At 43.3% G+C, this 57,671-nt stretch carries 46 protein-coding genes and 1 other annotated feature (1 of these 47 running past the window's edge); of the genes, 9 read left to right on the top strand and 37 right to left on the bottom strand.

Going from position 1 to position 57,671, the window contains the following annotated elements; all coding sequences use genetic code 11:
• From rlmN to WMO37_RS02460, 21 genes are all read right to left on the bottom strand, one after another.
• On the bottom strand, positions 1-157 hold the 5' end (the start) of the coding sequence (gene rlmN, locus WMO37_RS02560) for a dual-specificity RNA methyltransferase RlmN (protein ID WP_436970247.1). 899 nt of this gene lie to the left of the window's left edge; only the first 157 of its 1,056 coding nucleotides appear in the window; the start codon lies at positions 155-157; its stop codon lies off the left edge, out of view.
• A 25-nt stretch (positions 158-182) separates the two neighbouring features.
• Entirely contained in the window at positions 183-1,487 is a 1,305-nt protein-coding gene (gene rsmB, locus WMO37_RS02555; protein ID WP_349154380.1) for a 16S rRNA (cytosine(967)-C(5))-methyltransferase RsmB, read from the bottom strand.
• 19 nt (positions 1,488-1,506) lie between these two features.
• Positions 1,507-2,217: a zinc metallopeptidase gene (locus WMO37_RS02550; RefSeq protein ID WP_349154247.1), complete on the bottom strand. Its 711-nt coding sequence runs from the start codon at positions 2,215-2,217 to the stop codon at positions 1,507-1,509.
• 164 nt (positions 2,218-2,381) lie between these two features.
• Positions 2,382-3,353 (bottom strand): methionyl-tRNA formyltransferase, encoded by a 972-nt coding sequence (fmt, locus tag WMO37_RS02545; protein ID WP_349154246.1) that lies wholly within the window; start codon positions 3,351-3,353, stop codon positions 2,382-2,384.
• A gap of 117 nt (positions 3,354-3,470) precedes the next feature.
• Positions 3,471-3,944 (bottom strand): peptide deformylase, encoded by a 474-nt coding sequence (def, locus tag WMO37_RS02540; protein WP_022433463.1) that lies wholly within the window; start codon positions 3,942-3,944, stop codon positions 3,471-3,473.
• Positions 3,945-3,976: 32 nt separating this feature from the next.
• The gene (gene priA, locus WMO37_RS02535) at positions 3,977-6,190 is read right to left on the bottom strand and encodes a replication restart helicase PriA (protein WP_349154245.1); all 2,214 of its coding nucleotides are present in this window, start codon (positions 6,188-6,190) and stop codon (positions 3,977-3,979) included.
• A gap of 52 nt (positions 6,191-6,242) precedes the next feature.
• Positions 6,243-7,733 carry a UDP-N-acetylmuramoyl-L-alanyl-D-glutamate--2,6-diaminopimelate ligase gene (locus WMO37_RS02530; protein WP_227089205.1) on the bottom strand — a complete coding sequence of 497 codons (1,491 nt, stop codon included), beginning with the start codon at positions 7,731-7,733 and terminating at the stop codon, positions 6,243-6,245.
• Between the two features lie 287 nt (positions 7,734-8,020).
• Entirely contained in the window at positions 8,021-9,700 is a 1,680-nt protein-coding gene (locus WMO37_RS02525) for a formate--tetrahydrofolate ligase (protein ID WP_349154244.1), read from the bottom strand.
• Positions 9,701-9,733: 33 nt separating this feature from the next.
• Positions 9,734-12,508: a DNA translocase FtsK 4TM domain-containing protein gene (locus WMO37_RS02520; protein WP_349154243.1), complete on the bottom strand. Its 2,775-nt coding sequence runs from the start codon at positions 12,506-12,508 to the stop codon at positions 9,734-9,736.
• A gap of 117 nt (positions 12,509-12,625) precedes the next feature.
• The gene (locus tag WMO37_RS02515) at positions 12,626-14,260 is read right to left on the bottom strand and encodes an ABC-F family ATP-binding cassette domain-containing protein (protein ID WP_022433468.1); all 1,635 of its coding nucleotides are present in this window, start codon (positions 14,258-14,260) and stop codon (positions 12,626-12,628) included.
• A gap of 24 nt (positions 14,261-14,284) precedes the next feature.
• Positions 14,285-15,787, bottom strand: a complete 1,503-nt coding sequence (locus WMO37_RS02510) for an LCP family protein (RefSeq protein WP_227089203.1) — start codon at positions 15,785-15,787, stop codon at positions 14,285-14,287.
• A 99-nt stretch (positions 15,788-15,886) separates the two neighbouring features.
• Complete coding sequence (locus tag WMO37_RS02505) at positions 15,887-16,513, bottom strand: methylated-DNA--[protein]-cysteine S-methyltransferase (RefSeq protein ID WP_227089202.1); 627 nt, start codon at positions 16,511-16,513, stop codon at positions 15,887-15,889.
• 216 nt (positions 16,514-16,729) lie between these two features.
• Positions 16,730-17,368, bottom strand: coding sequence for a bifunctional 4-hydroxy-2-oxoglutarate aldolase/2-dehydro-3-deoxy-phosphogluconate aldolase (locus WMO37_RS02500; RefSeq protein WP_022433471.1), 639 nt, complete (start codon positions 17,366-17,368; stop codon positions 16,730-16,732).
• Between the two features lie 192 nt (positions 17,369-17,560).
• On the bottom strand, positions 17,561-18,199 hold the full coding sequence (locus WMO37_RS02495; protein ID WP_022433473.1) for a methyl-accepting chemotaxis protein: 639 nt from the start codon (positions 18,197-18,199) through the stop codon (positions 17,561-17,563).
• A gap of 90 nt (positions 18,200-18,289) precedes the next feature.
• Positions 18,290-19,666 (bottom strand): DNA repair protein RadA, encoded by a 1,377-nt coding sequence (radA, locus tag WMO37_RS02490; RefSeq protein ID WP_349154242.1) that lies wholly within the window; start codon positions 19,664-19,666, stop codon positions 18,290-18,292.
• A gap of 101 nt (positions 19,667-19,767) precedes the next feature.
• The gene (locus WMO37_RS02485; protein ID WP_022433475.1) at positions 19,768-20,181 is read right to left on the bottom strand and encodes a hypothetical protein; all 414 of its coding nucleotides are present in this window, start codon (positions 20,179-20,181) and stop codon (positions 19,768-19,770) included.
• Positions 20,182-20,274: 93 nt separating this feature from the next.
• A complete protein-coding gene (locus WMO37_RS02480) occupies positions 20,275-22,731 on the bottom strand; it encodes an ATP-dependent Clp protease ATP-binding subunit (protein WP_349154241.1) in 2,457 nt (818 codons plus the stop codon).
• A 16-nt stretch (positions 22,732-22,747) separates the two neighbouring features.
• Positions 22,748-23,779: a protein arginine kinase gene (locus WMO37_RS02475; RefSeq protein WP_022433477.1), complete on the bottom strand. Its 1,032-nt coding sequence runs from the start codon at positions 23,777-23,779 to the stop codon at positions 22,748-22,750.
• Positions 23,772-24,302, bottom strand: coding sequence for a UvrB/UvrC motif-containing protein (locus WMO37_RS02470; RefSeq protein WP_022433478.1), 531 nt, complete (start codon positions 24,300-24,302; stop codon positions 23,772-23,774). The genes WMO37_RS02475 and WMO37_RS02470 overlap by 8 nt, the downstream gene beginning before the upstream one ends.
• A 14-nt stretch (positions 24,303-24,316) precedes the next feature.
• Positions 24,317-24,700 (bottom strand): GntR family transcriptional regulator, encoded by a 384-nt coding sequence (locus WMO37_RS02465; RefSeq protein ID WP_022433479.1) that lies wholly within the window; start codon positions 24,698-24,700, stop codon positions 24,317-24,319.
• Positions 24,701-24,734: 34 nt separating this feature from the next.
• Positions 24,735-26,297: a putative polysaccharide biosynthesis protein gene (locus tag WMO37_RS02460; protein WP_022433480.1), complete on the bottom strand. Its 1,563-nt coding sequence runs from the start codon at positions 26,295-26,297 to the stop codon at positions 24,735-24,737.
• 150 nt (positions 26,298-26,447) lie between these two features.
• Here WMO37_RS02460 and WMO37_RS02455 point away from each other — a divergent pair, with 150 nt between their 5' ends.
• The gene (locus tag WMO37_RS02455; RefSeq protein ID WP_022433481.1) at positions 26,448-26,693 is read left to right on the top strand and encodes a hypothetical protein; all 246 of its coding nucleotides are present in this window, start codon (positions 26,448-26,450) and stop codon (positions 26,691-26,693) included.
• Positions 26,694-26,777: 84 nt separating this feature from the next.
• Here WMO37_RS02455 and WMO37_RS02450 read toward each other — a convergent pair whose 3' ends face one another.
• A complete protein-coding gene (locus WMO37_RS02450) occupies positions 26,778-27,026 on the bottom strand; it encodes a hypothetical protein (RefSeq protein ID WP_022433482.1) in 249 nt (82 codons plus the stop codon).
• A 59-nt stretch (positions 27,027-27,085) separates the two neighbouring features.
• On the opposite strand from WMO37_RS02450, the gene WMO37_RS02445 reads away from it, so the two are divergent.
• A complete protein-coding gene (locus WMO37_RS02445) occupies positions 27,086-27,778 on the top strand; it encodes a hypothetical protein (RefSeq protein ID WP_227089199.1) in 693 nt (230 codons plus the stop codon).
• A 17-nt stretch (positions 27,779-27,795) separates the two neighbouring features.
• Positions 27,796-28,035, top strand: a complete 240-nt coding sequence (locus tag WMO37_RS02440) for a hypothetical protein (RefSeq protein ID WP_227089198.1) — start codon at positions 27,796-27,798, stop codon at positions 28,033-28,035.
• Positions 28,036-28,122: 87 nt separating this feature from the next.
• Here the strand turns inward: WMO37_RS02440 and metE are convergent, their stop codons facing one another.
• Together metE and WMO37_RS02430 are read right to left on the bottom strand one after the other, a co-directional pair.
• Complete coding sequence (gene metE / locus WMO37_RS02435; RefSeq protein WP_349154240.1) at positions 28,123-30,399, bottom strand: 5-methyltetrahydropteroyltriglutamate--homocysteine S-methyltransferase; 2,277 nt, start codon at positions 30,397-30,399, stop codon at positions 28,123-28,125.
• A gap of 230 nt (positions 30,400-30,629) precedes the next feature.
• The gene (locus tag WMO37_RS02430; RefSeq protein ID WP_227089196.1) at positions 30,630-31,532 is read right to left on the bottom strand and encodes a LysR family transcriptional regulator; all 903 of its coding nucleotides are present in this window, start codon (positions 31,530-31,532) and stop codon (positions 30,630-30,632) included.
• A gap of 291 nt (positions 31,533-31,823) precedes the next feature.
• Between WMO37_RS02430 and WMO37_RS02425 the strand changes: the two genes are divergently transcribed.
• The 3 genes from WMO37_RS02425 to WMO37_RS02415 all read left to right on the top strand — a co-directional run bounded on the left by WMO37_RS02425 (position 31,824) and on the right by WMO37_RS02415 (position 34,773).
• Positions 31,824-32,579 (top strand): DUF4866 domain-containing protein, encoded by a 756-nt coding sequence (locus tag WMO37_RS02425; RefSeq protein ID WP_022433487.1) that lies wholly within the window; start codon positions 31,824-31,826, stop codon positions 32,577-32,579.
• On the top strand, positions 32,572-33,933 hold the full coding sequence (locus WMO37_RS02420; protein ID WP_349154239.1) for a threonine/serine exporter family protein: 1,362 nt from the start codon (positions 32,572-32,574) through the stop codon (positions 33,931-33,933). The genes WMO37_RS02425 and WMO37_RS02420 overlap by 8 nt, the downstream gene beginning before the upstream one ends.
• Before the next feature lie 159 nt (positions 33,934-34,092).
• Positions 34,093-34,773, top strand: a complete 681-nt coding sequence (locus tag WMO37_RS02415; protein ID WP_022433489.1) for a YoaK family protein — start codon at positions 34,093-34,095, stop codon at positions 34,771-34,773.
• 114 nt (positions 34,774-34,887) lie between these two features.
• Here WMO37_RS02415 and WMO37_RS02410 read toward each other — a convergent pair whose 3' ends face one another.
• On the bottom strand, positions 34,888-36,282 hold the full coding sequence (locus WMO37_RS02410) for a radical SAM/SPASM domain-containing protein (protein WP_022433490.1): 1,395 nt from the start codon (positions 36,280-36,282) through the stop codon (positions 34,888-34,890).
• A gap of 92 nt (positions 36,283-36,374) precedes the next feature.
• On the bottom strand, positions 36,375-36,719 hold the full coding sequence (locus WMO37_RS02405; RefSeq protein WP_349154238.1) for a HEAT repeat domain-containing protein: 345 nt from the start codon (positions 36,717-36,719) through the stop codon (positions 36,375-36,377).
• Positions 36,720-37,064: 345 nt separating this feature from the next.
• On the opposite strand from WMO37_RS02405, the gene WMO37_RS02400 reads away from it, so the two are divergent.
• Positions 37,065-37,955, top strand: a complete 891-nt coding sequence (locus WMO37_RS02400; protein WP_022433492.1) for a LysR family transcriptional regulator — start codon at positions 37,065-37,067, stop codon at positions 37,953-37,955.
• Positions 37,956-38,066: 111 nt separating this feature from the next.
• Here WMO37_RS02400 and leuS read toward each other — a convergent pair whose 3' ends face one another.
• Positions 38,067-40,481 (bottom strand): leucine--tRNA ligase, encoded by a 2,415-nt coding sequence (gene leuS, locus WMO37_RS02395; RefSeq protein WP_022433493.1) that lies wholly within the window; start codon positions 40,479-40,481, stop codon positions 38,067-38,069.
• A gap of 61 nt (positions 40,482-40,542) precedes the next feature.
• Positions 40,543-40,775, bottom strand: a binding site (T-box leader).
• Positions 40,776-40,848: 73 nt separating this feature from the next.
• Positions 40,849-42,927 (bottom strand): elongation factor G, encoded by a 2,079-nt coding sequence (locus WMO37_RS02390; RefSeq protein WP_349154237.1) that lies wholly within the window; start codon positions 42,925-42,927, stop codon positions 40,849-40,851.
• Positions 42,928-43,249: 322 nt separating this feature from the next.
• Between WMO37_RS02390 and WMO37_RS02385 the strand changes: the two genes are divergently transcribed.
• Together WMO37_RS02385 and WMO37_RS02380 are read left to right on the top strand one after the other, a co-directional pair.
• Positions 43,250-44,125 carry a prephenate dehydrogenase gene (locus WMO37_RS02385; RefSeq protein ID WP_349154236.1) on the top strand — a complete coding sequence of 292 codons (876 nt, stop codon included), beginning with the start codon at positions 43,250-43,252 and terminating at the stop codon, positions 44,123-44,125.
• Positions 44,126-44,173: 48 nt separating this feature from the next.
• A complete protein-coding gene (locus WMO37_RS02380) occupies positions 44,174-45,154 on the top strand; it encodes a ComEC/Rec2 family competence protein (protein WP_349154235.1) in 981 nt (326 codons plus the stop codon).
• A gap of 19 nt (positions 45,155-45,173) precedes the next feature.
• On the opposite strand, the gene WMO37_RS02375 is transcribed toward WMO37_RS02380, so the two are convergent.
• From WMO37_RS02375 to WMO37_RS02335, 9 genes are all read right to left on the bottom strand, one after another.
• Positions 45,174-46,787, bottom strand: coding sequence for a nucleoside kinase (locus tag WMO37_RS02375; protein ID WP_349154234.1), 1,614 nt, complete (start codon positions 46,785-46,787; stop codon positions 45,174-45,176).
• 24 nt (positions 46,788-46,811) lie between these two features.
• Positions 46,812-47,537, bottom strand: a complete 726-nt coding sequence (locus WMO37_RS02370) for a tRNA (adenine(22)-N(1))-methyltransferase (RefSeq protein WP_349154233.1) — start codon at positions 47,535-47,537, stop codon at positions 46,812-46,814.
• A 19-nt stretch (positions 47,538-47,556) separates the two neighbouring features.
• Positions 47,557-48,762 carry an RNA polymerase sigma factor RpoD gene (gene rpoD / locus WMO37_RS02365; protein ID WP_022433499.1) on the bottom strand — a complete coding sequence of 402 codons (1,206 nt, stop codon included), beginning with the start codon at positions 48,760-48,762 and terminating at the stop codon, positions 47,557-47,559.
• 21 nt (positions 48,763-48,783) lie between these two features.
• The gene (dnaG, locus tag WMO37_RS02360; RefSeq protein ID WP_349154232.1) at positions 48,784-50,547 is read right to left on the bottom strand and encodes a DNA primase; all 1,764 of its coding nucleotides are present in this window, start codon (positions 50,545-50,547) and stop codon (positions 48,784-48,786) included.
• A gap of 31 nt (positions 50,548-50,578) precedes the next feature.
• A complete protein-coding gene (locus tag WMO37_RS02355; RefSeq protein WP_022433501.1) occupies positions 50,579-51,586 on the bottom strand; it encodes a deoxyguanosinetriphosphate triphosphohydrolase in 1,008 nt (335 codons plus the stop codon).
• Between the two features lie 164 nt (positions 51,587-51,750).
• On the bottom strand, positions 51,751-52,113 hold the full coding sequence (locus WMO37_RS02350; protein ID WP_022433502.1) for a TIGR04086 family membrane protein: 363 nt from the start codon (positions 52,111-52,113) through the stop codon (positions 51,751-51,753).
• A 64-nt stretch (positions 52,114-52,177) separates the two neighbouring features.
• Positions 52,178-53,425 (bottom strand): HlyC/CorC family transporter, encoded by a 1,248-nt coding sequence (locus tag WMO37_RS02345; RefSeq protein ID WP_022433503.1) that lies wholly within the window; start codon positions 53,423-53,425, stop codon positions 52,178-52,180.
• 140 nt (positions 53,426-53,565) lie between these two features.
• On the bottom strand, positions 53,566-54,435 hold the full coding sequence (locus WMO37_RS02340; protein ID WP_349154231.1) for an Rpn family recombination-promoting nuclease/putative transposase: 870 nt from the start codon (positions 54,433-54,435) through the stop codon (positions 53,566-53,568).
• 134 nt (positions 54,436-54,569) lie between these two features.
• Positions 54,570-57,671 (bottom strand): InlB B-repeat-containing protein (locus WMO37_RS02335; RefSeq protein WP_349154230.1); only part of this gene is annotated, 3,102 nt, incomplete at its 5' end.

Here is a 57,671-nt window from a genome sequence, read left to right as displayed (position 1 = left end):
TTGTCATCTGATCAAAATCCGTTACCAATTTCTGATGCAGCCACTGATACACCTGTGATGCCCGGAATTTTTTCTCGCCCAGCTGCTCAAAATATGCCTGCAGCTGTGCTTCATCCATTGATTTAATATCTATTAATTCTAAAGAATCGTTATTCACACTTTTTCTCCGTTCCGCAGGTATTTTAAAGTTTCTTTCGGAATTTCACCATAAAAAATCCGTCTGTTCCGTCTATGCCCGGCAGAAGCTGTTTCGCACTGCCTTCGCGTATAAATGGAAAGTTCTTTTCAAACCATGCGGCATTCTCTTCATTTTCCGGCCGGCTGATAGTACATGTACTGTACACCAGTGTACCGCCCGGTTTTACATACTCCTGCACAACCGTTAAGATTTCACGCTGTAATGATGCAAGCTGTTCAATCTTTTCAATATCCGTATGATACTTGATATCCGGCTTTCTGCCGATAATGCCAAGTCCCGAACACGGCAGATCCGCAAGCACAATATCGGCACTTTCCTTTGATGCCGTATCGGAAACTCTTGCATCCCACTCTTTTACAGAAATGTTATCCAGTCCGAGCCGCGCTATATTTTCACGGATAAGCTGTGTCTTTAACGGTGTTAAATCTCTCGCCTCAACACTGCCGTCTGTAAGTTTTAATGCTACATTCATGCTCTTTCCGCCCGGTGCCGCACATACATCAATAATACGGTCATGTGGTGCAGGAGATGCCAGTTCTCCCGCAAGCATGGAACTGATGTCCTGTACAAAAAATTCACCCCGCTGAAAGCTTTCACAGGCAAGCAGATAATCATATCCTGTAATTTTTAACGCATACGGAAGTCCTTCCACTGCCTCAGCCTGAATATTTTCACTGAGCAGATGTGCCTTTAATTCCTCTACCGTAAGCTTTTTCGTATTACAACGGATATACGTTGTCTTTTCCTTATAAAAGCCCGCAAGTATGGATTCTACTGTTGTATCATCAGCCTGTTTCTTAAAAAATGCCACCAGTTCTTCCGGCATGGAATAACGCACGGATAAATATTTTACCGGTTCTTTTTTCTGGTCCGGATATTCGCAGGTGCAGTCATTTCTTGCAATATTTCTTAAAACACCGTTTACAAAGCCTTTTAAATTCACAAAATGGCGTTTCCCTGCCAGCTTTACCGCTTCGTTGCAGACTGCTGATACCGGCACATTATCCATATATTTCAGCTGATACACCGACATCTCCAAAAGACTGCGGATCAGCGGTTTCATCTTCCTTACCGGTGTTTTGGAATACTGATTAATGATATAATCCAATTCAATCCGCCGTTCCAGCGTTCCCTGTGCCAGCCTTGTAATAAAGCTGCGCTGGTGCTTTAACAGATACTGGTATTTTTTGAGTGCCGCACCAATCACCAGATGGCTCATGGCTTCGGGGCGGTTTAATTCCAGCAGAATATCCAGTACAATTTCGCGTTCATTAACGCTGTCTGCCATATCCTTTGTTGTCTTGTCTTTAGTCACGGTCATTTCCTCCAAACAGGCGAAGCAGTCTTAATAACTGCAATACTGCGGTTGTCGCAGCCGCAACATAAGTGAGTGCCGCCGCAGATAAAACCTTTCTTGTATCCGATACTTCATCTTTTTGTAAAATTCCGGTTTCGGACAACAGCTTTAATGCCCTGCCGGATGCGTTAAATTCGACCGGAAGCGTCACAAGCTGAAACAATACCGCTGCCGAAAACATCAGAATACCAATCATAATCAGTGTATGACTGCCGCCAAAGAAAATGCCAAGAATAATAAAAAGCCACGATAACTGTGAGCCTATATTGGCAACCGGCACGAGTGCGCTTCGAAATGACAGCGGTGCATAACCTCTTGCGTGCTGGATCGCGTGTCCGCATTCATGTGCCGCAACACCGACTGCCGCTACCGATGTACTCGCATAGACGGCATCAGAAAGATTTAATGTCTTGTTTCTTGGGTCATAATGGTCTGTCAGTTTTCCCGATACCCGCTGGATTGCCACATCATAAATGCCCTGTGACTGCAAAATACGTTCTGCCGCCTGCGCTCCGGTCATGCCTGAGCGGCTGCGTACCCTGGAGTATTTTGAGAATCTGGAATTGACCAGAAACTGTGCAAACAGTGAAATCAGTGCTGATATGACAATCAGCATATACGTTGGGTCATAATAATAGTAACCATAATATCTTCCCGGCATAATATCCTCCAATCCGCAGACATTCCAATGTCGGAGGATACGCGAACTGAATGAATTCAGTTCTGCGATAAGGGCAGATTGATAATGCCTGCTTTATCAATCTGCCGTATGAACAGGCTTAAATATAAAGCCTGTTCATACTTTCCTCCAATCCGCAATCTAAATTATTTTCCGAGTTCCATTCCTTTTTCCAGACGGCTTCCACGTAAGAAAGCATCCGATGTCATGCGCTTTTTACCCTCTGCCTGGACTTCATTGACTTTTAACAAATCCTTTCCGCACCCGATAAAAAAGGTGTGTGGCAGCACTGCTACAATCTGTCCCGGCTCTGCACCTTTAAAATCTGTGCTGTATTCCGGAAATTCCGCTTCTGCCTGCTCTTTTGTATACACATCCGCATCCCAGATTTTGAGCATTTTCCCGTTTAAATGAGTAAATGCGCTCGGCCACGGATTCAGTCCGCGAATCAGCCGCTCTAATGCATCCGCTTCCTTTGAAAAGTCCAGCTCACCGAATGATTTTTTTATCATCTTTACATAAGAAGCTTCTTCTTCGTTCTGCTTCTGCGGCTTTAAGGTTCCGGCTTTCGCCTCCTCTAAGGTCTTTACAAGAAGCTGTGCGCCTACATCGCTTAAACGGTCAAACAGACTGCCGCCGGTTTCCTTCGGGTCAAGCTTTACTTTTTCTGTCAAAAGAATATCTCCGGTATCCAATCCTTCATTCATCTGCATGGTTGTTACACCGGAATATTCGCAACCGTCAATGACTGCCCACTGAATTGGCGCCGCACCACGGTATTTCGGAAGCAGGGAAGCATGGACATTGATACAGCCGTATTTCGGCATATGAATAATTTCTGCCGGAAGCAGTTGTCCGAATGCCACAACTACAATCACATCTGCTTCATATCCTCTTAATTCTTCAATAAATGCTTCTTCTCTGGCACGCTGTGGCTGTAATACCGTCAGATTGTGCTTTAACGCCGCTTCCTTGACCGGTGACATGCTCATTGCACCGCCTCTGCCCTTTGGCTTATCCGGCTGTGTCACAACCGCAGCCACTTCATGTCCGGCGGCAAGCACAGCCTCTAGTGTCCCCACCGAAAAATCCGGTGTACCCATAAAAATAACTCTCATATACTCTCCATTTCCGGACGACTTTACTGCAAAACAGCGATTTTCCGTCTGCCTTTTAAAATATCTGCTTTATCGGAAAGCAGCATCTGCATAAATAAACCTCAATTTATGGTTTATTTACGCTTCATCGTCCTCTTTATCAATCTGCATCATTTCAGTTGCTTTATCAACATACATCACACCGTCAAGGTGGTCGATTTCATGGCACAGACATCTTGCAAGCAGTTCTGTTCCTTCGATAATGTACTCCTGCATATTTTCATCATATGCCTTGACCTTTGCATAGTTTGGACGGGTTACGATACCGACTTTATTCGGCACGCTCAAACACCCTTCCTGACCGGTCTGCTCGCCGCTTGTTTCCAGAATAACCGGATTAATCAGCACTAACGGTTCTTCACCGCAGTCAATAACTACAAGGCGTTTTCTGATACCGACCTGCGGTGCGGCAAGCCCGACACCGTCCGCATCATACATTGTTTCAAACATATCATCAATTAATTCCTGAATTCTCGGTGTAACCTCTGTAATTTCTTTTGCTTTTTTTCTTAAAATTTCATCGCCTAAAACCCTGATATTTCTAATCGCCATTTTTATCCTCTTTCTATATTTTATATTTTCTATCAATTAAAATCAAACTGCAGTCCAATGCTGCGGAACAACGTATTTTCCCTGCAAAGCGTTTCCAGCCTGTCCTTGCACGCTGTCAGCTTCTCATAAGCCGTAGCTTTTAAATACACAACCTGATTATAATAATCATTTCTTTTATAAACACCTGCTGCAACCGGACCTGTAATGCGTACCTGTTCTTTTTTCCATTCGGGAATTACTTCCTTTAAAAAGGTACATGCGGCAAGCAGCTGTTCTTCATTTTTTGAAGAAAGGGTCACCATCAGCATATTGCAGACCGGCGGATAATCCATAATCGAGCGGAAAGCAATTTCTTCCTCATAAAATTGCTCATAATTCTGCGCCGCGGCGGCGGCAATGCTGTAGTGCTGCGGTGTATATGTCTGAATCACGACTTCTCCTGCCTGCCTTCCGCGTCCCGCTCTGCCTGCCGCCTGTGTCAGCAGTTCAAAGGTCCGCTCTGCCGCCCGGTAATCTCCGGCATACAGCGACATATCTGCCGCCAGTACACCTACCAGCGTTACATTGGGAAAATCATGCCCCTTTACAATCATTTGCGTTCCTACTAATATATCGGCTTCCTGCGCCGAAAATGCAGCCAGTATCTTTTCATGGCCTTCCTTGCCTGCCGTGGTATCCATATCCATGCGCAAAACCCGCGCCTGCGGATACATTTTTTTCACAGCTTCCTCTATCTGCTGTGTACCGGCACGGAATCCTGAAATATACTTTGAGCCGCATACCGGACACCGTGTAACCCGCGGCTGTTCGTACCCGCAGTAATGGCAGACCATTTTCCCGTTTTTATGCTCGGTAAGGGAAATATCGCAGTGCGGGCATTTTAAAACATGTCCGCACATACGGCAGGACACAAATCCCGCATAGCCTCTTTTATTTAAAAAAAGTATAATCTGTTCCTTTGCCGCCAGCCTCCGCTGTATCAGCTCCTGTAGACGGCGTGAAAAAACAGAGCGGTTGCCGCACTTTAATTCTTCCCGCAAATCCACCGTATATACGGCAGGCAGTGTGCCGCTTGCACGCCGGGGCAGTTCTAACAGGGTATATTCGTTTTTCTTTGCCCGGTAAAATGCCTCTACGGACGGTGTCGCCGAGCCGAATACCACACCTGCGCCGCACATTTTGGCAATGTGGACTGCCGTTTCCCGCGCATGGTAACGCGGCGCCTGTTCACTTTTATAAGCCCCTTCGTGTTCTTCATCCATGATGATAAGCCCAAGATTTGTAAAAGGTGTGAACAAAGCGGAACGCGGTCCAATCATAATGCTGATTTCTCCGCGCATGGCACGTAAAAACTGGTCATACCGCTCTCCCTTGGACATTCTCGAATGTAAAACCGACACCTGACTGCCAAACCGCCTGTAAAAACGCTGTACCGTCTGAAAGGTCAGGGCGATTTCAGGAATCAGGACGATTGCCTGTTTTCCCTGCGCCGTCACGTGCTGTATCATTTCAATATAACAGAGTGTCTTTCCGCTTCCTGTTACACCGTACAGCAGCCACGGTTTCCGCTCCCCCGCATCAAACTGTGTACAAAACTGCGTGACCGCCTTCTGCTGGGCTTCATTTAAAATGAGCCGTTCCTGTCCGGGGGCTGTTTCCCGCACCGGATTACGATACAGCTCCTGTGTTTCCACCGTAATGACATTTTGCTTTTCCAATGCCTGAATTGTCTGTGTCGTTATCTGATACTGCTCCTTTAAAACTGCCGTGTCCAGTCCGTTCTCATCTGTTTTACAGAGTGCTTTTAACAGCCGCACCCTTGCCACGGCATTTTTCTTTTCATACAGTGCCAGATATTCTGCCGCTTTTTCCTTTGATACGGCAAGGCGCACTGTCTTTTTTTCTTTCTGTCGCACTTTTTCCTTTACCGGAAGCACCGTTTTTAAAGCCTGATTCATTGTCGAGCCGTACTGCTTTTTTAACCACGCCGCAAGCTGTATCATACGTCCGACTGCCTGAATCCCGCTTTGGGATACGCTGTCGATGTCTTTTATTTTCTCAGCCGGAATCTTGGGGGTACTGCCGATACCGATGACATATCCTGTCAGCAGACGGTTTCCCCTGCCAAACGGAATCTGCACCATAACCCCAATCTGCACTTCATTTTCCAATTCGGGAGGAATCCTGTACTGAAAGGTTTTATCCAGTTGTTCCTGTGAAATATCCACAATAATATCTGCGTACATGGTTCCTCCTTTTTGATTGGACGGACATTATCCGTATATTAATCCCGGCATTTTAAACATTTTTTTCCGCCAGTTCTTTTAAAACTTCGGCAATCAGCACTCTTTCATCCATCGGATGCTTCACACCCTTGATTTCCTGATAGTCTTCGTGGCCTTTTCCGGCAAGGACAATAATATCGCCCGGTTCGCCGTGTTCAATCGCATAGCGGATTGCTTCTTTTCTGTCTGTAATGCTGATATATTTTCCGTCTGTCTTTGAAATGCCGGTTTTAATATCTTCAATAATGGCTTCCGGGTCTTCAAATCTCGGATTATCCGATGTAATAATCGTAAAATCAGCCAGTTTTCCCGAAACCTCACCCATTTCAAAACGTCTTTCCTTAGAGCGGTTGCCTCCACAGCCGAATACGCACACCAGACGGTGTGGGTTGTATTCTTTTAATGTTTCAAGTATACTTTTTAAAGACATGGCATTATGGGCGTAATCAATCATCAGTGAAAATTCATCAGATACCTTTACCAGCTCGATCCTGCCCTTGACTTTGACTTCTGCCAGTGTCTTTTTTAACGTTTCCTGCGGCACCTGAAAATGTCTTGTAACCGCAATCGCACACAGTGAATTATAAACCGAGAACTTTCCCGGAAGATTGAGTGCCACGTCCATGTCCAGCGCACCGGTACAACGGTATGTAAGTCCCACCGTTCCTCTTTCATGCTTTAAGCAGATGTCGCAGGCTCTAAGCTGTGCTTTTTCCGATAAACCGTAAGTTTCGATTTCACAGGTCGCATTTTTAATGACTTCTGCCGTATGCTTGTCGTCTGCATTGACAATGCCTGTTTTACACTGGCTGAAAAGCTTTGCCTTGCATGCCAGATATTCTTCAAAAGAAGCGTGTTCATTCGGTCCGATATGATCCGGTTCAAGATTGGTAAATACACCGATGTCAAATAAAATACCGGCGGTTCTGTCAAGCTTTAAGCCCTGTGAGGAAACCTCCATGACAACTGCCTTACAGCCTGCCTTTACCATTTTGGCAAACGATTCATGAATCTGATAAGACTCCGGTGTTGTATTGCAGGATGCCCAGCTTTCATCACCGATAATCGTTTCGATTGTACCGATTAAACCGGTTTTAATACCGCAGGCTTCCAGCACGTTGCGGATCATATAGGTTGTCGTTGTCTTTCCCTTTGTCCCCGTAATGCCGATTGTAAACAGCTTTTCTGCCGGATTGTCAAAATATGCGGCTGACATGAATGCCAGTGCATATCTTGTATTTTCAACCGAAACCACCGTTACCGTATCTGGAATCTGCGCCAGATATTCTTCCTTACAGCCCTGCTGTACCACAATCACGGAAGCCTTCTGTTCTACTGCCGCCTGAATATATGTGTGTCCGTCACTGACCGCACCCACGATGCAGACAAATGCCGTATTTTCCCTGACTTTTCTGGAATCTGAAGTCAGACTTTCCACCTGCGTTTCCACACTCCCCGAAACCAGTGTATAAGAAAGCTTCTCCAGCAACTTTGATAAATTCATACTAATCCTCGTTTCTGAGCAACTTGTTGCGAAGAGGCGATGAGAAATTCGCACAGGCGATTTCTCATCTGCCATCATAGCTATTTGTTTTTGCTCAGAAACAAATAGCTGTGTGAACAAGCTTTCATTTATGGCTTGTTCACACTACTCCAATTCCGCAGGCATTTTAATGCCGGAGGAATCGCGAGCCAAATGTTAGATTTGGCTCTGCGATAATACACTTTGTGACGCCTGCGGCACAAAGTGCTATGCGAAAATCTTTGATTTAAGGATTTTCGCATTTCCCTCTAAAATAATCCCACAATTTTATTATTTTCTTCATCAAAATCAATACCGTACGCCGCCGGTTTCTTTGGAAGTCCCGGCATGGTGAGTACCTTGCCTGTCAGGACAACCACAAAGCCTGCGCCTGCATTGATATAAACTTCACGGACATTAATCGTGAAATTTTCCGGACGACCGAGCAGTTTCGGATTATCTGAAAGTGAATACTGTGTCTTTGCCATGCAGACCGGAAGATTTCCAAAGCCCATTTCTTCAATGTGCTTTAATTCTTTCTTCGCGGCATCGGAATACGTTATGCCGTCTGCGCCGTAGATTTCTTTTGCCACGGTTTCAATCTTTTCTTCCAGAGAAGCTTCATCTTTATAAAGCGGTTTAAATTCAGACGGTTTTTCCACAGCCTTTAATACCTTTTCAGCCAGTTCTACGCCGCCTTCGCCGCCTTTTTCCCACACCTTTGCCAGTGCAAATTCACAGCCCTGTTCTTCACAGTGTTTTTTAATAAACTCATATTCTTCCTGTGTATCGGTAATAAATGCATTTAAGGTTACAACAACCGGCACACCATACTTCTTAATATTTTCAATGTGCTTATCAAGGTTTGCAATACCTTTCTTTAAGGCTTCCATATTTTCCTGTCCGAGTTCGTCCTTTGGCACACCGCCGTTATACTTTAATGCACGCACGGTCGCTACAATGACAGCCGCAGCCGGTTTTAGGCCGGATAATCTGCACTTTATGTCAAAGAATTTTTCAGCGCCTAAATCTGCACCGAATCCGGCTTCCGTAACTGCATAATCCGCAATCTTTAATGCCAGCTTTGTTGCACGTACAGAATTACAGCCGTGTGCAATATTGGCAAACGGACCGCCGTGTACAAGTACCGGTGTATTTTCCAACGTCTGTACCATATTCGGCTTTAATGCATCCTTTAATAAAACTGCCATTGAGCCGGTTGCCTGGATATCATCTGCCGTAACCGGGTCTCCGTCTACGTTGTACGCCACAATCATTTTTCCGAGACGTGCCTTTAAATCCTTCATATCGTTTGCAAGACATAAAACACCCATGATTTCAGAAGCCACCGTAATAATAAAATGATCTTCTCTCATAATGCCGTCTGCCTTGCCGCCCATACCGATAATAATATTTCTCAACTCTCTGTCATTCATATCCACACAGCGTTTCCAAACAACACGCTTTGTATCAATGCGGAGTGCATTGCCCTGATGAATATGATTGTCTAACATTGCCGCAAGCAGATTGTTTGCAGATGTAATTGCGTGGAAATCTCCCGTAAAATGCAGATTTAAATCTTCCATCGGCACAACCTGGGCATATCCGCCGCCTGCCGCACCGCCTTTGATACCAAAGCACGGTCCTAAGGATGGCTCTCTTAAAGCTGCCACTGCATTTTTACCCATATGACAGAGGGCTTCTGTCAGTCCGATACTGATTGTTGTCTTTCCTTCGCCTGCCGGTGTCGGGTTGATTGCCGTAACAAGAATCAACTTGCCGTCTTCATTTTTTTCAAGTGCTTTTGCTGCTTCATCGGAAATCTTTGCTTTATACTTTCCGTAAAGCTCCAGGTCGTCTTCATTGGTAATGCCTGCCTTTGCAGCTACCTTTCTGATGTCAAGCATTTTTGCTTCCTGTGCGATTTCAATATCTGTTTTTACTGCCATTTTTTCCTCCTGCCTGCTATAAATTTATAGCATTTATGTATTTTGTTTTAAATATGTTTCAAATTCTTCCGGTGTCATCAGGACTTTTCTCGGTTTTGTACCAACCTCCGGTCCTACAACACCTGCATCTGCAAGCTGATCCATAATTCGTGCCGCGCGGTTAAAGCCAATTTTATAATAACGCTGTAACATGCCAATCGAGCCTTTTTCTTTTTCGATGATAAACCGTCCCGCTTCTGCAAAATAAGAATCCTTCTCACTTGCTGTATTATGTGCATTCTGTGACTGGGTCGATGTAATGCTTTCACTCACCGCCTCATCATAGACAACTTCCTGTGAATTTTCCTTTAAAAAGTCTACAACTCTTGATACTTCATCATCCGATACAAACGCGCCCTGTACACGCACCGGCTTTGGATAACCGGACGGGAAAAAGAGCATATCGCCCTTTCCTAAAAGCTTTTCCGCACCGTTCATATCAATAATGGTTCGTGAATCGACACCCGATGATACCGCAAATGCGATTCGTGACGGCACATTTGCCTTAATCAGTCCCGTAATGACGTTGACGGATGGTCTTTGCGTTGCAATTACTAAATGGATTCCCGCCGCTCTGGCAAGCTGTGCCAGACGGCAGATTGCATCTTCTACCTCGCCCGGCGCTACCATCATCAAATCCGCAAGCTCGTCGATAATAATGACAAGCTGTGGCATTTTCTGTGGCGGTTCTTCACCTTCCGGTACTTCCATTTTCGCAATCTCGTCATTGTATCCCTTTAGGTTACGCACACCCATCTGCGCAAACTTTTTATAGCGGTCCGTCATTTCATTGACTGCCCAGTTTAATGCACCCGAAGCTTTCTTCGGGTCAATGACTACCGGTATCATCAGATGCGGGATGCCGTCATATACCCTTAACTCAACCATCTTCGGGTCAATCATAATCATCTTGACGTCTTCCGGGTCTGCTTTGTATATAATACTCATGATAATCGTATTAATGCACACCGATTTACCGGAGCCTGTCGCACCCGCAATCAGCAAATGCGGCATTTTCGCAATATCCGCTACAATCGTCTTTCCCGCAATATCCTTTCCGACTGCAAATGTAATCGGCGAAGCACTCTTTTCAAAGGCTTCCGATTCTAACAGTTCCCGGATAGAAACACTGCCGGCGACTTTGTTCGGAACTTCAATACCAATCGCAGCTTTTCCCGGTATCGGTGCTTCAATACGGATATCCGCCGCCGCAAGATTTAACTTAATATCATCGGAAAGCGATACAATCTTACTGACCTTCACACCCTGTTCCGGCTGTAATTCGTAACGTGTAACCGCCGGACCGCAGCTGATGTCTGTAATCGTTACCTTGACCCCAAAATTCTGTAAGGTCTGCTGCAGGCGCAGCGCCGTTGCCTTGTTTTCCCTATCCTGTGAGCCGCCCTGCTTTGACGAAGCCTGATTTAATAAGGACAGTGGTGGAAACTGATACCGTTGGACTTTCGTGTGCGGCTGTCCTGATACCCCGGCTGTTTCTTCTGCATCTCCCATAACCTCTGGCTCCGGATATTCTGCATTTTCCGCTTCATAGCCGTCCTGCTCCATATCCTGCTCAACCGTTTCCTCCGGCAGTGCCTGTTCATATGCCTCGTAGGCAGACGGTTCACTGCCATTCTCTGCATATGTGTCAGGATACATTTCCGGCTCCTGATATTGTCCTGTCATCTGCTCCAGACGCTCAGACAGACCATGAATTGTTTCATCCGGCATGCTTTCCGTTTCCACCGGATTAATCATTTCTTCTTCCGGTTCTTCGGTTAAAATGCTCTCCAGCTCATAATCATATGCCTGTTCCTGCTGCTGGACCGGACTGTAAATATCTCCACTGTATTCATCTTCCCGCTGTGTATCCACAACAATTTCATGAATATCAATCGGATTATCCGGTTCTACCGCCGTTTCTTTCGGCAGTGTTGTTGCACTTGTAATGCCGCGCGCCTTTTTATTCATGCGCGCCTGTGCTTTTTCTTCTTTTTCCTGTATCTTTTTTAACTTTTCTTCCCGCCGTCTGGCAAGATATTCTTCCTCCGACAGTTCCTCATCCGGCTTTCTTCTCTGCCTGTCTGCCGAATGTTCCCGGTACAAATCGTAATCCTGCTTTGCGGCATGCACCATTCTGCTTCCGCTTTTCTGCATTTTCATCACACCGCTGATAAATGATTTTTCTGTAATCACAATCAGACAGATGATAATAAGTAACAGCAGTACCACCATACTGCCAAACATACCGAGCGGCTTTAACAGCTTGCATAACATGCCACCAAAGAAACCACCGCCGGTATTATGCACCGCACTGTAGTGAAATATTTCCATTAATGTGCTTTCCGCAATATCCGGCCGGTTGCCAATCCGCAATGCCATTGCCGAAAGCAGAACCATCAGTATGTAAACAGCTGCTGTTTTTACTCTTGCAACTGCAATATATTCTCTGTTTGAAATCAAAAAAATCAGCGAAGCCGCCACGACAATCGGGAAAATGTATTCCATTACACCAAACAGTCCAAACATAAACCATTTGATCTGCACGCCCACGCTGCCTGCCAGATTAAAATTACTCAAAAGCAGGATAACAGCCACCGCAAACGATAGCAACACCAGCACTTCATCCCGCAGCTGGTTTGCTGCTTGCTGTTTTGCTTTGGTTGTCCGCTTTCTCTTTCCGGCAGGGGAAGTATTTTTCTTTACAGCCGTTGTCTTTGCCTTGTTTTTTGAAGACTTAGCTGTACTACTGCGTCCACCTGATGCCATTTAAAACTCCTCCATTTCGCATATTAGAATATTATATCATCTATCCCTCTTTTAGACAAGAAACCCCCGGCAGAAATGTTGTAAAATTCCTGCCGGGGCTATTCTTATTGTATATTTCTAATTGTCATCTTCTGCTGCTTCCGCATATCCCTGACGTTTTCTTGCCATTTCGTCATTTTCAAGATATTCGTCATACGTTGTTATCTTATCAATCAGCTGACCGCTCGGAACAATTTCCATAATACGGTTTGCCGTTGTCTGAATAAACTGATGGTCATGTGAAGTAAACAGTGCTACGCCTGAGAACTTAATCAGTCCGTTATTTAATGCCGTAATAGATTCCATATCCAAGTGGTTTGTCGGGTCATCAAAAATAAGTACATTTGCACCTGTAATCATCATCTTAGAAATCAGACAACGCACCTTTTCACCACCGGAAAGTACCTTTACCTTCTTAACACCGTCATCGCCTGCGAATAACATTCTGCCTAAGAATCCTCTGACATAAGTCGGATCCGGATCCGGTGAATACTGTGTCAGCCACTCAACAATCGTATCTTCACGGTTAAATTCTGCCGCGCTGTCCTTCGGGAAATAAGCGGTGTTCGTTGTAATCCCCCACTTAAATGAACCCTCGTCCGGTTCAAGTTCACCGGTTAAAATTCTAAACAGTGTCGTTGTTGCCAGTTCGTTTGAACCGACAAATGCAATCTTATCATCGTGGTTTACGATAAATGAAATGTTGTCCAGTACCTTTACACCGTCAATCGTCTTTGAAAGATTTTCAACCTGAAGCACTTCATTTCCGATTTCCCTGGATGGTCTGAAATCAATATACGGATACTTTCTGCTGGACGGTCTGATTTCATCCAGTTCAATTTTTTCCAATGCTCTCTTTCTTGAGGTTGCCTGCTTTGACTTAGAAGCATTTGCAGAGAAGCGCTGGATAAAGTCCTGTAATTCTTTGATTTTTTCTTCCTTTTTCTTGTTGGCTTCCTTCATCTGCTTGATTAAGAGCTGGCTGGATTCATACCAGAAGTCGTAGTTTCCGGCATACAACTGAATCTTCGCATAGTCAATATCCGCAATGTGTGTACATACTTTATTTAAGAAATAACGGTCATGGGATACAACAATGACTGTATTTTCAAAGTTAATTAAGAATTCTTCCAGCCATGCAATCGCATCCAGATCCAAATGGTTTGTCGGTTCATCAAGCAGCAGGATATCCGGGTTGCCAAATAATGCCTTTGCAAGCAGGACTTTCACCTTTTCACTACCGTTTAATTCTGCCATCTGCTTATAGTGTAAATCTGTTGTAATACCCAGTCCGTTTAACAGCTGTGCCGCATCGGATTCCGCTTCCCAGCCGTTCATATCGGCAAATTCCGCTTCGAGTTCACTTGCCTTATTCCCGTCTTCTTCCGTAAAATCTTCCTTGGCATAAATTGCTTCTTTTTCTTTCATGATTTCATAGAGTCTTTCATTACCCATGATAACCGTATCCAGAGCAGTATACTCATCATACTTGAAGTGATCCTGCTCTAAGAATGAAAGTCTTTGCCCCGGTGTGATGCTTACATCACCCTTGCTTGGCTCAATCTGACCTGTCAGAATCTTTAAAAATGTAGACTTTCCGGCACCGTTTGCACCGATTAAGCCATAGCAGTTTCCTTCCGTAAACTTGATATTTACATCTTCAAACAGCGCCTTCTTACCAATACGAAGTGTTACGTTATTTGCACTAATCATGTAATAAATCCTCCAAAAAATCTTTTATTTTGACTCTAAATATTCATCCATATCAAAGACTTCACCGTCTTTAATCTTATTCATCAGTTCAACCGCAGTCTTAACCGTAGACATATCCGGTTCCATAACCCACATTGAGCTGTAACCAAAGAAATATGACGAACCATGTGAGCTAGTTCCTTCTGCTGCATAAGACTGTACATTCCAGCCATTTGCGCCTTCCATTGTCAGTTTTACCATACTTGCGATATCATCATCGTCTAAGCTCGTCTGGAACAGGTTGCGGACTGTTTCAAGAACATTGCTGTAATTATATAAAATAGAAGGTGATGTTACTTTGTCAATCAGTGCTTCAATTACAAGCATCTGATCCTGTCCACGCTGGTTATCACCTGCTGCCACAGACTGTCTTTCACGACAGAATGCCAGTGCTGCCTTACCGTTTAACTTATTCGGACCTTCTACAAAATGGAATTTCTCGTCACTGGTATCCGGGCTTGTATAAAATTCAATTTCTGAATTTACCGTAATACCGCCCAGTGCGTCTACAATTTCTTCCACACTTGTAAAATTCAGACGGACATAAAAATCAATATCCCAGTTATCATATAAGGTGCTCAATGTCTTCATGGATGCTTCCACGCCAAAGTTTCCGGCATGTGTCAGCTTATCCTTGCCGATTCCCGACTTTAAGGAATTGACATTGACATAGTAATCTCTCGGTGTATTAATCAGTAAAATCTGCTTTGTCTTCGGATTGACAACAATCAGAATATTCACATCGCTTCGTCCGGACTGATTTAATTCACCACATTCATCATTTCCTGAAAGATAAATGGTAAATGTATCTGTCAGTGTATTCTTTGTAATCACCGGCTTATCCAGTGTTGTTCTGTAATACTCATTTGCAATAACTTTTGTCTTTTCCTCGAAATCAGGGAATTCTTCTTCCAGTGTCTTTACATAAGACTCATTTAAAATCATTGCCCCAATCTGCTTATTGTACAGTGCCTCGACCATCTTTGGCAGATCATTATAGGTCTTTGATGTAATCGTCTTATTCAAAGAAGTGTTAATACTCTGTACATATTTATCTGTATTTTCTCTGTCTAAGATTTCATGGTATCCAAAAATGTAATCCTTTGCATCTGCAATCGTCTTTGCTTCATCATCTTTTAATACATAAACGGAAATAACTTCTGTCTGCTCGTTGTTGCTGACATAATTCATTGCCTCTTTTGCCTGATAAATGTATAAATCACCGATTGCCAGTATTACTGCCAGCAACAGTGCTATGACTCTTGCGGTCCATTTTACCCAGCCGTATTTTAAAAACTGTAAATATAATGCCAACGCTGATAAAAGAATCAGCACTACAATAATAATCACTTCAATCTTTACAGGAAAAATGTTAATCCAGAACACCATTCCCACAAACGATACCGCTAATATAATCTGTATTACCGATACAATAATGCCTGTCCACTTTAACCATGCGGCTTCCTGTTTTACTTCTGTATCTGCCATCGTTTTACTCCTTCGATTTTTATTGATTTTTGTTTTTCAAAAGACAAAAAAACATAGAGTATATTATACATGATACTATTTTAAAAATCAATAATAATCCTAATTTTTCCAGCGATACTTTCCAAGGTCCACTCTGCCGTTTATCACTTCAATGCCGTCTGCTTCCAGCCGCTTTGCCTGTTCATCTGCGCCGCCGAATGCAAATGCCCCGGATAGTTCTCCCTTTGCATTGACTACACGGTAACACGGAATTTTTTCCGGATCGGGATTTTTATGCAGTGCATTTCCGACCGCACGTGCCATTTTCTTATCTCCCGCCAGTTCCGCAATCTGTCCGTAGGTTGCAACCGTCCCTTTCGGTATCTTTTGGACGGCTTCATAAATGCGCTTTGTCGGGCTGGCAGTCACCAGATCATAGCTTTCGGCAATCATGCGCCGTACGTCCTTATCCGGTATGCTTCCGTCTAAAATCACGGTATTCCAGTGTTCCTTATTCTGATGCCACCCCGGAATCACCGCCGTATATGTCTGCCGCCAGAAATCCCGCCATTCCGGGTCTGCCTTGACATTTAAATTGATAAAGCCGTTCCGCTCATATGTCCACAAAAATGCTTTTTTACTGCCCTTTACCCGGACCAGCTGCCAATTCGTATCATGAAACGGTGCTTCCTGATACGTATCCGGAAACGACAGCCCATATTCCAATACTTCTTTCCGTGTCTTCATAATTTCCCCTTTATCTGACTTTATTCGGTTTTATCTGGTTTTAAACCCATACCCTTACCTTTACCAGCAGGTTCAAAAAAACTTTACGATACAGCGGTGTGCTTCCTGCTGTTGTCCGTATCCCGCCGCCATTTAAAAATCCCTTCAAAAAAACTGCCAAAAGCCGTTCCTTTGAAGGGATTATAGTCATGTATTATCTGTTTTCAAGACTGCTGATTAGCCACGAATCTTCTTAACAAGAGAAACAGCTTCTGCTGTCATATCCTTAATCTTGTCAAATTCGCCAGCCTTAATCATATCGCCCTTAACCATCCAGCTTCCGCCGCAGCAGAAGATCTTGTCACATTCAAGATATTCTGAGATGTTCTTTGCGTTGATTCCGCCTGTAGGCATGATTCTTACATTTGTGTAAGCTGCACACATAGCCTTGATCATCTTTAAGCCGCCAGCTGCTTCTGCAGGGAAGAACTTCACTCTTGTAAGACCACGCTTAACTGCCTGAGCCAGTTCTGAAGGTGTAACGATACCCGGAACAACTTCGATGTTCTTAGAAATACAGTAATCAACGATTTCAGGGTCGAATCCTGGGCTTACGATTAAAGAAGCACCTGCTGCAACTGCACGGTCAACCTGTTCTGTTGTAAGAACTGTACCGGCTGCAAGTACCATATCAGGATAAGCTTCATGCATAACACGGATAGATTCCTCTGCTGCTGCTGTACGGAATGTTACTTCTGCACATGGAAGTCCTCCTTCATATAATGCCTTTGCAAGTGGAAGTGCATCCTTTACATCATTTAATACGACTACAGGAATTACTCCAAGTTCTTCAAATTTGTCTGCCATTGTACTCATAATAATACAAGCTCCTTTCTTATGTGGGCTGATTTTTGTGGACAGCCTCTTTCCTCTTATCACTATTATATACATTTTTTAGAAAATTGGAAGTCTAAATTTTCATTTTTTGCGATTGTGCTTTAATTAATACGTTTTCATGCATATTTTCACACCCCAATCAGCACTTTTTTATTATTTATTTAACTCTTTTTACGCCTTCAGCGCATTCTTTGCTTCATCCGTGATTTCTCTCTGATAAGCAATTTCGTTTTCAATGTTTCTTGCGACTTCGTTGGCAGCATATGCGGCATCTACAACCTGCTTTAACAGATTGCCGACACTGTCTGCCTTGCCCTTCTGTGCGGAAGCATTGTCATATACTTCATGCATGGAAGAAACGGTTTCTTTTACAGAGTGCTGTACCTGATTAATCGTATCTGTAATTTCCTTAGAAGACTTTGCGGACTGAGATGCAAGATTACGCACTTCGCTTGCAACTACCGCAAATCCTCTGCCGTGTTCCCCCGCTCTTGCAGCTTCAATAGAAGCATTGAGGGATAAGATATTCGTTCTGTTGGCAATGGAAGCAATGACCGATGCAAACTGCTCAATATCCGCAGACAGCTTCTCAAGCTTCTGAATCTTTTCGGATGATTCTTCCACAACTGCATTCAGCGTATCAATCATCTTTAAGATTTCTTCCACACTGCCGATACTTTCACGCACCAGATTCAAAGAGGTATCCGATGAATTAATCACATCAAACGCATCTTTTTCCAGCTTCTCCTGTGAATCATCCAGACCGTTTAAAATATTTGTCAAATTATTTACCAATGCTGTATTTTCCATATTTCCCACTTCTCCTTTTTATCCGGCACGGCAGTACGGTTTCTGCCACTGCTGCTGCCGGTTTGTTTTTTCCTGCTCCGTGTTACTATTTTATATCAGTTTCATCGCTTCACTTACATTACGAACACCAATAATATTTATTTTATCAGTTTTTCTGATACTTTTCAAGCATACTTGTGGAAGTATACACGTTTCAAAGCCCAGTTTGACTGCCTCGTTTACACGCAGCTGCGGCTGGCTGACCGCACGCACCTCTCCTGCCAGTCCGACTTCCCCGAAAATAATGGTTTTATCATCTACGCTTCTGTTCTTAAAGCTGCTCACCAGTGCCATTACAATGCCTAAATCCAGTGCCGGTTCATTGACCTTAATACCTCCCGCAACATTGACATAGGCATCGCTTCCCGATAAATGCACTCCGGCGCGCTTTTCCAGCACCGCCATTAAAAGGTTGACACGGTTATAATCCGTTCCGGCCGCCGTTCTTCGTGGCAGTCCGAAATTAGAATCACAGACCAGTGCCTGTACCTCCACCAGCATCGGACGCGTACCTTCCATCAGGCATACTACCACCGAACCGGACGCATTTTCCGGCTTTCCGCTCAGCATATATTCCGAAGGATTCTCCACTTCCACAAGTCCCTGCTCCTGCATTTCAAACACGCCGATTTCATTGGTCGAGCCAAAGCGGTTTTTCACACCGCGCAGCAGGCGGTAAGAGGCATTTTTATCGCCTTCAAAATACAGCACGGTATCCACCATGTGTTCAAGCATGCGCGGACCTGCAACAACACCTTCCTTTGTTACATGACCGACAATAAAAATGGAAATGCCAAGTCCCTTTGCAAGCTGCATAAGAACTGCCGTGGATTCCCTCACCTGACTGACACTGCCCGGCGCAGAACCGACGTTCTCACGGTACATTGTCTGAATGGAGTCAATAATTACCACATCCGGCATCGTCTTTTTCATCGTTTCTTCTATGATGTCCAGATTGGTTTCACATAAAAGCAGCAGCTTATCCGTAAACGTGCCGGTACGCTCCGCACGCATTTTTATCTGTTTTAAAGATTCCTCACCTGAAATGTACAATACATTTTTATCCATGTGGGAAAGATTTTTACACATCTGTAACAGCAGTGTCGACTTTCCGATACCGGGGTCACCGCCTACAAGCACCAGTGAACCGGCTACAATGCCGCCGCCCAGTACTCTATCCAGCTCTTTAATACCGGTTGACATCCAGTCTGTTTCCTTGGTATTAATATCCGCAAGCTTTGACGGCTCATTTTTCCCGTCTGATACAATATGCACCGGCGCACCTTTGCCTTTTGCCGTCTTTGTCTTTGCTACCGGTTCTTCCGATGCCGTATTCCACTCACGGCATGCCGGACACTGTCCGAACCACTTTGCTGATTCATACCCGCATTCTTTACAAAAAAATGCGGTATCCCTTGCCTTTGCCATTTTCCCTTCTCACCTTCTTTAAAAAAGCTGCCGCACCAAGCCTTTCATTACCCGCTTGGTACAGCAGCCTAAAATTCGTATGCGCTACAGTTTTATTCAAATTATGCTTTTACAACATTGACTGAAACTTCTTTTCCGGCTTCAAACTCTACAGACAACACAAGCTTTCCGCCCATGTTCGTAGCCATCTTTCCAGCAGATTCCCCATCAATGGTAATCTCATATTCTGAACCTTCTTCCAGTTCCAGTGTAATCTGGGCATCTTCTGTACCCTCTACTTTAAAGCTTACACTGTCATCGGTTGCTTTAAAATGATTCACTGCTGTTCCCGGCACTGATTCATATACAAAAGAGCCGTTCTTCTCCAGCTTTGTAATCTCATTATAAGTCTTTACCTTATAAGAATCTCCACAATGTTCAAAATCAGATACCTTTGACTTTGTATCTAACTGATAATTACCAAAACTTAAACTTCCGTCCTGTTCTGAACGAATCAGTTCTTTTACTACTGGCATGTTCTGTCCTCCTATCATATGTTCCGTAAATCTTTTTGGTGTTTACATTATACAATAATCCGACAAATTATGCTAGTAGTTTTGGCAATTTTTCTACTTATTCAGTCCACGTTTTAATCCAAAATGCAGCTTTCCGTCTTTTACCGTTACTTTTACACGGCTGCCCTGTCCTGCTTTTCCCTGTAAAATCTGTTCTGCGAGCGGGTCTTCAATCTCATTCTGGATAGCCCGGCGCAGCGGTCTTGCCCCGTACTTGGAGTCATATCCTTTTTCCACAAGATAATTCTTTGCATCCTCATCTAGCTCAATGGACAGCTTCATCTGTTCGAGTGTCCTCTTGTTGACGGTCTGCATCATAATATCTACAATCTGACCAATCTGCTCTTTTCCCAATGTATGGAAGACGATAATTTCATCAATACGGTTGATAAACTCCGGTTTAAAAATGCGTTTTACCTCGTCCATAACTTTACCCTTCATGTCTTCATGGCTGTGTGCTTCATCATTGACGGAAAGGAAACCGAGTGTCTTTGGTGTAACGATATTTTCCGCACCGGCATTGGATGTCATAATAATAACTGTATTTTTAAAATCAACAACGCGGCCTGTAGAATCTGTAATATGTCCGTCATCTAATACCTGTAACAGCACATTAAATACATCTGGATGTGCCTTTTCCACCTCGTCAAATAAAACAACGGAATACGGATTTCTGCGTACCTTTTCACTTAACTGTCCGCCTTCGTCATAGCCGACATATCCCGGAGGTGAACCGATAAGCTTTGATACGGTATGCTTTTCCATAAATTCGGACATATCAACACGGATTAACGCATTTTCACTGCCAAACATCGCATCGGCAAGCGCCTTTGAAAGTTCTGTTTTTCCGACACCGGTCGGTCCTAAGAATAAGAACGAACCAATCGGACGGTTCGGGTCTTTTAAACCGACTCTGCCCCTGCGGATTGCCTTTGCAACAGAAGCCACTGCTTCTTGCTGTCCGACAACACGGTGGTGCAGTGTTTCTTCAAGCTGCATTAAACGTTCCGACTCTGCCTGTGCAATCTTTGTGACCGGAATCTTTGTCCACATTGCAACGACATCGGCAATTTCTTCTTCTCCGACAACAATCTCAGAACCCGTACGCTGTGTTTCCCATTTTTCTTTTAACTTTTCAATTCTTTCTTTTTTACGAAGCTGCTTTTTCTTAATCTCTCCGGCTTCTTCATAAGCTTCACGCTTAATCGCTTCTTCTTTTTCCGCTTCTAATGCCTTGATTTCTTCTTCTGCTTTTTTAATGCCGTCCGGCATGACATAAACCTTCAAACGTGCCTTAGACGATGCTTCATCAATTAAATCAATCGCCTTATCCGGCAGGAAACGGTCATTGATATACCTTTTGGAAAGTTTGACTGCCGCTTCAACAGCTTCATCTGTAATTGTTACATGATGATGTTCTTCGTACTTCGGGCGCAAACCGCGTAAAATCAAAACAGCTTCTTCCTCTGTCGGTTCTTCAACCTTTACCGGCTGGAATCTTCGTTCCAGTGCGGCATCTTTTTCAATATATTTGCGGTATTCTTCCAGTGTTGTCGCACCGATTAACTGGATTTCACCTCTGGCAAGGGACGGCTTTAAAATGTTGGAAGCATCAATTGCACCTTCCGCACCGCCCGCACCGATAATCGTATGCAGTTCATCTAAGAACAGCAGGACATTTCCGTCTGCCTTGACCTCATTGATCACGCGCTTAATACGTTCTTCAAACTCGCCGCGGTATTTTGAACCGGCAACCATTCCCGATAAATCCAGTGTAAGAAGTCTTTTCCCCTTAATTGTTTCCGGTACATCGCCTTCGACAATCCGTGCCGCAAGTCCTTCCGCAATCGCCGTTTTACCGACACCCGGCTCACCAATCAGACACGGATTATTTTTGGTACGTCTGCTTAAAATCTGAATCACACGCTGGATTTCTTCACTTCTGCCGATAACCGGGTCTAATTTGCCGTTTCTTGCAAGTTCTGTCAAATCCCTGCTATACTGGTCTAAGGTCTGTGTGGGTTTCTTTCCGCGCGGTCTGCCATTCTGGAAATCTTCACGGTAGTAATTGGCATCCTCGCCCATTGCCGCAAGCGTATCCACATACAGCTTCTTTATCGCAATGCCGAGTGTATTTAACAGTCTTGCCGCAACACTCTCTGTTTCTTTAATAATCGCAATTAACAAATGCTCCGTTCCGATACTGTCCGCATGAAAACGTGCTGCCTCCTTTGCTGAATTTTCCAAAATGCGGCGTACACGCGGCGTATAGCCTGACGGTTCTTTCACGCCAACCTGATTATCCGGTGCAATCAGCTGATAGACGAGGTTGATAATTTTTTCCGCTGTGACATCGTTATTTAACAGCACGGTTGATGCCAGGCTGTCTTCTGCCTGAATCAGTCCGATTAACAAATGTTCCGAACCGATATAGCCATGCCCCAGCATTGCTGCTGTTTCTGCCGCATGGTCAAGCGCTTCCTGCGCCTTTTTTGTAAATCTGCTCTGCATATTTTTTCTCCTCACTTTATTCAATTGAAGGTAAATTTTCCCTGATAAACTGCGCCCGCATCACATCGGTTTCTTCCTCTGTAAGTTCCTGTGATGCAAGCATTTCAAGATTGCCCGGCTGAATTCCTATCATCAGCTGGTAAATCGCATAATCTCTCTCATCCGGCGTTTTTACAAGCCCCTCCGCCAGACCGAGCCGTAACTGTGAAAGCAGTACCAGCCCGTCTTTTAATGATACCTTCCTTGCATATTTTAAAATGCCGTAAGAACGGTAAATGCCGTCCAGCACGGAAATCTTTTGTTTTTCTTTTAAACGGTTTCTTAAAATCCGCTCCTGTGTGACAATCTGCTGCACAATGTTGGTAATATTCTCAATCAGTTCTTTTTCCGTAACACCCAGCGTAATCTGATTGGATATCTGATAAATATCCCCCGCAGACTTATTGCCGTCCGAATAAACGCTATGCATGACCAGTCCGAATCTGCCAATTTCCGCCGCAATACCCTGTATTTTATTATTCCATGCAAGCGCCGGAAGGTGACACATATAAGACACTCTCATGCCTGTTCCGACATTGGACGGACAGGTTGTCAGATATCCGTACTGCGTATCATACGCATACGGAAGCACCGCACCGATACAGTCATCTATATGGTCTGCCGCCTCATAGGCGCGCTCCATATCCATTCCTGCACGGTATGCCTGTATGCGGATATGGTCTTCCTCATTTAACATAATGGACAAATCTTCATTCGATGATACAAATCCGCCTGCGACGCTCTGACTTAATAAAAACGGACTGATGACATGACGTTCTTTCATTGCTTCGCGCTGGACTTCTTCCAGATTCTCAAAATGATACTCGTGAAAATCTTTGAATTCCGGCAGAACACGCAGCTTTTGTGCCGCCTCGCCAATCATTTTATGCGCATCCGGTGTATCCAGTTTTAATGAAAAATTATAATCCTTTAAATTTCTTGCAAGGCGCACCCGGCTGGAAATGACCACATCACCCTCCGGTCCGTTCTGCTCAAACCATCTAAGCATTATGCTCCTCCTTTGCCTGTAATGCCTTAATTTCGTCACGGTATTTTGCCGCCGCTTCAAAATTTTCCAGCATGACGGCTTCTTTTAACCGGAGCTTCAAAGCTTCTATATCCTGCTGTTCCTGCTCCTGTTTTGTTTCAGGCTGCATTTTTTCTTTTGTGTAAGTCTTGCCGGTATGGGTATCACTGCCGTGAAGCTTTTTCATATGGTCGCCAATCAGCGGACCGAATACATCGATACACTCTGCACAGCCAAACTTTCCCACCCTCGTAAATTCTTCATACGTCATGCCGCATTTCGGACAGCGTACATACTGCAATGGATTTTCTCCCTGTTCCTGCGTCTGTCCCGCCGCAAGCATACCTGTCAACAATTTCACAAACGGAACTTCATTGGAAGCATATCCCATCATTTCCATCTGTGCCGCACATTCTTTACATAAATGGTGTTTCTGCACTCTCCCATTCATAATCTCTGTAAAATGTACGGTTGCTTCTCTTTCTTTACAGTTCTCACACAACATATGCTTCTCCATTTCTATAGTCTGCCACTGTCTTCCATTTCTGATATGACACCGTCTACAATTCCATGAATTTCTTCCGCGCTCATGCCATTACATTTTGCGCGTGCAATAATCTGGCGCAAATCCTTTGTCATGGACTCGATTGCTTTTCTCTTATCCAGTCCAAGATTGACCACTGCGCCCCGCCTTTTATCCAGTGTAATATAGCCTTCCTGACGAAGCAGTGCATACGCCTTATTGACTGTATGCATATTAATCCCTGCATATTCTGCCATCTGACGCACGGACGGCAGGGACTCGCCCTCCTGCAGCTTTGACACGGCAATCGCCTCCACAATCTGATTACACAGCTGCATATAAATTGCCTCGCTGCTGTCAAAATCAACCGTTATCCACATATACTCCTCATTCCGCAGGCATTTTAATGCCTATTTAATACCACTTCTTCTTTTTTGCCACAAACAGCGGTCCAAAATAAAAGATTCCCGCCGCGATAAATGCTGCCATTAAAGAAAGGATATTAGATGCTGTTAATTTTATCATTCCGTCATAAACAAGTCCTGCTGCCACGCCCATAATCAGCGCACACACAGCCGGAACAATAAATGTCTGACGGTATTCCATCCGGTATCCGATATGTCTATATAATGAAATTATATTTAATATGAAAATAATAATCGGAAAACTTGCGTTACCTATTACTATAGCATAAATTCCCAGTCTTGAAAACTTTAACAGCACAAATACCAGAATAATATGCACAACCAGTGAAATGCAGGAGTGCTTTACCGGCGTACTCATCTCGTCAATGCCCTGCAAAGCCGAACTGGTTACGGTAGACAGTGTATAAAATACTACGGCTATCGCACCGATTTTTAACATCATGCCGCCCTGCGTGCTGTCATATCGTGCAAACAGCAGCTGGATAATCGGCTTACCCAGTACAAACAATCCGACAAAGGACGGAATTGCAATAAACATATTGGTCTTTAACGTTTCTTTTATCTTTTTGCGCACTGCACCGATTTCGCCCTGTGTGTACGATGCCACAATACTCGGTAACATTGAAGCCGACATCGCGGAAGCGACACCCTGCGGAATACCGATTAATAAGCTGTAACTGGAATTAAAATTACCCATATCAGTCGTAATGCTCTTTGTAATATCGGTGCCAATCATCATATTACTAAACATCATATCATCAATGACCGCACTAATCTGGTAAAACGTCTGTCCTAAAATAATCGGAATCATTGTAAGTGCAATGGTTCTGTAAATATCCCTGTCATACTGTCTTTTACTGACTCTGTCCTTTGCCACCATGCGTGCAAAGGTCGGACGGTATATCAGATACAGCACAATTAAAAAGATTAATGCTGTCAATGCACCCATTGCTGTACCAAGTGTTGCCCCTGCCGCACCGTAAGCCGCCGTATTGGCTGATGACTGATATGCCTGAATGAGGAAATATCCCGCAAGAAGGCTGACTGCCGCATTGACAATCTGTTCTGCAATCTGTGAAACCGCAGTCGGAATCATCGTTCCCTGTCCCTGATAAAAACCTCTCATAACGCCTAAAATCGCCACAAAAAAGATGGTCGGTGCAAGAATCCTAAGCGGAATTGCCATGCCCGGAACCCCTTTATAAAATACATTTTCGATAAAATCCGCTCCAAAGAATAATAAAAGAGCTGCGATACCGCCTGTACAGGTCGCAAAAATCAGCGCACACTTAAAAATAGAAGCCGCATTTTTAAACTGCTTTGCAACAAATTTTGCCGAAACCAGCTTTGACACTGCCATTGGCAGCCCATATGCCGACAGTACCAGCATAATATTGTATACATTATACGCCGCACCATAGATTCCGTTTCCGTCACTTCCGATAATATTTACCAGTGGTATCCGGTAAAACATTCCTATAATTCTTACCAGAATACCCGCCATGGCAAGAATCCCCCCATGCACCAGAAAGTTTCTTTTATTTTCAGACATTTTTTCTACCTTTCTTCAATCTTCCGTATTATTACTAGATAATATAACAAAGAAAAAAAGAATGCAATGAAATAATCCTTAAATATTGTGGAACACAAACAAGCCTCTATACATAAAATTGTATTGTAAATGAATTTTGGAGGAATCAAAATGAGTGATTTAGCAGCAACAAACTGTGGCGGATGTGGAGATTGCAATGGATTTGGAGGCAGCTCATGCTATTGGATTATTATCCTGCTCCTTCTTTGCAGCAGCTGTGGCAACGGATTAAACAACAACGGTGGCTGCGGCTGTGGCGACAACAGCTGCCTGTGGATTATCCTCTTACTGTTCTTCTGCGGCGGATGCGGCAACAACGGTTCATTTAACAACGGCGGATGTGGCTGCGGCTGCTAATCCGGTTAAAAACTGTCTGAACTGACGTTTATAAACAGTTTTCCCTGCGGCATCAGCCGCAGGGTTTTCTTTTTACTAAAACAGTCACTCTTCCTGTTTTTCATGGAAACACGCCATATCAATGCCGTAAACACTGGTTTCATCCGTTACAATCATGCGCTGTGGTTTTTCTTTCTTTATTTTATCTGTCTGTATTTTACTTTCCTGCACCTGCCCGCGCTGTGCTTTTCCTCTTTGCATTTTGGCTGTCTGTACCGGATTTTTCTGCAATGAATTCCATGGTCTGTCCATATCTTTTTCCTCCACATATAAATCTGCTATTATTATATTCATACATTTTTCTCCATTGCATATACTATTACTATATTGAGTGACGGCAGAATGGAGGAAACATGGCAAAAGAATTACCTATCACCGAATTTGACCTGCGTACCGTCGATGAATCCACACAAATGTTTAAAGCAATGATTCCTTTTCTGGATTATCAGCTGCAAAAGCCCCTTTCTTTAATAATCCGCATGAATGAATTTTCACAAACACTGCGTTTTTATAACCGTTCTCCGGGAAACCCTGCAATCCGGGGGCAGAGCAGCCACGCCTACATAAATTCCATCAATGACATTTTTACCAATGACGACTTTTTAAATACGGTAATGCCTTACTGTCCTGAAAAATATGCCGCAATGATTGAACAGTTCCGCAGCTTTTCAAAGGTGTCCGAAATGATGAATCTGTTTCAGTCCTTTGATGACGGCGCCGATTTATTCAACAATCCCATTATTCTGAATATGATGAATCAGACTGTCAATACTACAAATAATACCGCAAATTCCAAAAATTCCAAAGACGGCAATACCCCCGGCAAAACTGACGTCAAAGCCCCACCGCCAAAAAAAACTCCGGCAGACGGTGCACAAAATGAGCCAAATGTTTCTGCCGACACTACCGGCATGCCAAAAAGCCAGCATACTTCCGGCACAAAATCCTCTGCCCCTCCCACAGGTCTTTTAAATATGCTTCTGACCCCGGAGCAGCAGAAACAATACGATACCTACATGAAAACGCTGTCTGATTTTAATTTGTAAAAGAAAGGAAATAAACGATGTCTGAACTGGATTTTAAAAAGCAGCTTTTAATCAATGAATTTAAAACGCTTTCAAAAGGAAAAAGCAATGATGAAATTCTGCCGCTGATTCTTGCATTAAGCCGCAAGGCACAGCAGTCCGGCATTTCATTTTCTAAAGATGACATTTACCTGATTATCAACCAGGTCAAAGACGGTTTAACACCAAAAGAACAGCAGCTTCTGCCGCAGCTTTTAATGCTTCTGGAACAGCGCTGATACAACAAGCCGGAAACAGACCGGGATTTTCTCCCGGTTCTGCTCCCGGCTTGTTTCACTTTTTATTTGAAAGACAGTATCACACTTTTATTTACTGTGTGCCACCCGGATTTGTTTTGCCGCCTGCACCATATTGATAAGGCTTGCTTCCGTTTCGGGAATTCCTCTCGTCTTTAAGCCGCAGTCCGGATTGACCCACAGCTTATCCGGTTCAATCTGTGTCAGCATTTTTTCAAGTACCTGCACGATTTCTTCTACAGAAGGAACACGCGGTGAATGAATATCGTAAACGCCCGGTCCGACCTCTGTTTCAAAATGATTTTCACGCAGGGCAGAAAGAATCTGTAAATCCGAACGTGACGCCTCAAATGTGATTACATCGGCATCCATGGCATCAATCGCCGGAATAATATCTGTAAATTCACTGTAGCACATATGGGTGTGAATCTGTGTTTCCGGTCTGACACCGCTGTGTGTCAGTCGGAATGCCGGAATTGCAAAATCCAGATACTCCGTATCCCAGTCCGAGCGGCGAAGCGGCAGTTTTTCCCTTAATGCAGCTTCATCAATCTGAATCATGCGGATACCGTTTGCCTCTAAATCCAGCACTTCATCGCGGATTGCCAGTGCAATCTGTGAAATGGATTCTTTAATGGAAATGTCTTCTCTTGGGAAAGACCAGTTTAAAATCGTAACAGGGCCTGTAAGCATTCCCTTCATCACCTTATCCGTCAAGGACTGTGCATAAACTGACCATGCCACTGTCATCGGTTTTTCGCGGTATACGTCACCCCAGATGACCGGTGGCTTGACACAGCGTGTTCCGTAAGACTGAACCCATGCTTTTTCCGTGAAAAGAAAGCCGCCCAGTGCTTCACCGAAATATTCTACCATATCATTTCTTTCATATTCACCGTGTACCAGTACATCCAGTCCGATTTCTTCCTGCTTCTTTATACATTCCGCAATTTTTTTCTTATTAAATGCAGTATATTCCTGCTCGGTGATTTCTCCCTTACGAAATGCCGCACGGTTCTGCTTGACATCTTTGGTCTGTGGAAATGAACCAATCGTTGTTGTCGGAAACTGCGGTAAATGAAACGTTTCTTTCTGTAACTGCTGGCGTTCACTGCGCTTTGGCAGTCTGACATAATCTTTCTCAGTCACCTCTGACAGACGCTTCTTCACCGCCGCATTTTTACAATCTCTGTCTGCCACAAAAAGTGCGCTGTTCTTTTTATATGCGCTCTCCTGCGTATAAGACGGATTTTCGGCAAATCCGCTTAATTCCCTTAACTCTGAAAGCTTTTCTTCTGCAAATGCAAAATAGTCCAGATACTTTTCTGAAAGTTTTGTTTCATGTTTTACCGTATATGGAACGTGCAATAATGAACACGATGTTGATAATACAGTCTGTATGCCCTTTCCTGTAAGCTGCTGTAACTGATTTAATGTCCGGTCATAATGATTTCTCCAGATATTCTTACCGTTTACAAGACCGGCAAAAAGCAGTTTGTCCTTCGGGAATCCGTACTTTTCAATTAAATGAACTGTTTCTTTTCCTTCAATAAAATCGAGTCCGATACCGTCAAACGGCAGTTCTGTCAAATCCTTATAAATGTCACGCACATCGCCGAAGTACGTCTGTAACAGAATCCGGACTGTCTTTTTGCAAGGCAGTACATTTTCATAAATTTTATGAAACAGTGCAATATCTTCTTTTGATAAATCACGCACCAGTGCCGGTTCATCAAGCTGAAGCCACATTATCCTGTGTGCCGCACATTTTTCAAGCACCTGCTGATATGCTGCAATCACCGCATCTGTAAAATCATCCGCTGTTTTGCTGCCTGTATAACGGCACAGCTTTAACAGCGTATACGGTCCTGTAAGAACCGGCTTTGTTTCAATGCCGAGTGCCTTTGCTTCCTCATATTCTTCCCACAGCTTCTCTCCCACAAGCGCAATCTTTGTATCGTCCTCTGCTTCCGGCACAATATAATGATAGTTTGTATTAAACCATTTTTTCATTGCCAGTGCCTTTACGTCACCGGATTCTCCCTGATAACCGCGCGCCATTGCAAAGTATGTATCCAGTGCGGATAAATTTAATTCCTGATACCGCTTTGGCACAATGCCTAACAAAACGGCTGTATCCAGCACTGTATCATAAAACGAAAAGCCATTACATGGAATGTAATCAATTCCTGCCTCTTTTTGTACCGTCCAGTGTGTTTTTCGCAGTCTGCGTGCTTCTTTTAAAAGCTCCTCTGCTCCGGTTTCTTTTCTGAAATATTTTTCTGATGCAAACTTTAACTCTCTTAATGTTCCCACTCTTGGGAATCCGATAACCGATGTCTTCATTCTTTCTCTCCTTATTCTAAAATCCCTGCGGGCAGCTTTATCCGCCGTTTTTCTTTCATTTACGGACTTTATCCACAAATGTCGTATTTATGGATTTTATTATAAGAATGTCGGTATCATTTGTATAATACCTATAAATGTTATTTGTCCATAGTTTTAAACTATATCAAAAAAATCTGAAACCACTTGTGCCTATGCACCTCATGATTTCAGGCTTTAAATATGAAGCTTTACGATTCCACGTATTTTTTCAACGCTTCCAGATAGGTCGCTGCCAGCCGGCTCATCATTCCCTTTTTATGCGTGATGTAGCCAACCCGCATTTCGCTTTCATCGGCAAGCGGCACAGCAATGATGTCTTTGCCGTTTAATTTTTTGTCAATGACACCACTGCACACTGTATAACCATTTAATCCGATTAAGAGATTAAACAACGTTGCCCTGTCACGCACACGGATATTTTTCTTGCGCTCAACCGCCGAAAAAATTTCTTCCGAAAAATAAAACGAATTATGCTCTCCCTGCTCGAAGGACAGATACGGATACTGCTCCAGCTCCTCATTGGTAATCACTGCATTTCCCGCCAGCGGGTGCTTGCGGCTGATAAAAACATGCGGTCTTGCAACAAACAGCGGATGAAATTCCAGCTCGTGTGACTTTAAAATCTTACCCAGAACCGTTTCGTTAAAATCATTCAGAAACAAAATTCCTATCTCACTTCTCATTCTTGCCACATCTTCGATAATTTCATAGGTCTGCGTTTCCCGCAGACTGAAATCATATTCGTCCTGTCCGTATTCCTTAATCAAATCCACAAATGCATTCACCGCAAACGAATAGTGCTGTGTTGATACACAAAACTGTTTCTTTCCGCCGCTTCCGCCTTTGTATTTATCCTCCAGTATCGCCGCCTGTTCCAAAACCTGTCTTGCATATCCCAGAAAATCCTCCCCCTCTTTGGATATGCTGATTCCCTTATTCGTCCGGTTAAATATCGTGATATTCATTTCTTTTTCCAGCTCGTGAATCGCATTCGTCAGACTCGGCTGGGAAATAAACAGCCGGTTCGCGGCTTCTGTAATCGTCCCTGTATTTGCAACTGTAATTACATATTTTAACTGTTGAAGTGTCATTTTTTTACCCGTCCCATACTCATTTCTGTCATATCAATTTGATATTTATATCATATCAATTATAGTTTTTACTTATCCTTATTTCCATAGTATAATCGAGCGGAATAAAAAAAGCAATCGCCACCGCTTGCGATAAAATTGCTGAAAATCCGGAGAATATGTATCATCAGGCATACCCTGACATTGGCAGTATTGTGCCGCAGGTATCACAAAACTGCTCCTATCGCAGAATTCAATACATTCCGTCTGCGGTTTCTCCTACATTAAAATGCCTGCGGAATGGAGAGAACGATGAAAGAGCAAACTATTTTCCCAAGAGAAGAACATGCAGATGTCCTGTTCCAGAAAATTCTGGCTGACCCATGGGCATGCGACAAGCTTTTTGAAACTTTTTGCAATGATTTATTCAGTAATGATGAACTGGAGGATTCCCTTTCTGCCGATGAATTCTGTCAAGCACTGTTTCGCGCTTACCGCAACAGGGATTTATCCGCTTTTCTTATGGCAATCAGCAAAAATACCCTTTTTGATCTGATACGAAATTCTTATCTGATTCCCTATCGTTTTAACGCTGACGGAAAGACCAATCCTGTCATTATGACAGATGAGAACGGGGTGCTTCTGCCTGAATTTAAAAATTGCATCCATGAAAAGGAGTATCAACATTTTCGTGAAGTTTATAACCATTTTGACGGAAAGAAAAAGATGTATCTTGCACAGGCTTACCGTTACAGTCATTCCTACCGCGATGACGATATGAATATTAAACAGCAGGTTTTAGAAAAAAATACCGGTGTACTGCTGATCCGTGAGCTTCCCGATACCATTAAATTAAAAGAAACAGAATCAGAAGCCTACTGTGCCGTCTGGGATTTAATGATCCAGCTGGAAAAAGAACTGCCAATGGCTTTCGTATTTTACGGTCAGGATTCCCTTGTCGAGCAGAATAACCGATATGATGAACTTGGGATTTTCCTGCCAAATTCTCATTTTTTGAAAAATCTGGAGCGGCATGCCGCCAAAGCGGAGGCGATTATTTATGGATAGCACAAAAGATACAGCCGGACCGGCTTCTTATGTTGATATTATGGAAAAAAACCACATGGAAATCCCCTGGCATGACTATGCAAAAGCAGACAGCAACGTCCTGATTGAAAATGCAGGATTAATCGAAAAAGCTTCTGTTATCGGCAGAGTAGGACTTATGATGCTCTCCTGCGGCACCGGGGCATGGCGTGTGCGCACTTCCATGAACCGCCTGTCAAAGGAACTTGGTGTTACCTGCACGGTGGATGTCGGACTGATGTCCATTGAATTTAACTGCTTTGACGGAACGGATTGTGTTTCCCAGTCTTTAAGCATTGCCAATACCGGGGTCAATACGTCAAAGCTGTACCGCATGGAACAGTTTGTTGAACGTTTTCCGGAAGAAAAAACGCATATGACCGGTGAACAGATTCACAAAAAACTGGACACCATTGAAAAAATCCACACGCTGTATTCGCCTGCAAAACTGGGATTTGCCGCCGCACTCGCCTGTTGTGCCTTCACTTTTCTTTTAGGCGGTGGTCCTGTGGAAATGATTCTGGCATTTATCGCCGCCGGTGTCGGAAATGTTATCCGTACCAAACTGATTAAACACCATTATACACTGTTTTTAAATATTGCCGTATCCATCTCGGCGGCCTGTCTTGTTTATGACATCTGTTTCCACCTTGCGGAAATTATTTTTCATATTCCGGCACTGCATGAAGCGGGATACATTTGTTCCATGCTGTTTATCATACCGGGATTTCCGTTTATTACAAGCGGCATCGACCTTGCGAAACTGGATTTGCGTTCAGGACTTGAACGGCTTACTTATTCCATCATCATTATACTCGTCGCTACGATGTTTGCATGGATTATGGCTCTGCTTTTAGAATTACAGCCGCAGGATTTTGCAGTCCTTCACATGAATCCCCTGCTTCACCTTGTACTGCGGATTATCGCCAGCTTCTGCGGGGTTTTCGGCTTTTCCATAATGTTTAACAGCTCTGTTTCTATGGCATCGACTGCTGCTTTCATCGGTGCGGCTGCCAATACGCTCCGGCTTGAACTTGTGGATTTTACAGGAATGCCTGCTGCCGCTGCCGCATTTATAGGTGCTTTAACCGCAGGACTGTTAGCCTCCCTCATTAAGAAGAGCCACGGGTATCCTCGGATTTCTTTAACCGTACCTTCCATTGTCATTATGGTTCCGGGACTATACCTGTACCGGGCAATTTACAACTTCGGCATTATGTCCCTCTATGAAGCTGTTTCGTGGTTCAGTGCAGCGATTATGATTATTATCGCACTGCCGCTGGGGCTGATATTTGCACGAATCCTTACCGACCGCACATTCCGGTATTGCACATAATTTTTATATTTTTTATACAAACAGCAACATTTTAACAATATTCGGTATTAAATATTTATTTAGAGCGAAAACAATTGTCTATAATGGCAGATGAGCCGCCTCATTCGCGGATTTCTCATCACTGTTTTATCATAAAATCGCTCGGAAATGGGGATTAAAATGAATCACTTATCACACCGGCAAATGTCAGAATCTTTTCTGACGGCTGCCTTTTTATCTATATCCGGAGGTTTGCAGGATGCCTATACATACCTCTTCCGCGGCAAAGTTTTTGCCAATGCACAGACCGGCAACATTGTACTTTTAAGTGCCTGTGTTGTTGATAGAAACTGGTATCAGGCGGCACACTATCTGATTCCGCTGCTCTTTTTCGCACTGGGAATTGCCGCCGCCGAATGGGTACGGCTGAAATATCAGCGGATTGAGCGCCTACACTGGCGCCAGCTTGTTGTTTTATCCGAAATTATTCTGCTTTTTGCGGTAGGATTTTTCCCGGTACGGCTGAATCTGTTTGCCAATGCCTTAGTATCCTTTTCATGCGCCATGCAGGTTCAGACATTCCGCAAGGTCAACGGATATGCCTTTGCCAGCACCATGTGTATCGGCAATCTCCGAAGCTGTATGGAATCTCTGTGCGTTTATGCCAGAACGCGCGATAAACACGTTTTGCACAAATCCGCCTGCTACCTTGGCATTATCCTGATGTTTGCTGTCGGAGCCGGTGTCGGTGGACACTGTATTGCCCTTTTTGGGATGCGCACCATCTGGTTTTCCTGCCTTTTGCTGTTGATCAGCTTTTTAATCATGTTTATTAAAGAAGAAGAAAAAGAACGTCATTAATGCAGAACCGTTCCATAAAAATACCGGACTCCAATCGTCAGATTTTAAATCTGGCTTTTGGAGTCCGGTACAATATCCGTTTTTTTCAAATATTCTTATTTTTCCGGTTTAAAATTACTTTTTATAATTTTCATAGCTGTGCTGTGGCATTTTGGTTTCTGCCCAGAGCTTGTCGGCACACGGCTTCCAGTTCTTAGCATAAGCCTTACACTTCTCACACAAATGCTCCGCAGATTCCGGTGACTGTAAATCCGTGGATTTTGCGCCACTCTCCTTTACAATCCGTTGAAGAATTTCAGGATTTTCAAGCATCGGACACGGACGCAGATGATTTTCATTAAACGGCTGGTTATTATAATATGCCATAAATAACGGCTGTTTTAAAATCTCAAGCAGCGTATTTTTACGGATATTGGCCCCTGAATAGTGAATAAATACACAAGGCTCCGCATCACCGTTTGCATTAATATGGAAGTAATTTCTTCCGCCTGCGATACAGCCGCCCACAAATTCACCGTCATTCTGGAAATCCATGGTAAACAGTCCTTTTCCCGTCGTCATATTACGGATTTCACGGACACGGGAACGCATGTAAATTCTCTGCTCCGGTGCCGGAAGCAGATCAACAGACGCATCGTTTCCGACCGGCATATAGTGAAAATACAGCGCATAACGGCAGCCTTTTTCAATCATTAAATCAACGAATTCATCGCTTGTAACTGTTTCAATATTTTTAGATGTATAACAGATAGAAGTACCAAATACAAGACCGTTCTGCTTTAATAAATCCATTGCGTGCATAACCTTTCCGTAGACACCTTCTCCACGGCGTAGGTCATTCACCTCTGCAAATCCTTCCAGACTGATTGCAAGATAAAGATTTCCGACTCTTTTCAAATCCGCACAGAACGTTTCATCTACGAGTGTTCCGTTTGTAAATGAAAGAAATGCGCAGTCATAATGCTTTTCTGCAAGGCGGATTAAATCTGCCTTTCTTACAAGCGGCTCACCGCCTGTAAACATGTAAAAATAAATGCCCATTTCTTTACCCTGACAAATCAGGTTATCCATTTCATCAAATGTCAGATTCAGGCGATTTCCGTATTCTGCCGCCCAGCAACCCGTACAATGCAGGTTGCAGGCACTTGTCGGATCCATTAAAATCAGCCACGGTACATTGCATTTGTACTTTTCACGCATTTTACGAATCGTTTTTGTACCATTTAAAAATGCTTCAAAACCAAGGTTTAAAACCATTGTTTTTAGCACATGTGGGTCGACTTCATCCAGAAGCCTGTTTATGTAATGATTCAACGCGCCGTTTTTATCGGTAATCATGGTTCTTGCTTTCTCATAATTAATATCCAGCTTTTCTCCATCCATGTATTTTTCCATGAAATCGACAAGCTTTACAATTTCCTTTTCTCTGTCTTTATCCAGATTCTTTAAAACGACGTCAGACACTTTGCTAACAGCCAATCTTCCCGCTGCATGTGTTAAATTTCCCATTTTCTTTTCTCCTGATTTTCTTATCTTAATGATATTATACGTCTTAAATATTTTGTGTTATATATCAGCATATGCACAAACCGATAAAATCATTATCCTCTCTTATGTAAAGCCTGAATTGTTTCACTGATTTTTTTGCGCAGCGGCTCATTTTCTTCCGGTATGGTCTGCAAAATACGCAGCAGCTCCGTTGCGTTATGGTCATCACCCACTTTCTTTAAGGACTCGCACGCCGCCTCCAATATATCCTGATCTTTGCTTTCAACCAGTTCCATTAACAGATCAATGGCTTCCTCTGTTTCGGAAGTTCCCAGTGCCTGAGCCAGTGCGATTTTATGTTCCTTATCCTTAAACATATACTCTGAAAGCTCACCCCATGCCTTTCTATGCACAAGCTTTTCCATTTTTTCTTCGGGTGTTTTCTTTGAAAATAACATACTGCTCTCCATTCCGCAGGCATTTTAATGCCGGAGGAATCGCGGACTGAATTCATTCAGTTCTGCGATAAAAACAGATTTGTGATGCCTGCGTCACAAATCTGTCGTGTGAAAAAATCTTAAATTTATGGATTTTTCACACTGCTGTCCATTCCTTTCCTTATTTCTTAACACAACCGTATTATAGAAAAAGATTTGTAAAATGTAAAAAGTATTATTAATATCTTGATTATATCTTTTTGACATAGCCAAAACCGCATTTATTTGTTATACTTATGTAATACGTTTGCCCCGGCATCTGTTAAATATTTTCCGCTGCATGGCGGTTTTACAAAAAGGAGTATCATGATTACTTACGATTATTACCGTATTTTTTACTACGTTGCACAGTATAAAAGTTTTACCAAAGCCGCTGCTGCTTTGGGCAATAACCAGCCCAACATTACGCGCTGTATGAACAATCTCGAAGCAGAACTGGACTGCAAGCTTTTTCTGCGTTCCAATAAAGGTGTACTGCTGACACCGGAAGGCCACAAGCTTTATGAACACGTTGCCATTGCTTTTGAACAGCTTGCGCTTGGTGAAGAAGCAATTATCCGTAACCGGGATTTAGAAAACGGTCTGATTTCAATCGGTGCCAGTGAAAATGCACTGCGCCTGATACTGCTTTCCGAACTGGAACATTTCTGCGCCCGCTATCCGCATGTGCGTATCCGTCTTTTAAATTATTCCGCACCGCAGGCAGTAAAAGCACTGGAAAATAACATTATCGACTTTGCGATTGTTTCAACACCGGTTCTGGTACATAAGCACATGCATCAGGAAAAGCTGGTTTCTTATGATGAAATACTGCTGGGCGGCACGAAATATAAGCAGTTTGCACAGCAGGTTCACTATTTGGAGGATATTTCCGAAATGCCTTTAATCGGACTTTGTGAGGGAAGTTCCACACACACGCATTACAGCCGTTTCTTTATGGAGCACGACCTTCCTTTTGAGCCGGATATGGAAGCTGCCATGACCGACCAGGTACTTCCGATGATTACCCATAATCTCGGTATTGGTTTTTATCCAAAATCGCTTGCTTTGGAAGCCATTGAAAAGGAACTTGTCTTTCCGATTGAGCTGACAGAACCACTCCCTAATCGTGATGTTGTCGTAATCACCAACAACCACACCCCGATTAATTCTGCTGCCCGCAGATTTCTGGAGTTTTTACTGGAAAACCGTAAATAACCGTTTTCCTTTCAGCATTTCCAACGCAATATAACACATTTAATAAATATAAACTGTCCCACGGTCTGAATTCCGTGGGGCAGCTTATATTTTAAAATATTTTCTTTTTAATTACTTACCGACAATGTTAATAATCTTACCCGGTACGTAAATTTCCTTTACAACATTTGCAGGAAGCTTATCACCAAGTGCTTCTTTTGCCTTAGCCAGTGCAGATTCTTTGGTTTCGTCAACAGAAAGTGTTACCTTTGCCTTTACTTTACCATTTACCTGAACTGCCATTTCAATCTCGTTATCCTTCATCTTTTCTTCATCAAATGAAGGCCACTGTGTGCTTTCAAAAATGCTCTGGTTATGTCCTAATACTTCCCAAAGTTCTTCTGCAACATGCGGTGCAAACGGAGATAAGAGCGTAACAATCGTTTCCATTGTTTCTTTATCAATGCCGCCCTGCTTCTTTGTCAGGTCAACCAGCTTGTTGGTGTATTCCATGAAACCGCTGACAACTGTGTTCAGACTGAAGTTTTCCAGACGGTTTGTAATGTCATAAACCATCTTATGTCTTAACTTCACCATTTCATCTGTTTCATTGAAATTCTTATCTGCGTTATCTTCTACAAGTGTCCAGAATCTTGACAGGAATCTGTGTACACCGTCAATTCCTCTGTCATCCCATTCTGCATCCAGTTCCGGTGGTCCGACAAACAGTTCATACATTCTTAATGAATCACAGCCGTAATCTCTTACTAAATCATCCGGTGATACAACGTTTCCTTTGGACTTACTCATCTTTGCGCCGTTCTTGCCAATCATACCCTGATTGAACAGCTTCTTGAACGGTTCATCAAAATCAACCACACCGATATCATGTAAGAATTTTGTATAAAATCTTGAATACAGTAAGTGCAGTACCGCATGTTCCACACCGCCGATATACATATCAACCGGAAGATACTTATCTGCCTTTTCCTTGCTTACAAGTTCTTTGTCATTCTTATTATCCACATATCTTAAGAAGTACCATGAAGAACCAGCCCACTGTGGCATAGTATTGGTTTCTCTCTTAGCAGGCTTTCCGCAGCATGGGCAGGTTGTGTTGACCCATTCTTCAATTCCTGCAAGCGGTGATTCACCTGTTCCGGTCGGCTCATACTTTTCTACTTCTGGAAGCAGTAACGGAAGCTGGTCTTCCGGAACCGGTACACAGCCGCAGTCCGGGCAGTGAACAATCGGAATTGGTTCGCCCCAGTATCTCTGGCGTGAGAATACCCAGTCACGTAACTTGTAGTTCTTCTTTTTACGTCCGAAGCCCATTTTTTCAATCATTTCCGGTGCTTCTTTCTTTAATACAGAAGATTCCATACCGTTCCAGTCACCGGAATTAATCATTGTTCCGACAGCATCTGTATAAGCCTCTGTCATATTTTCAATTTCTTTTCCGTCTTTTGCAATAACCTGAATAATCGGAATATCAAATTTCTTTGCAAATTCAAAGTCACGGTCATCATGTGCCGGTACACACATAATCGCACCTGTACCGTAATCAGCCAGTACATAATCAGACAGCCAGATTGGCACTTTCTTTCCATTTAAAGGATTGATTGCATAAGAACCTGTAAATACACCGGTCTTTTCCTTATCTGCCATTCTGTCGATGTTAGAACGGGTAGAAGCTCTGTAAATGTAATCTTCCACTGCCTGCTTTGTTTCTTCCGTTGCCAGTTCTCTTGCCATTGCATGTTCCGGAGCCAGTACCATAAAGGTTGCACCGTGTAATGTATCCGGTCTTGTAGTATAAACAGTAATAGACTTATCCGTTCCGTCTACCTTAAAATCTACCTCTGCACCGTAAGAACGTCCAATCCAGTCAGACTGCATCTTCTTAACCTTTTCCGGCCAGTCAAGCTTATCAAGGTCTTCAAGTAATCTGTCTGCATAGGCTGTAATCTTTAACATCCACTGCTTTAAGTTCTTCTTGGTTACTTCTGTACCGCAGCGTTCGCAACAGCCGTTTACAACTTCTTCATTTGAAAGACCTGTCTTGCAGGACGGACACCAGTTAATCGGCATTTCCTTTTCGTAAGCAAGACCTGCTTTAAACATTTTTACAAAAATCCACTGTGTCCACTTATAGAAATTCGGGTCTGTTGTGTTGACTTCCATATCCCAGTCATAAACAGCGGCGATTTCCTGAATCTGTCTTTTAATATTGGCTACATTCTGTGCCGTAGACTTTTTCGGGTGAACACCCATCTTAATTGCATAGTTTTCTGCCGGAAGACCGAATGCATCCCAGCCCATTGGATGGATAACATAGTATCCGTGTAACATCTTATATCTGCTCCATACATCACTGATTACATAACCTCTCCAGTGACCGACATGAAGACCGCTTCCTGACGGATACGGGAACATATCCAGGCAGTAATATTTCGGTTTTTTGCCATCATTGACATTAATTGGGTGTGCTTCCCAGTTTCCACGCCATTTCTTTTCAACAGCCTTATGGTTATACGTTGTTGCCATAAAATTAATCCTCCTTGTTTTGCTTCCTTTTTTCAAACACATAAAAAGCCCTTTCATCTCACTTAGAGACGAAAGGGCTACAATCGCGGTACCACTCTAATTCATATGTAAGCTGCCCTACATATGCACTCAGTCATTTGGTAACGGAAATGAATCGTCTTTTCCTATCTGTTTATCCTTTCAGAAAAGAAACTCCAAGGCGAGTTCAATTATCCGAATCTACTGTCTTGCACCTTCCGACAGCTCTCTGTAAAATTCCGGCGATAATCTACTATTCCTTTTCACAGTCTTTATATATTCAAATATTTACTACGAAACAGGAATATTTTATCATATTCAACCGCTTTGTCAAGTACCGATTCTACTTTTATCCGTTGTTTTTCTGATATTCTGCGGACAGCTTCTCCACTACATTCTGCGGCGCATGTCCGTATCTTGCAAATTCGTAGGCAAATGTACCATAGCCTTCCGTAATGGAGCGAAGCTTTGCCATATAGCCTTCCAGCTCGGCAACCGGAACATCGGCTTCTATATAAGAAGTTCCGTCTTCTGCCGGCATCATGCCAAGTACTCTTGCCCTGCGGGTCTTTAAATCATTTGAAATGTCTCCCGCATAAACGGACGGTGCAAAAATTTTTACCTGTGCAATCGGCTCTAAGATAATCGGTGATGCCTTTAAATAAGCTTCCTTATATGCCATGACAGCTGCCATTTTAAATGCATTTTCACTCGAATCCACCGGATGCTCCGCGCCGTCTGTCAGCACTGCCTTTAAGCCAACCACCGGATACCCTGCAAGCAGTCCTGTCTTGACACTTTCTGCAATTCCCTTTTCCACTGCCGGGAAATAATTTTTAGAAACTGCGCCGCCGACTACGGCTGTTTCAAATACGTAATCTTTTTCACGGTTGCCGGACGGTGAAAATGTAATCTGCACTTCCGCAAACTGTCCGTGACCACCGCTCTGCTTTTTGTAACGGCATCTTGCTGTCGCTTCCGCACAAATCGTTTCTTTATAACCGACCTTTGGCGCTGTCAGCTGAACCTGCGGAATCTTATACTGATTTTCAAGTCTTGCCACAATAATCTCCAATTGCTGTTCGCCGATTCCTTTTATCAGACGCTGACCGTTTTCTGTATCATTTTCACAATGCACAGTTCTGTCTTCTTCCATAATCTTTACCAGTGCCTGTGAAAGCTTTTCTTCATTCTGCTTGTTATCAACAACAATACGCTTTACCGTATACGGCACTGCAAATTCAATCGTATCGAGCTTAATCGGCTTCACCTTTGTGGAAATGGTATCTCCGGTTGAAAATCCGTTCAGCTTCGGAATGGCTCCGATATCGCCTGCCACAATGCTGTCCACCGGTGTATATTCTTTTCCGCATACCTTATAAATTCTGCCAATCTTTGTTTCCATATCGTAAGACGGATTAAAAATCATGCTGTCCGCTTTTAATGTACCGGAATAAACCTTTACAAAGGAATACTTGCCAAGATATGGGTCGGATACCGTCTTAAATACCTGCGCCGCCAGAAAATCTTTTTCATCATAAATGCAGTCAAACAGCTCATTGTCATAAACATTAATACCGGTCTTTGTAAAAAATGGTGACGGAAAATATTTTGTAATGACATCTAAAAGCATATAGACACCATGTACATGCAGTCCCGAACCCATCGTTACCGGAACAATGCTTCCGTCCGTACAGTCGGCACGCAGGGCGCTGTCCTTTTCCTGCTGTGTAAATTCTTCACCTGAAAAATATTTTTCCATATTATCTTCGTCAACCGAAGCCACTGCCTCATCTAAAATCCCTTTAAATTTATTGAGGTTTTCCATACAGTAGTCCGGAATCTCGAAATCTTCATATTTTCCGATACCGGTAAATTTTCTGGCTCTCATCTTGGTAATATCCGCATAACCAATCAGACGCTGATCCTGGCGGATTGGCATATGAAACGGCGCAATCTTTCCGCCGTACAGCTTTGTGAGTTCTTCCACAATCTCCCTGTAGCTGGCAGTATCATCATCCATGCCTGTTACAAAAATCACTCTCGGCAGTTTATAACGGTCACATAATTTCCATGCGGCACATGTTCCGGCATCAATGCCTTTGCGGGCATTAATCACGATGACCGCTGCATCTGCAGCACTTGCAGCAGACTCGCGTTCTCCTTCAAAATCCAATGCCCCCGGTGCATCTAAGAAATTAATCTTATAACCGTTCCATTCCACCGGAACAACCGATAAATGAATTGAAAATCCACGGCTGCGTTCCTCGCTGTCGTAATCACTGACCGTATTGCCCTGCGCAATGCTTCCTAAATAGTTCTTATTCTCCCCTGCAAACGCTGCTGCCTCAACCAGTGTTGTCTTACCGCTTCCACTGCCTCCTAAGACTGCAATATTTCTGATGTCACCTGTTCTGTAATTATTCATAATGCACTCCATTCCGGCATGAAATATTCACAAATGCGTATAAAATACCACGCCTTGTATCTCACCCCTGTTAATTTGTTTACGTTCTAAATGTTATGATTTATTTTACTACATTTTTTGTATTTTTTCAAGTACATTGTCAATAAGCATTTTATTTTTTACGTTGAAGTGTTAAAGTGTATGCAGTTATACTTTTAATTTTGTGATACTTTGTTTTAACAGGTTACTTGTGTTATTATACATTAAAATACAGATGAGAAATCGCCTGCGCGAATTTCTCATCGCATCTTTGCGACATAGTCGCTCAGAAATGGAGATTAGTATGGAGATTTTACAGATTGGTTTTATAGGTTTTGGATTAATTGGCGGTTCGATTGCAAAGGCACTCCGTGCGTACCGCCCGCAGTGCCACATGATTGCTACCAGCCGTTCTCTTTCCCCTCTTTATCAGGCACAAAAAGACGGTGTATTGGATGAAGTAACGGACTGCGTAAATGAACAGTTTTCCGGCTGCGATATCATTTTTATCTGCACGCCGGTCGTAACGATTACAAAATATTTTGAACTGTTAAAGCCACTTATCAAGTCTTCCTGCATTTTAACCGATGTAGGCAGTGTAAAAGAAAGCATTTACACTGCAGCTAAAAATGCCGGTCTGGAAAATAATTTTATCGGCGGACACCCGATGGCAGGCTCTGAACAGTCCGGTTATACAAGTGCCCATGCCGATTTGCTGTGCGGTGCAAAATACGTTATCACACCGTCTGCACACACTTCAAAAGAACATTTAGATTCTTATGTCGAACTTGTAAAAGATATCAAGGCCGTGCCAATTGTCATGGACCCGGCAACACATGATTACTGTGCTGCTGCTATCAGCCATGTGCCGCACCTTATCTCTGCCGCACTGGCAAAGCTGGTTAAAGATGCCGACACCGGTGACTATAAAGATTACATGCACCTGCTTGCCGCAGGCGGTTTTAAGGACACCACCCGGATTGCTGCTTCTTCTCCTGAAATGTGGGAACAGATTTGTGCTGCAAATCCGACGGCTATTTCGCAGCTTTTAGGGGAATATATCAACTCTCTTACTGCAGTCAAAGAACATATTGATTCCGGCGACAGCCACTACATTTACAAGTTATTTGAAGAAGCGGGCATTTACCGGAATACATTTTTCGGACCGGACCGTTCCTGACGGCAGCCACCGTATTTGCAGTAAATCTGCTTGAGAATGGAGATTCATATGTATCACAGACAACGTAAAAACAAGCAGAGAATCCGTACAAAATTCTCTGCTTTTATGATGCTTTTCGTTTTTATTTTTGTTTTAGTCTGCCATATCGGACTTTTAAATCCTGACCTGACAGCTTCCGTAAAGACTTCTTTTCAGGATACACTGAAAGGTTTATTTACAAATTCTTCTAAACAGGACACTGCACTTTCCTATTCAGAAAGCCGTCCCGAAAATACAACGCTTTCTGTCACCTTTTTAGATGTCGGGCAGGGAAACTGTGTGCTTGCGGAATCGGACGGACATTATATGCTGATTGACGGCGGTGACCGTTCCCACTCCTCTTTTGTAGTCAGCTACTTACAGCAGGCGGGTATTACTGCACTTGACTATGTACTGATTTCACACTATGATGCCGACCATGTCAGCGGTGTTATCGGTGCTTTATATCAATTTGACGTTGGCAATGTGCTTTCACCGGATTACAGTGCTGATACAAAAATTTACCAGTCCTATGTAAATTGTCTTAAAAAGCAGAATATCACTCCGGTACACCCACAGGTCGGTGACACCTATATTTTAGGAAATGCCTCTTTTACCGTGGTCTGCCCCGACCGCTATGACTATGAAGAAGAAAACAACCGCTCTCTCGGTATCCGGCTGACGGATTCTTCACACAGCTTTTTAATCCTTGGCGATGCCCAGTCAAAAAGCGAATCCGCCATGTTAAATGAGAATTTAGATCTTTCTGCGGACGTCTATATGGTAAGCCACCACGGAAGTGCATCTTCTTCCACCGAAAAATTTCTACGTGCCGTACACCCTGCTTTTGCCGTTATCAGTGTCGGCGCAGACAACGATTACGGACACCCCGCACAAAAAACACTTTCCCGCTTGGAAGCACAGGATATTCAAATCCTGCGTACCGATTTAAGCGGAACAATCACAGCTTACAGCACCCCCGACACCCTCACCTGGAGTACCGGACGGTGAGGGTGCGGTCTGATAAAACTCAAACCTTAAAACATCCCCCGCCAACAAATTCCCTTACAATCGAATTAATCGGTATGTTTTCACTGGTATACGGCAGGAAGTACGCAAGGAACTTTAACAGGCGCTTTGCTTCCTGATATTCCGGTTCGTCCTCTCCGACTGAGAATAACAGCGGTTCTACATACGGCTTTAATACGGACAGTTCATACGGCATTGCCGAATTAAACATCGCATCTGCATACTCCTGAAACGGGAAAATATTTTTTTCTTCGCCCTTGCGCACAGATTCCCACATGCCGAGAGTACGTGCAGCACTCGCACCACGGGTTCTGCTGTCACGCACCAGACGGCGGATTAATCTGCCGTCGGTTGTTGCCACACGGTTATGTTCATCCACATTTAACTGTGTCAGCGCACTGATGTAAATTTTATATTTACTTTCTTTCGGAAGCATATATGACATTTCATCGTTTAAGCAGTGAATTCCTTCGATAACAAGAATGTCTTCCGCTCCAAGCTGTAAATAATCATTTCCGTATTCTTTTTTACCCGTCTTAAAGTTAAAGGTCGGCATACAGACACGCTTTCCTTCCAGAAGCTGCTCCATGTGCCGGTTAAACAACTCGATGTCAATCGCATGCAGGTCTTCAAAGTTATAATTGCCGTCTTCGTCAAGCGGTGTCTGCTCACGCTCTACAAAATAGTTATCCACACTGATTGGATGCGGCTTGTATCCGTTTGCACGAAGCTGAATGGACAGGCGGTTTGCAAAGGTCGTCTTTCCGGAAGATGACGGCCCTGCAATCATTACAAATTTTGTACTTTTTCTTTTTTTAATAGAGTTGACAATTTCAACAATTTTCTGTTCCTGAAGAGCTTCCTGTACAAGAATTAATGAGTTCATATCATTATTTGTAATATGCTCATTTAATGCACCCACAGTATCAATTCCCAGCATATTTGCCCACTGGGTTGATTCTTTTAATACCTGAAACAGTTTTTGCTGCGGTGCAAATTCCGGTACAATTTCCGGTGCTTCCTTAACCGGCAGCTGTAATACAAAGCCTTCATCATACAAAAACAAATCAAAAACACCTAACATTCCGGTAGACGGTGCCATATATCCGTAAAAATAATCTTCAAAACCGTCCAGGTTATAAATGTTTACATAAGAGCTTCTGCGGTATTTAAACAGCTTGGTCTTATCCTCCATGCCGTATTTTTCAAATAGCTTTACTGCTTCGCTCGTCTGAATCATGCGCTTTGTAATCGGAATATCTGCCGCAACAATTTCCTGCATCTTTGTCTTTACCCTTGCAAGGAACTCTTCTGTAACCTGAAAATCTGCCTTTAAACTGCAATATAAGCCTTTGCTGATAGAATATTCAATTGTCACACGATCAATTGAATGTTCCGGTGCCGTCTGATAAATTGCATGCAGCATTAAAAGCACTACACTTCTCCGATAGGTTTCGTTGCCAACGGCAGCTGCCGTTGTAATATATTCTACCTTTTCATTTTCAATTTCCGTATCTTTTAATTCATGAAGTTTTCCATCAACCTTTGCCAGAATAATCTGATGCGGATAATCCGGCTGTGCCTGCTTTGCCAGTTCAAATAATGTCTTACCCATATTTTTTCTCCCATCCTGCGTATTTTACGCAAAATTATAATATTCTAATGCAAAATCAATGCAATCCAAATCCTTCCGTAACTGCTCTAACCGCTCCTGTACTGCCGCTTCCTGTCCGTTTCGTGCTGATAACTGTGTGTAAATTCCTTCTGCTATCCGCTTTTCTTTATATAAATATGCTTTCAGGCTCTCGTTTTTTTCACGCAAAAGCGATTCTCCGTACCGAAGCTTTGCTTCCTCGATCGTCTGCGGTGCATAATCCGCACCCATGTATACACATTCCATAATGACATAAAACTGACCATCTTCTGTCATCATATGTTCTTCTAAAACAAGAAATCCCTTTTCCTTTAAAAATATCCGGAATTCCCGCAGTTCAGACTGCGGCGATACAATCAGCCGTGTTGATTTGTCCAGCTTTTCCATACCGTTTGTAAGAATCGACTGTATCAGTCTTCCACCCATGCCGGAAATGGTAACGGTATCTGCCTCACCCTTTTCAAGTGCTGCCAGTCCGTCCGAAAGTCTTAATTCAATCTGATCGGACACACAAAATGCCCGTGTATTGTCTTCTGCTTTTTTTAGAGGTCCTTTCCTGACGTCCATTGCTATCACACGGTCTGTAATTCCACTCTTTACAAGAAAGATTGGCAGATATCCGTGATCGGTACCGATATCTGCCACTTTACTTCCTTTTTTTATCAAACCGGCAATCAGACGCAGTCTATCTGATAAATTCAGTTCTTCCATAATTGTTCCTATATTAATATTAGTCTAAGTAATCTTTCAATTTACGGCTTCTGCTTGGATGTCTTAACTTTCTAAGTGCCTTTGCCTCAATCTGACGGATACGTTCTCTGGTAACATTAAACTCTCTGCCGACTTCTTCAAGGGTTCTTGCTCTGCCGTCATCCATGCCGAAACGCAGCCTTAACACCTTCTGTTCTCTTTCTGTCAGCGTTCCGAGGACTTCTACCAGCTGTTCCTTTAACAGTGTTGAAGCCGCTGCCTCTGCAGGAACCGGTACGTTATCATCCTGAATGAAATCTCCTAAATGGCTGTCTTCTTCTTCACCGATTGGTGTTTCAAGTGAAACCGGTTCCTGTGAAATCTTCTGGATTTCGCGTACTCTTTCTACCGGAATATCCATTGCCTCTGCAATTTCTTCCGGGGACGGCTCTCTGCCTAATTCCTGTAATAACTGTCTGGACACACGCACCAGCTTGTTAATCGTTTCTACCATATGCACCGGGATACGGATTGTTCTTGCCTGGTCTGCAATGGCTCTTGTAATTGCCTGACGAATCCACCATGTCGCATACGTACTGAATTTATAACCTTTGCGGTAATCAAATTTTTCTACCGCTTTAATTAAACCTAAATTACCTTCCTGAATTAAATCCAAAAACAGCATGCCACGACCTACATATCTTTTGGCAATGCTGACTACCAGACGAAGGTTTGCCTCGGCAAGACGCTTCTTTGCTTCTTCATCGCCCTGTTCCATGCGCTTTGCATATTCGATTTCTTCTTCTGCGCTTAACAGCGGCACTTTACCGATTTCCTTTAAATACATTCTGACAGGGTCTTCAAGCCCTACACCATCCGGTACGGATAAATCAATTTTTTCAATATCAATATCATCTTCATCATCTAAAATAATTTCATCGTCGTCTGTATCATCATCCGCCATCTTAACATCGACATTATTATTTTCAAGGAATTCAAAGACTTTTTCCATCTTATCGGCTTCAAAATCGGTATCGAGGAAATAATTCATAATTTCCTGATAATCAAGTACATTTTTCTTCTTTTTGGCAATCTGAAGCAGTCCCTTACATTTTTCATCAAACTTCGCAGCGATTTCAGCAGCAATTTCTTCTTCTGTTTTTTCTACTGCTTCTCCTTCGGTCTTTGCCTTTTTGGTTGTCTTTTTTACTGTTTCTTCTGCGATATTCTCATTTTTCTTAGCCATGATTGTCACCTTTCTATTCTCTTATAATGTAATATGAATTGCTGATAATTTGTTTTTCATTGTATAAAGCTGCTGGATTTGTGCAGGGTCTGCCGCCTGGTCAATCTGATACTGTATGCTGTTGTTTTTTACCTTAAGTACGGTATCATTAAGTGCTTTTTCGCGTTCATTGTGATTCAGCCGGTTATCCAGTTCCATGCTAAACATCGCCGCAACTTCACTGTGCGTTTCCTCGGCATCGTATGTACTGATAATTGCCGCGGGATTTAAACTGCCGCTTTCATACTGTGCATACAGCTTGTCCGCCACATCCTTAAACAGCGGGTTTACAAAATCCTGCGGTGAAATGTATTCTTTCACCTTTTCAAAAATTCCGGCATCTTCAATCATCCATGTCAGCAGAATTTTCTCTGCCTGACGGACACCGTCTTCTTTTTTCTTCTTGGGTGCCGCAGCACGCTGCTGTCCCGATGCCGCCGGATAATCATTTCTTCTTAAAATGCCTTCCTTACTGCCAAGAGATGCGACCAGCTCCCGCATGCCCTGCAATTCAATGTGGAAACGGTCGCAGACCGCACGCATATAGTTTTCCCGCTCCAGCTTTTCCCGGAACGTCACCAGCTTTGCCGCCGCTTCCCGCTCAAACTTCGTAGACTCTGCCGGGTCAATTCTGTCATATTCTTTCTCAAGAACACCAATTTCATACATAAAACTGTTTTCCGCCTTGTCTATCCGCTCCTGAAACGCTTCCGCCCCCAGTGCCTTGATAAATTCATCGGGGTCTTTATACGGCTGCATATTAATAACCTTCGTGGTAAGCCCGGCTTCTTTTAATATCGGAATTGCCCTAAGCGCTGCCTTTACACCCGCCGCATCACTATCATAGGTAATCAGGACATTATCCGTATACCGCTTCATAAGTGCTGCCTGTCCCGGCGTCAGCGCTGTTCCGAGGGACGCCACTGCCTGCGTAAAGCCAGCCTGATGCAGTGAAATCACATCCATATATCCTTCACAGATAATCATATTGGACTTTCTGGATATGCGCGCCGCATTCAGCCCATATAAATTCCTGCTTTTATCAAATAATTTGGTTTCCGGTGAATTAAGATATTTCGGTTTTGCATCACCCATGACACGGCCGCCGAAACCGATAACCTTGTTGTTAATATCCATAATCGGAAACATCACGCGGTTCCAGAACTTGTCATGGATTCCCCGCTCATATGTAAACAGTCCTGTTTCTTTTAACAACGCATCATCATAACCTTTGCTTTTTAAATACTGATATAGCGCATTCCCGGTCTGTCCGGCATATCCTAATCCGAAGCGGTTTATCGTAGTATCGCTTAACCCTCTTTTTTGAAGATAGGACAGTCCGATTTTACCGTTTTCAGCTTTAAGCTGATGGTAATAATACGTTGCCGCTATTTTATTAATCTCTAAAAGCTTTGCCTTTAAGTCCCTGTTTTTCTTTTCTTCTTCCGAATAACTCGTTTCGGGAAGCTGCATGCCTGCTTTGTCTGCTAAGTATTTTACAGCTTCAAGAAACGTATAATTTTCGTATTCCATAACAAATGTAATGACATTGCCGCCCACCCCGCAGCCGAAACAGTGATACAGCTGCTTTCCCGGTGATACGGAAAAAGACGGAGATTTTTCATTATGGAACGGACACAGCCCGACATACGAACTGCCGTTTTTCTTCAGTTTGATATATCCGGAAATAATATCCACTATGTCGCTTCGCGATACAACTTCATCAATTACTTCACTTGCGTACATCTGTTTTCACCAACCTGATTCATCCTTCCTCTTATACTTTCCACGATGTCGGAACAAATATTTCTTCAAATTTGGCAACCGAATACTGGTCGCTCATGCCTGCTATATAATCGCACACGACACGTTCCGGCGTTTCGCCGCACTCTGTAATAAATCTTCTGTAATTGTCCGGCAGCGCTTCTATATTATCCATATAATATCCATACAGTTCCGTAATCAGCTTGTCTGCCTTTGCTTCTTCACTTTTTGCAAGTGGATTCTGATAAAGACTGCCAAACATAAATTTGCGCAGCTCCATCATTGCCTGATGCACTTCATCAGACATACAGATTTCATTCTTCCCGATACTGTTATGAATAATATCCTGTATCATCGTATTCAGCCTTGATTTTGTAGTATCTCCAAGCACTTCTGTAAAGGCTTTCGGAATATCCGTTTCACTGAATATTTTTGCCCGGATTGCATCGTCAATATCATGGTTAATATAAGCTATTTTATCGGAAAGCCGGACGACTTTTCCTTCCAGTGTGGACGGCATGGACGATGTCTGATGGTTTAAAATACCATCACGCACTTCTTTTGTAAGATTTAACCCCTGTCCGTCTTTTTCCAGTTTTTCCACAATGCGGATACTCTGTTCTGAATGGACAAACCCCATCGGACAGATTCTGTTTAATGTCCGTTCTCCGGCATGTCCAAACGGCGTATGTCCTAAATCATGTCCCAGTGCAGCTGCCTCTGTCAAATCTTCATTTAACCGCAGCGCCCTGCTGATTGTTCTTGCAATCTGGGACACCTCCAGTGTGTGCGTAAGCCGCGTTCTGTAATGATCCCCCTGCGGCGACAGAAAAACCTGCGTCTTATGCTTTAAGCGCCGAAACGACTTACAGTGTAAAATTCTGTCCCTGTCCCGCTGATATGCAGGGCGCACCGTACAGGGTTCTTCCGGTCTGTCCCGCCCCTGCGATTCATCACTGAAGCTGGCAAATCTGCTTAAATGCTCATGCTCGTATTTTTCCTGTTCTTCCCTGATATTCATTCAAAGCCTCCTATCCGGTAAACAGTCCATCCTGTTAAAAGCGCCTATACTTTATATATTCTGCAAAGAATCTGATTTTCCTTTAATTTTTCTTAATAAAATTTCAGCACTGATGCAATCCGGACATCTTACAGTACAGCTTTAATCCTGACATTTCTGTTATTTTATTCAGGCGTTGCAAATGCTCCGGCTCCACCTGCCAAAAGGCAGACAATCAGTGCCTTTACAAGTGCTGTCATATCCATATCTGCCCCTTTTGTAAGAATAAAGGCGGCAGCCGTCAGCACGGTAAAATATAAAATACCAAAGCCCATGCCCCACAACATTCTTCTGCTTTTCTGTGCTTTTGCTAAAATATAGCCGCCGGCAAAGCATGAAAGAGCATAAATAATAACGACAGCTGCCATTACCTGCCAGTCTGACAAATGCAGACGATACAGCCCGAAGGCCGTTAACAGAAGCAAAACTGCCGTTATTACATATGCTATAATCAATGTTTTTACAAGTTGAAATCCTTTTACTGCCATTTTCCCTCCAGATTCAAGATTCATTTTTCTTAATCTATCCTATGAAAGGAAAAGCCCGGTTATACTAAAAAACTTTTAAAATCACAGATACAACTCTGTTGGATTCTACTTTTTCTACTGTAAATTCCAGATTATCCACGCGCAGTTTTTCTCCTGCCGCCGGAATCCTGTCCAGCTTTTCAATAATATAACCACCAATTGAATCATTATCTTCAGATGTCAGGGCTGTTGACAATTTTTCATTGACATCATCTAATTTATACGTTCCGTCAATATGATATGTATAATCATCGATTTTAACAAATGGTTCTGTTTCATCATTATCATACTCATCACGGATTTCCCCGACGATTTCTTCCAATAAATCCTCTGTTGTAATCATGCCTGCCGTAGAACCATATTCGTCTAATACGATTGCAATCCCCTGTGACTGTTTCTGCATTTCCTTAAACAGTTCGGAAATATTTTTATGTTCATAAACATAATAAGGCTTGCGCATGATTTTTCTGATTTCAAACTGTGTGCCATGCGGCGCAACAATTAAATCTTTTATATTTAAAATGCCGACAACATTATCCTGTTCTTCCTCATACACCGGAATCCTCGAATACATCGTTTCCCTAAACAGTGCCAGAATCTCATCGTATCCCGTTGTAATATCCGCGGCAACCATATCAATTCTCGGTATCATAACATCCTTGGCTTCTGCATCACCAAAATCGAACAGATTGTTAATAATCTGTCTTTCATCCGATTCAATAACACCTTCTTCATGGCTGACATTAACAAATGTTCTCAGTTCTGTTTCTGTAATTGTCTTTTTATGATTCTTCGTATCAATATGGAACAATCGTAAAAAGAATCCTGCCAGAACATCTACCACATAAATAACCGGTGTCAGCACGGTCATCAGTACTTTAATAACCGGTGCATATACCAGCGCAAACTTTTCTGAATAAACGGTTGCTGTCGTTTTAGGTGTAATTTCACCGAAAATTAATACAACAATCGTTAACACACCTGTTGTAATACCCGTGGCATAATTGCCCCAGATTTTAATTGTCAGCGATGTTGCCAGCGCCGATGCTGAAATATTGACAATGTTATTTCCAATCAGAATCGCACTTAACATCTTCTGTGAATGTGCAATAATGTCTGACACAATGACCGCCCTCTTGTTCCCCTCATCAATCAGGGTTCTGATGCGAATGTGGTTTACAGTTGTAAATGCTGTTTCTGCTGATGAAAAAAAAGCAGATAACGCAAGCAGAATAATAATTAAAATCAACTGCGTGATACTGTCCGTATCCAAAAAATCAACTCCTTTAAAAATATTTTTCTCTACATCATATCAAATAATAAAGGAGATGTCAAAGATTTTGGGGATTTTCAAAAATGCTTGACAAGATTTTAAAAGTTAAAAAATCCTCACAAGAAATTTTTAGAATTTTTTTAGAATACCGGATAAGTATATCCTGCTTCTTTCATCTTTTTTTCAAGTTCTGCGACACTGATATTCAGCTTATGAGCGCCCTGTTCCGGTGTTATGGTTTTGTCCTGCACAAAACTGTACACTGTCATCTGCTCACCTTCAAGTCTGCCTTTTTCAATGCCCATTTGTTCAAGTCTTTCAGCTACTTCGCACATATTGCTCACCTTTCCCTTTCCGTCCGATAAAATATTTTCATATCTTCTGTCCCCGGTTACCGCAGACAGCATCTTTAATACTGCATCCACATGACGGATTTCAGTCTTATTATCCGGCACATAATCTTTATTCTTTCTCTTTCGAACAAAAAAATCCGCCACTATCCTGAAATCACTCTTAAACATGGATATCTGCTCATCTGTGAGCCATGCAATTTCAAATACGTTAATCTTTAAGTCATTAACATATTCTTCCATGCCCTCCGGAATGTCAAACAGGTCTTTTAAATGCTTTTCTGCCCTCCAGTGTTCATTTCCGAAGTACAGTACCAGTGTTATCACCGGCACGGCACTTTTTTCTTCCAACTGTCCACTGTAAGATGCACCCTCATAGCCAAACACCCTCAGCGGCATTTTCGGCTCAACGGCAGTCTGATTTTCCAGTCCGCACAGGGCTATCTGTACTTTTCCGTTCATCCAGTATTTTGCGACATCCCGCTCCTGCTCGTGTAAGACACCGGTTTTGTCATTTTTATACTGGGAATGCACACCGGTATTTACAAGTGTCTCCGGCTTTATGCGCTGTTTTCCTTTGAATACCAGTACATTGACAATATCAGCAAAAATGTCATTATAATCTTCCAGTATCTTTTCTGTTAAATCTTTTATCCCCATATACCTCCCCATTTTCTTCCTTAAAATAACAAATATTCATATATACATAACAGGGGATATTCTTTAATTTTATATTTAGTTTAATCATACACCCTGTTCTTCATTTACTGCAAGAAAAATACACCGTTTAGGAGTTATTTCACCCGTGTGATATTACCCTGCTTGTCGATATGCCATACCTGCTCGCAGAGTTCATCCGGGTAGTTTTTCAATTCATCGATGGTTAAATGTCCTACCGAATCATACCATTCCTCATCACCGGGAATTCTTTTGATGATGGTGTCGTTATAAACTGTAGATGCCGCCTTTACAAGGATAATGCGGCGCTGTTTCCACCGGGCATACAGTTTTACCGTGGCGTGGTTTACGGTTGTAAGGTTCTTTACCGTATCCTGCGGCTGGTACTCCGTTCCCTGTCCGTCCGTTCTTGTATTCCATCCCATAAAGGTAAATCCCGTCCTTTCCGGCTTCTGCTCCGGAAGAACGACTTCCTCGCCGTACTGCACCTCCATTTTATCAGGAATGTTTCTTGCGGCTGTGCCTGCATTGCCGTCAAATCCGATATAGTAGGTAATCGGTGTCACCGTTTCATCCCAGACGGCATACATAGTCGTATTTTCCTTTAAGACATAATCTGCATTGCATGGGAAGCGTGTTTCGCTCTCCGGGCTGCTTTCGGCCCATGTCGCAAATGCATAGGAATGGGTATAGCCGTCAAGGTCAACGGATTCCTTTACACTTTCGCCAAGCTGTAATTTAAAGCCCTTTACTTCCTGCGGGGCGGCTGCATTGCAGTACACGGTTTTCGTTACCGGCTTTGTGGTATCATTTTCCGTTCCGCCGTTTAATTCATAGGTCAGTGTTACGTCTGCCCGGCACACGGTATAGTAGGTAATGCTGTCCGGAATTTTTAAATGTTCCTCCCCGGACTTTACCTCCATCTTTTCAGCACCTTCCGCGGTGATGTCTGCCCTGCTGTTAAATCCTACTGCCGTAACATCCGACACATTTTCCCATCCGCCATAGGCACTGCACTGTGGCGCATCGATAAGGGCATAGGTGTCGTTGTTATACATGGAGCCTTCCCTCTTATAGGTCTGTGCAAAGTCCACGAATGTCACAGTGATGTCCTTGCGGTACACGGCATAGAGTGTGACGTTTCCGGTGACGGTGTACCGGGGAAGTCCTGTTTCTGAATCACTTTCCGTATTCCATCCGGCATGTTCCCAGCCGTTTTTGTATGCTGCAACGGAAAGGTCGGCATCCGCACCGTAGTAGGTCTTTACGGTTTCCTTATCCGCCGACGTACCGCCATTTGTTCTGTAGTCATAGGTAACGGTGCATACCGTCCTGTCATAATAAAGTCTGACCGTGGTAGTTCCCTTCACCTGTGTCTGCGTGCGGTTTCCATTCTCCTGAATCGTCTTATTTTCATTGAATGAAAGTCCCTTTATTTCACGGACATGGTTTTTATGTACCAGTGTTTCGCCGTAGTACGGTGTTAAAGCTTCTGCCACGGACGGCTTGTCCGGATAGTTTCCTGCCGTATCCATGTAGTAATGTTCCACGGTGACGGTATAACGGTTTCTGTCATAATAGATTTTTAATTTCACATCACCCGTTACCGTTCCCGTATAACCGGGATTCATTTCCTTTGTCTTATCAGGATTTACCGTAAATCCTTCATATTCATTTGCCGCATCAATTAGATTCAACTCACTGCCGTACTTATAAGGCTTCTGTGTCGTTTCATACGGCGTACCAGGATAAGTTCCGTCCATATCCATGAGGTAATGCTCCACGGTGACGGTATATTCATTGGTCTGTGATGCAGAGCATGCCTTTAACGTGACATTTTCTTCCGGCATGACAAATGTTACCGGATTTGATGTCTTTGATGTGCCGTTTCTGAAGGTCAGGCGGGAATCCGTTTCAAATCCTGCAAAACGGTAGGTATACTGCGCAGTCTTTTCACTGAGCGTAACGGATGCCGTTACATTTTCTCCCCAGCGGTATGTACCCTCCCCGCTTTTTGCACTGAAAGCATCGGCATTGTCGTATGTTACTGTTACATTGTAAGTCTGTCTGTAAATATCAACGCTTGTTGTATAGCCTTCTGTCTGGTACTGTCCGCTGACTGTATACTTTACTGCCGCCGGTCTTACCCACTTATCTGTATCAAGGCTGCCAAAATCATAATCGACCGTATCCCCGGTCCTGAAATCCTGATCAAAAATGGTGGAGTATGAAGTCCATGTGCCGTCTGCATTTTCGTAACGCACACGTATCTTCTGGTTAAAAATAAGGTTTTCAGACTGTGTTGTATATTTTGCATACAGCGTTGTATTTCCTGCCGGTGTATATGTATCGCCTGCGCCGCCCACACGGCTTGTCAGTGCCGAATCCAGATACCAGCCGTCGAAAGTATAGCTTACATTCTTTCCGTCAATCTCAACGGAAGCTTTTTCTGCATTTGGAAGCGTAACTGTGCCGTTGGTGTAATCCGCTTTTACGTTTACCGTGCCGCCGTTTGCGGTCAGGTTTTTAAAGCTTAATGCCGGAAGCCAGTAAGATGCTCCATTGAACGTTCTGCCTTCATCAATACCATGTTCCCGGTAATGCAGGATTGCCCACATGGTATCATAGGTATTGTTTGTTGCCCTTAAAAGGTCCGAGTTGCCGTTATAGTATGCCGCCCAGTTCCATGTGCCGACCGACCAGCCGTCCCAGCCTTTCACCTCACCGTGAGTGGTATTGCTGTCCAGCTGTTCATTCCAGCCGTTAAATGTTCCCGGCGCATCGGTGTTTGAACTGTTAATTGCTGCCGTGCCGCCGTTGGTTTCATAGCTTACGGTGTAGGCTCTTTTGGCTTTGAGGAAATTGTAGATTCTGTCGTATTCGTATGTTCTTACTGTATCTGTTGTTTCATTTCCGTTTTCATCAAGAAGCGTACCGCCGTCTGCGTTGTAATCCACCTTGTAATTCGTGCTTGTCCACTCTGCTGATAAGTTGATGGTGTTGTCCCACAGATACCACTGCTGGTTGTCACTGCCGTGATAGCCGCTGATCGTAATGTTAGTTCCGTTATCTGTGCTATATCCCCACAGGTCAAGCACCAGTGAGGAAGAATCCAGTGAAGTACAGTTTCCAAGCTTTGAGCAGATGTAGAAGTATCCGTCCCCTGCCATTTTTAACGTCCACAACTGGTTATCGCCGCCGTGGTATGCATACTGCTG

The sequence above is a fragment of the Lachnospira intestinalis genome, assembly GCF_040095895.1.
GTDB classification, from domain to species: Bacteria; Bacillota; Clostridia; order Lachnospirales; family Lachnospiraceae; genus Lachnospira; species Lachnospira intestinalis.
Note: the sequence above shows the minus strand (reverse complement) of the source record. Positions and strands in the feature narration are given on the sequence as shown.

Coding starts and splice junctions, on each gene's coding strand:
- rsmB (WP_349154380.1), bottom strand. CDS start 1,487: ATGGCAGACAGCGTTAATGAACGCGAAATTGTACTGGATATTCTGCTG.
- WMO37_RS02550 (WP_349154247.1), bottom strand. CDS start 2,217: ATGCCGGGAAGATATTATGGTTACTATTATTATGACCCAACGTATATG.
- fmt (WP_349154246.1), bottom strand. CDS start 3,353: ATGAGAGTTATTTTTATGGGTACACCGGATTTTTCGGTGGGGACACTA.
- def (WP_022433463.1), bottom strand. CDS start 3,944: ATGGCGATTAGAAATATCAGGGTTTTAGGCGATGAAATTTTAAGAAAA.
- priA (WP_349154245.1), bottom strand. CDS start 6,190: ATGTACGCAGATATTATTGTGGATATTTCACAGGAACAACTGGATAAA.
- WMO37_RS02530 (WP_227089205.1), bottom strand. CDS start 7,733: ATGAATTTATCAAAGTTGCTGGAGAAGCTTTCTTATACACTGGTTTCG.
- WMO37_RS02525 (WP_349154244.1), bottom strand. CDS start 9,700: ATGGCAGTAAAAACAGATATTGAAATCGCACAGGAAGCAAAAATGCTT.
- WMO37_RS02520 (WP_349154243.1), bottom strand. CDS start 12,508: ATGGCATCAGGTGGACGCAGTAGTACAGCTAAGTCTTCAAAAAACAAG.
- WMO37_RS02515 (WP_022433468.1), bottom strand. CDS start 14,260: ATGATTAGTGCAAATAACGTAACACTTCGTATTGGTAAGAAGGCGCTG.
- WMO37_RS02510 (WP_227089203.1), bottom strand. CDS start 15,787: ATGGCAGATACAGAAGTAAAACAGGAAGCCGCATGGTTAAAGTGGACA.
- WMO37_RS02505 (WP_227089202.1), bottom strand. CDS start 16,513: ATGAAGACACGGAAAGAAGTATTGGAATATGGGCTGTCGTTTCCGGAT.
- WMO37_RS02500 (WP_022433471.1), bottom strand. CDS start 17,368: ATGAGTACAATGGCAGACAAATTTGAAGAACTTGGAGTAATTCCTGTA.
- WMO37_RS02495 (WP_022433473.1), bottom strand. CDS start 18,199: ATGGAAAATACAGCATTGGTAAATAATTTGACAAATATTTTAAACGGT.
- radA (WP_349154242.1), bottom strand. CDS start 19,666: ATGGCAAAGGCAAGGGATACCGCATTTTTTTGTAAAGAATGCGGGTAT.
- WMO37_RS02485 (WP_022433475.1), bottom strand. CDS start 20,181: ATGCCAGTAGTAAAAGAACTGATTCGTTCAGAACAGGACGGAAGTTTA.
- WMO37_RS02480 (WP_349154241.1), bottom strand. CDS start 22,731: ATGCAGAGCAGATTTACAAAAAAGGCGCAGGAAGCGCTTGACCATGCG.
- WMO37_RS02475 (WP_022433477.1), bottom strand. CDS start 23,779: ATGCTTAGATGGTTTGAGCAGAACGGACCGGAGGGTGATGTGGTCATT.
- WMO37_RS02470 (WP_022433478.1), bottom strand. CDS start 24,302: ATGTTGTGTGAGAACTGTAAAGAAAGAGAAGCAACCGTACATTTTACA.
- WMO37_RS02465 (WP_022433479.1), bottom strand. CDS start 24,700: ATGTGGATAACGGTTGATTTTGACAGCAGCGAGGCAATTTATATGCAG.
- WMO37_RS02460 (WP_022433480.1), bottom strand. CDS start 26,297: ATGTCTGAAAATAAAAGAAACTTTCTGGTGCATGGGGGGATTCTTGCC.
- WMO37_RS02455 (WP_022433481.1), top strand. CDS start 26,448: ATGAGTGATTTAGCAGCAACAAACTGTGGCGGATGTGGAGATTGCAAT.
- WMO37_RS02450 (WP_022433482.1), bottom strand. CDS start 27,026: ATGAATATAATAATAGCAGATTTATATGTGGAGGAAAAAGATATGGAC.
- WMO37_RS02445 (WP_227089199.1), top strand. CDS start 27,086: ATGGCAAAAGAATTACCTATCACCGAATTTGACCTGCGTACCGTCGAT.
- WMO37_RS02440 (WP_227089198.1), top strand. CDS start 27,796: ATGTCTGAACTGGATTTTAAAAAGCAGCTTTTAATCAATGAATTTAAA.
- metE (WP_349154240.1), bottom strand. CDS start 30,399: ATGAAGACATCGGTTATCGGATTCCCAAGAGTGGGAACATTAAGAGAG.
- WMO37_RS02430 (WP_227089196.1), bottom strand. CDS start 31,532: ATGACACTTCAACAGTTAAAATATGTAATTACAGTTGCAAATACAGGG.
- WMO37_RS02425 (WP_022433487.1), top strand. CDS start 31,824: ATGAAAGAGCAAACTATTTTCCCAAGAGAAGAACATGCAGATGTCCTG.
- WMO37_RS02420 (WP_349154239.1), top strand. CDS start 32,572: ATGGATAGCACAAAAGATACAGCCGGACCGGCTTCTTATGTTGATATT.
- WMO37_RS02415 (WP_022433489.1), top strand. CDS start 34,093: ATGAATCACTTATCACACCGGCAAATGTCAGAATCTTTTCTGACGGCT.
- WMO37_RS02410 (WP_022433490.1), bottom strand. CDS start 36,282: ATGGGAAATTTAACACATGCAGCGGGAAGATTGGCTGTTAGCAAAGTG.
- WMO37_RS02405 (WP_349154238.1), bottom strand. CDS start 36,719: ATGTTATTTTCAAAGAAAACACCCGAAGAAAAAATGGAAAAGCTTGTG.
- WMO37_RS02400 (WP_022433492.1), top strand. CDS start 37,065: ATGATTACTTACGATTATTACCGTATTTTTTACTACGTTGCACAGTAT.
- leuS (WP_022433493.1), bottom strand. CDS start 40,481: ATGGCAACAACGTATAACCATAAGGCTGTTGAAAAGAAATGGCGTGGA.
- WMO37_RS02390 (WP_349154237.1), bottom strand. CDS start 42,927: ATGAATAATTACAGAACAGGTGACATCAGAAATATTGCAGTCTTAGGA.
- WMO37_RS02385 (WP_349154236.1), top strand. CDS start 43,250: ATGGAGATTTTACAGATTGGTTTTATAGGTTTTGGATTAATTGGCGGT.
- WMO37_RS02380 (WP_349154235.1), top strand. CDS start 44,174: ATGTATCACAGACAACGTAAAAACAAGCAGAGAATCCGTACAAAATTC.
- WMO37_RS02375 (WP_349154234.1), bottom strand. CDS start 46,787: ATGGGTAAGACATTATTTGAACTGGCAAAGCAGGCACAGCCGGATTAT.
- WMO37_RS02370 (WP_349154233.1), bottom strand. CDS start 47,537: ATGGAAGAACTGAATTTATCAGATAGACTGCGTCTGATTGCCGGTTTG.
- rpoD (WP_022433499.1), bottom strand. CDS start 48,762: ATGGCTAAGAAAAATGAGAATATCGCAGAAGAAACAGTAAAAAAGACA.
- dnaG (WP_349154232.1), bottom strand. CDS start 50,547: ATGTACGCAAGTGAAGTAATTGATGAAGTTGTATCGCGAAGCGACATA.
- WMO37_RS02355 (WP_022433501.1), bottom strand. CDS start 51,586: ATGAATATCAGGGAAGAACAGGAAAAATACGAGCATGAGCATTTAAGC.
- WMO37_RS02350 (WP_022433502.1), bottom strand. CDS start 52,113: ATGGCAGTAAAAGGATTTCAACTTGTAAAAACATTGATTATAGCATAT.
- WMO37_RS02340 (WP_349154231.1), bottom strand. CDS start 54,435: ATGGGGATAAAAGATTTAACAGAAAAGATACTGGAAGATTATAATGAC.